This is a genomic window from Micromonospora sp. NPDC000442, from assembly GCF_042898635.1.
GTDB lineage: Bacteria > Actinomycetota > Actinomycetes > Mycobacteriales > Micromonosporaceae > Micromonospora.
In genome coordinates this window covers 1-57,149 of the sequence record NZ_JBIAYZ010000012.1, presented here as the reverse complement: position 1 = coordinate 57,149, position 57,149 = coordinate 1, and the positions used below count along the sequence as shown (strand labels likewise).

The 57,149-nt window shown below is 72.4% G+C and carries 48 protein-coding genes, 1 other RNA gene and 1 pseudogene; 26 read left to right on the top strand and 24 right to left on the bottom strand.

The features are described from left to right. Positions 1-12 precede the first annotated feature (12 nt). From ACFY2A_RS19975 to ACFY2A_RS19965, 3 genes are read left to right on the top strand one after another with little or no spacing between them, the layout of a single operon-like run. Complete coding sequence (locus ACFY2A_RS19975) at positions 13-1,425, top strand: ferric reductase-like transmembrane domain-containing protein (RefSeq protein WP_387173485.1); 1,413 nt, start codon at positions 13-15, stop codon at positions 1,423-1,425. Positions 1,426-1,440: 15 nt separating this feature from the next. Next, entirely contained in the window at positions 1,441-1,998 is a 558-nt protein-coding gene (locus ACFY2A_RS19970) for an FMN-binding protein (protein ID WP_387173483.1), read from the top strand. Positions 1,999-2,045: 47 nt separating this feature from the next. Further along, a complete protein-coding gene (locus ACFY2A_RS19965; protein ID WP_387173701.1) occupies positions 2,046-2,780 on the top strand; it encodes an FAD:protein FMN transferase in 735 nt (244 codons plus the stop codon). Between the two features lie 515 nt (positions 2,781-3,295). On the opposite strand, the gene ACFY2A_RS19960 is transcribed toward ACFY2A_RS19965, so the two are convergent. Next, positions 3,296-3,976: a bifunctional DNA primase/polymerase gene (locus ACFY2A_RS19960; protein ID WP_387173481.1), complete on the bottom strand. Its 681-nt coding sequence runs from the start codon at positions 3,974-3,976 to the stop codon at positions 3,296-3,298. A 239-nt stretch (positions 3,977-4,215) separates the two neighbouring features. Between ACFY2A_RS19960 and ACFY2A_RS19955 the strand changes: the two genes are divergently transcribed. The 5 genes from ACFY2A_RS19955 (at position 4,216) to ACFY2A_RS19935 (ending at position 9,184) form a co-directional block, all read left to right on the top strand. After that, complete coding sequence (locus tag ACFY2A_RS19955) at positions 4,216-5,445, top strand: helix-turn-helix domain-containing protein (protein WP_387173479.1); 1,230 nt, start codon at positions 4,216-4,218, stop codon at positions 5,443-5,445. A gap of 13 nt (positions 5,446-5,458) precedes the next feature. Next, positions 5,459-6,031, top strand: coding sequence for a flavoprotein (locus ACFY2A_RS19950; RefSeq protein ID WP_387173477.1), 573 nt, complete (start codon positions 5,459-5,461; stop codon positions 6,029-6,031). Positions 6,032-6,342: 311 nt separating this feature from the next. After that, on the top strand, positions 6,343-7,245 hold the full coding sequence (locus ACFY2A_RS19945) for a Nif3-like dinuclear metal center hexameric protein (RefSeq protein ID WP_387173475.1): 903 nt from the start codon (positions 6,343-6,345) through the stop codon (positions 7,243-7,245). Further along, complete coding sequence (locus ACFY2A_RS19940; RefSeq protein ID WP_363923275.1) at positions 7,235-7,972, top strand: C4-type zinc ribbon domain-containing protein; 738 nt, start codon at positions 7,235-7,237, stop codon at positions 7,970-7,972. The genes ACFY2A_RS19945 and ACFY2A_RS19940 overlap by 11 nt, the downstream gene beginning before the upstream one ends. A gap of 3 nt (positions 7,973-7,975) precedes the next feature. Continuing rightward, positions 7,976-9,184, top strand: a complete 1,209-nt coding sequence (locus ACFY2A_RS19935) for a bifunctional RNase H/acid phosphatase (protein WP_363923277.1) — start codon at positions 7,976-7,978, stop codon at positions 9,182-9,184. A 121-nt stretch (positions 9,185-9,305) separates the two neighbouring features. Here the strand turns inward: ACFY2A_RS19935 and ACFY2A_RS19930 are convergent, their stop codons facing one another. Both ACFY2A_RS19930 and ACFY2A_RS19925 read right to left on the bottom strand, forming a co-directional pair. Then, a complete protein-coding gene (locus tag ACFY2A_RS19930) occupies positions 9,306-10,067 on the bottom strand; it encodes a sulfite exporter TauE/SafE family protein (protein WP_387173473.1) in 762 nt (253 codons plus the stop codon). An 83-nt stretch (positions 10,068-10,150) separates the two neighbouring features. Next, positions 10,151-10,663, bottom strand: a complete 513-nt coding sequence (locus ACFY2A_RS19925) for a DinB family protein (protein WP_387173471.1) — start codon at positions 10,661-10,663, stop codon at positions 10,151-10,153. A gap of 310 nt (positions 10,664-10,973) precedes the next feature. On the opposite strand from ACFY2A_RS19925, the gene rnpB reads away from it, so the two are divergent. Then, positions 10,974-11,384, top strand: an RNA gene (rnpB, locus tag ACFY2A_RS19920) — RNase P RNA component class A. A gap of 74 nt (positions 11,385-11,458) precedes the next feature. Here the strand turns inward: rnpB and ACFY2A_RS19915 are convergent. Continuing rightward, a complete protein-coding gene (locus ACFY2A_RS19915; protein WP_387173469.1) occupies positions 11,459-11,830 on the bottom strand; it encodes a hypothetical protein in 372 nt (123 codons plus the stop codon). Positions 11,831-11,985: 155 nt separating this feature from the next. On the opposite strand from ACFY2A_RS19915, the gene ACFY2A_RS19910 reads away from it, so the two are divergent. Continuing rightward, positions 11,986-12,471: a DinB family protein gene (locus ACFY2A_RS19910; RefSeq protein WP_387173699.1), complete on the top strand. Its 486-nt coding sequence runs from the start codon at positions 11,986-11,988 to the stop codon at positions 12,469-12,471. 26 nt (positions 12,472-12,497) lie between these two features. Here the strand turns inward: ACFY2A_RS19910 and ACFY2A_RS19905 are convergent, their stop codons facing one another. From ACFY2A_RS19905 to ACFY2A_RS19885, 5 genes and pseudogenes are all read right to left on the bottom strand, one after another. Then, entirely contained in the window at positions 12,498-12,812 is a 315-nt protein-coding gene (locus ACFY2A_RS19905) for a roadblock/LC7 domain-containing protein (protein WP_387173467.1), read from the bottom strand. Between the two features lie 153 nt (positions 12,813-12,965). Then, positions 12,966-13,338, bottom strand: a pseudogene (locus ACFY2A_RS19900) (hypothetical protein). 295 nt (positions 13,339-13,633) lie between these two features. Continuing rightward, entirely contained in the window at positions 13,634-14,440 is an 807-nt protein-coding gene (locus ACFY2A_RS19895; protein WP_387173465.1) for a nucleotidyltransferase domain-containing protein, read from the bottom strand. Beyond that, positions 14,421-14,930 carry an NUDIX domain-containing protein gene (locus ACFY2A_RS19890; RefSeq protein ID WP_363923331.1) on the bottom strand — a complete coding sequence of 170 codons (510 nt, stop codon included), beginning with the start codon at positions 14,928-14,930 and terminating at the stop codon, positions 14,421-14,423. Before ACFY2A_RS19890 ends, ACFY2A_RS19895 begins: the two co-directional genes overlap by 20 nt. A 190-nt stretch (positions 14,931-15,120) precedes the next feature. Continuing rightward, positions 15,121-16,317 (bottom strand): hypothetical protein, encoded by a 1,197-nt coding sequence (locus tag ACFY2A_RS19885; RefSeq protein ID WP_387173463.1) that lies wholly within the window; start codon positions 16,315-16,317, stop codon positions 15,121-15,123. Between the two features lie 91 nt (positions 16,318-16,408). On the opposite strand from ACFY2A_RS19885, the gene ACFY2A_RS19880 reads away from it, so the two are divergent. From ACFY2A_RS19880 to ACFY2A_RS19870, 3 genes are all read left to right on the top strand, one after another. Then, positions 16,409-17,842, top strand: a complete 1,434-nt coding sequence (locus ACFY2A_RS19880) for an RNB domain-containing ribonuclease (protein ID WP_387173461.1) — start codon at positions 16,409-16,411, stop codon at positions 17,840-17,842. A 189-nt stretch (positions 17,843-18,031) separates the two neighbouring features. Beyond that, complete coding sequence (gene npdG, locus ACFY2A_RS19875; RefSeq protein ID WP_363923338.1) at positions 18,032-18,730, top strand: NADPH-dependent F420 reductase; 699 nt, start codon at positions 18,032-18,034, stop codon at positions 18,728-18,730. Between the two features lie 104 nt (positions 18,731-18,834). Then, positions 18,835-19,095, top strand: a complete 261-nt coding sequence (locus ACFY2A_RS19870; protein ID WP_363923340.1) for a hypothetical protein — start codon at positions 18,835-18,837, stop codon at positions 19,093-19,095. A gap of 107 nt (positions 19,096-19,202) precedes the next feature. On the opposite strand, the gene ACFY2A_RS19865 is transcribed toward ACFY2A_RS19870, so the two are convergent. Together ACFY2A_RS19865 and ACFY2A_RS19860 are read right to left on the bottom strand one after the other, a co-directional pair. Then, positions 19,203-19,706 (bottom strand): hypothetical protein, encoded by a 504-nt coding sequence (locus ACFY2A_RS19865; RefSeq protein ID WP_387173458.1) that lies wholly within the window; start codon positions 19,704-19,706, stop codon positions 19,203-19,205. 40 nt (positions 19,707-19,746) lie between these two features. After that, positions 19,747-20,508: a hypothetical protein gene (locus ACFY2A_RS19860; protein WP_387173456.1), complete on the bottom strand. Its 762-nt coding sequence runs from the start codon at positions 20,506-20,508 to the stop codon at positions 19,747-19,749. A 97-nt stretch (positions 20,509-20,605) separates the two neighbouring features. Between ACFY2A_RS19860 and ACFY2A_RS19855 the strand changes: the two genes are divergently transcribed. Then, entirely contained in the window at positions 20,606-22,141 is a 1,536-nt protein-coding gene (locus tag ACFY2A_RS19855) for a DUF222 domain-containing protein (RefSeq protein WP_387173454.1), read from the top strand. A 312-nt stretch (positions 22,142-22,453) separates the two neighbouring features. Here the strand turns inward: ACFY2A_RS19855 and panB are convergent, their stop codons facing one another. Both panB and ACFY2A_RS19845 read right to left on the bottom strand, forming a co-directional pair. Beyond that, positions 22,454-23,299 (bottom strand): 3-methyl-2-oxobutanoate hydroxymethyltransferase, encoded by an 846-nt coding sequence (panB, locus tag ACFY2A_RS19850; protein ID WP_387173697.1) that lies wholly within the window; start codon positions 23,297-23,299, stop codon positions 22,454-22,456. Positions 23,300-23,440: 141 nt separating this feature from the next. After that, positions 23,441-25,231: an NAD+ synthase gene (locus ACFY2A_RS19845; protein WP_387173452.1), complete on the bottom strand. Its 1,791-nt coding sequence runs from the start codon at positions 25,229-25,231 to the stop codon at positions 23,441-23,443. Positions 25,232-25,434: 203 nt separating this feature from the next. Between ACFY2A_RS19845 and glnA (ACFY2A_RS19840) the strand changes: the two genes are divergently transcribed. Both glnA (ACFY2A_RS19840) and ACFY2A_RS19835 read left to right on the top strand, forming a co-directional pair. After that, positions 25,435-26,784 (top strand): type I glutamate--ammonia ligase, encoded by a 1,350-nt coding sequence (gene glnA / locus ACFY2A_RS19840; protein ID WP_093401577.1) that lies wholly within the window; start codon positions 25,435-25,437, stop codon positions 26,782-26,784. A 160-nt stretch (positions 26,785-26,944) separates the two neighbouring features. Next, the gene (locus tag ACFY2A_RS19835; RefSeq protein ID WP_363923429.1) at positions 26,945-27,370 is read left to right on the top strand and encodes a DUF350 domain-containing protein; all 426 of its coding nucleotides are present in this window, start codon (positions 26,945-26,947) and stop codon (positions 27,368-27,370) included. Positions 27,371-27,761: 391 nt separating this feature from the next. On the opposite strand, the gene ACFY2A_RS19830 is transcribed toward ACFY2A_RS19835, so the two are convergent. Together ACFY2A_RS19830 and ACFY2A_RS19825 are read right to left on the bottom strand one after the other, a co-directional pair. Then, positions 27,762-28,400, bottom strand: a complete 639-nt coding sequence (locus tag ACFY2A_RS19830; RefSeq protein WP_387173450.1) for a hypothetical protein — start codon at positions 28,398-28,400, stop codon at positions 27,762-27,764. Between the two features lie 128 nt (positions 28,401-28,528). Then, positions 28,529-29,404: an LD-carboxypeptidase gene (locus tag ACFY2A_RS19825; RefSeq protein WP_387173695.1), complete on the bottom strand. Its 876-nt coding sequence runs from the start codon at positions 29,402-29,404 to the stop codon at positions 28,529-28,531. A gap of 194 nt (positions 29,405-29,598) precedes the next feature. Between ACFY2A_RS19825 and ACFY2A_RS19820 the strand changes: the two genes are divergently transcribed. The 5 genes from ACFY2A_RS19820 to mptB (ACFY2A_RS19800) all read left to right on the top strand — a co-directional run bounded on the left by ACFY2A_RS19820 (position 29,599) and on the right by mptB (ACFY2A_RS19800) (position 38,580). Then, on the top strand, positions 29,599-30,363 hold the full coding sequence (locus ACFY2A_RS19820; RefSeq protein WP_387173448.1) for a type 1 glutamine amidotransferase: 765 nt from the start codon (positions 29,599-29,601) through the stop codon (positions 30,361-30,363). Then, entirely contained in the window at positions 30,363-33,545 is a 3,183-nt protein-coding gene (locus tag ACFY2A_RS19815; RefSeq protein WP_387173445.1) for a bifunctional [glutamine synthetase] adenylyltransferase/[glutamine synthetase]-adenylyl-L-tyrosine phosphorylase, read from the top strand. Before ACFY2A_RS19820 ends, ACFY2A_RS19815 begins: the two co-directional genes overlap by 1 nt. A 59-nt stretch (positions 33,546-33,604) precedes the next feature. Continuing rightward, complete coding sequence (locus tag ACFY2A_RS19810; RefSeq protein ID WP_387173443.1) at positions 33,605-35,233, top strand: hypothetical protein; 1,629 nt, start codon at positions 33,605-33,607, stop codon at positions 35,231-35,233. 185 nt (positions 35,234-35,418) lie between these two features. Next, positions 35,419-36,831, top strand: a complete 1,413-nt coding sequence (gene mptB, locus ACFY2A_RS19805) for a polyprenol phosphomannose-dependent alpha 1,6 mannosyltransferase MptB (RefSeq protein WP_387173441.1) — start codon at positions 35,419-35,421, stop codon at positions 36,829-36,831. A 153-nt stretch (positions 36,832-36,984) separates the two neighbouring features. Then, positions 36,985-38,580, top strand: a complete 1,596-nt coding sequence (gene mptB, locus ACFY2A_RS19800) for a polyprenol phosphomannose-dependent alpha 1,6 mannosyltransferase MptB (protein WP_387173693.1) — start codon at positions 36,985-36,987, stop codon at positions 38,578-38,580. A 138-nt stretch (positions 38,581-38,718) separates the two neighbouring features. Here the strand turns inward: mptB (ACFY2A_RS19800) and ACFY2A_RS19795 are convergent, their stop codons facing one another. From ACFY2A_RS19795 to glnA (ACFY2A_RS19785), 3 genes are all read right to left on the bottom strand, one after another. After that, entirely contained in the window at positions 38,719-39,699 is a 981-nt protein-coding gene (locus ACFY2A_RS19795) for a hypothetical protein (RefSeq protein WP_387173439.1), read from the bottom strand. 76 nt (positions 39,700-39,775) lie between these two features. Next, positions 39,776-40,135, bottom strand: coding sequence for a PadR family transcriptional regulator (locus ACFY2A_RS19790; protein ID WP_387173437.1), 360 nt, complete (start codon positions 40,133-40,135; stop codon positions 39,776-39,778). Positions 40,136-40,234: 99 nt separating this feature from the next. After that, positions 40,235-41,659: a type I glutamate--ammonia ligase gene (glnA, locus tag ACFY2A_RS19785; RefSeq protein ID WP_210940403.1), complete on the bottom strand. Its 1,425-nt coding sequence runs from the start codon at positions 41,657-41,659 to the stop codon at positions 40,235-40,237. Positions 41,660-42,052: 393 nt separating this feature from the next. On the opposite strand from glnA (ACFY2A_RS19785), the gene ACFY2A_RS19780 reads away from it, so the two are divergent. Continuing rightward, positions 42,053-42,415 carry an RDD family protein gene (locus ACFY2A_RS19780; RefSeq protein ID WP_387173691.1) on the top strand — a complete coding sequence of 121 codons (363 nt, stop codon included), beginning with the start codon at positions 42,053-42,055 and terminating at the stop codon, positions 42,413-42,415. Positions 42,416-42,587: 172 nt separating this feature from the next. Here ACFY2A_RS19780 and ACFY2A_RS19775 read toward each other — a convergent pair whose 3' ends face one another. After that, positions 42,588-43,277 carry a DUF4191 domain-containing protein gene (locus ACFY2A_RS19775; RefSeq protein ID WP_093401255.1) on the bottom strand — a complete coding sequence of 230 codons (690 nt, stop codon included), beginning with the start codon at positions 43,275-43,277 and terminating at the stop codon, positions 42,588-42,590. Between the two features lie 195 nt (positions 43,278-43,472). On the opposite strand from ACFY2A_RS19775, the gene ACFY2A_RS19770 reads away from it, so the two are divergent. Then, complete coding sequence (locus ACFY2A_RS19770) at positions 43,473-43,643, top strand: hypothetical protein (protein WP_363923369.1); 171 nt, start codon at positions 43,473-43,475, stop codon at positions 43,641-43,643. 8 nt (positions 43,644-43,651) lie between these two features. Further along, the gene (locus tag ACFY2A_RS19765; protein ID WP_387173434.1) at positions 43,652-46,873 is read left to right on the top strand and encodes an AAA family ATPase; all 3,222 of its coding nucleotides are present in this window, start codon (positions 43,652-43,654) and stop codon (positions 46,871-46,873) included. A gap of 113 nt (positions 46,874-46,986) precedes the next feature. Here ACFY2A_RS19765 and lipA read toward each other — a convergent pair whose 3' ends face one another. After that, a complete protein-coding gene (gene lipA / locus ACFY2A_RS19760) occupies positions 46,987-47,979 on the bottom strand; it encodes a lipoyl synthase (protein ID WP_387173432.1) in 993 nt (330 codons plus the stop codon). A gap of 488 nt (positions 47,980-48,467) precedes the next feature. Between lipA and aspS the strand changes: the two genes are divergently transcribed. Beyond that, entirely contained in the window at positions 48,468-49,754 is a 1,287-nt protein-coding gene (gene aspS / locus ACFY2A_RS19755) for an aspartate--tRNA(Asn) ligase (RefSeq protein WP_387173430.1), read from the top strand. Positions 49,755-49,909: 155 nt separating this feature from the next. Here the strand turns inward: aspS and lipB are convergent, their stop codons facing one another. Both lipB and ACFY2A_RS19745 read right to left on the bottom strand, forming a co-directional pair. Next, entirely contained in the window at positions 49,910-50,554 is a 645-nt protein-coding gene (lipB, locus tag ACFY2A_RS19750; RefSeq protein WP_387173428.1) for a lipoyl(octanoyl) transferase LipB, read from the bottom strand. Between the two features lie 108 nt (positions 50,555-50,662). Further along, on the bottom strand, positions 50,663-52,483 hold the full coding sequence (locus ACFY2A_RS19745; protein ID WP_387173426.1) for a DUF2079 domain-containing protein: 1,821 nt from the start codon (positions 52,481-52,483) through the stop codon (positions 50,663-50,665). A gap of 181 nt (positions 52,484-52,664) precedes the next feature. Here ACFY2A_RS19745 and ACFY2A_RS19740 point away from each other — a divergent pair, with 181 nt between their 5' ends. Beyond that, positions 52,665-53,876 carry a PHB depolymerase family esterase gene (locus ACFY2A_RS19740; protein ID WP_387173424.1) on the top strand — a complete coding sequence of 404 codons (1,212 nt, stop codon included), beginning with the start codon at positions 52,665-52,667 and terminating at the stop codon, positions 53,874-53,876. Positions 53,877-54,011: 135 nt separating this feature from the next. On the opposite strand, the gene ACFY2A_RS19735 is transcribed toward ACFY2A_RS19740, so the two are convergent. Further along, complete coding sequence (locus ACFY2A_RS19735) at positions 54,012-54,911, bottom strand: TIGR01777 family oxidoreductase (RefSeq protein WP_387173422.1); 900 nt, start codon at positions 54,909-54,911, stop codon at positions 54,012-54,014. Between the two features lie 47 nt (positions 54,912-54,958). Further along, positions 54,959-55,966: an aldo/keto reductase gene (locus tag ACFY2A_RS19730; RefSeq protein ID WP_387173420.1), complete on the bottom strand. Its 1,008-nt coding sequence runs from the start codon at positions 55,964-55,966 to the stop codon at positions 54,959-54,961. Positions 55,967-57,149 lie beyond the last annotated feature (1,183 nt).

The following is a 57,149-nucleotide window of genomic DNA, read 5'->3' as shown; positions in this document are numbered from 1 at the left end:
CGGCGGCCGGGCGTGACGACCTACCCCCGCCCGTACGTCAGTCCCCGGCCGGATCTCCGCGCCGGGCCCGGGTCGCATCCACCCGCCCCACCGCCGGCCGTGCCGCGGCGCGGCGCCGGTGGCCGGCGACTGCTGATCGTGCTGTTCCTGGGCGGTCTCGTGGCCAGCGTGCTGCCGTGGTGGCTGGACACCCCGGCCGGCTCGTTGAGCGGTTCCACCGCGATGACCACCGCCGCCGGGCAGATCACCGGACTGGTCGCCGGCTACCTGCTGCTGGTCCAGGTGCTGATGATGAGCCGCCTGCCGGTGCTGGAACGGTGGGCCGGTGGCGAGCGGATCGCCCGCTGGCACCGCGACGTCGCCGCCACGCTGCTGGTCGCGGTGCTCGCCCACGCGGCCCTGATCCTGGTCGGCTACGCCGGGCTGGAGGGTCGCTCGCTGCTCGGTCAGGCCGGCGTGATGCTGCGCGAGTACCAGGACATGGTCTCCGCGTTCGCCGCTGCCGGTCTGCTGGTGCTTGTCGGGTTGGTAAGCGTGCGGGCGGTACGTCGGGTGCTGCCGTACGAGCTGTGGCACGCCACCCACCTGGCCGCGTACGCCGTGCTGCTGCTCGGCTTCGCCCACCAGTTCAGCAACGGCAGCCAGCTGTTCCGGCCCGGTCCGGCGCGTACCGGATGGATCGCCCTGTACGTGCTGGTGGCCGCCGCGTGGCTGTGGGGTCGGTTGGTCGTCCCGCTGCGGTTCAACCTGCGGCACCGGCTACGGGTCGCTGACGTGGTCACCGAAAGTCCCGACGCCGTCTCGCTCTACCTGACCGGGTCGGGCCTCGATCGGCTGGAGCTGTTGGGTGGGCAGTTCTTCCGCTGGCGCTTCCTGACCCGGGGCTGCTGGTGGCAGTCGCACCCGTTCTCGGTCTCCGCCGCGGCCAACGACCGCTGGCTGCGACTGACCGTCAAGGTGGTCGGTCGGCACACCCAGGACCTCCGCAATCTCGACCCGGGCGTACGGGTCTGGGCGGTCGGCCCGTCGGGCACCTGCACGGCAGCCCACCGCACCCGGGAACGTGCGCTGCTGATCGCCGCCGGCAGCGGCATCACCCCGCTGCGGGCGATGCTGGAGGAACTGCCGCCCGGTGCCGCCCTGATCTACCGGGCCCGTACCCCCGCCGACGTGCTGTTGCAGGAGGAGTTGGACTGGCTGGCCCGAAACCGCGGTCTGCGGGTCTGGTACGTCGTCGGCTCCCGCAACGACCCGGGCCCACGGCAGGTGATGACCCCGGACGGGCTGCGCCAACTGGTGCCGGACGTGGCCCGTCGCGACGTCTACCTGTGCGGCCCACCCGGCCTGGTCGAGCAGTACCGACGGGTGCTCCGCCAGGCCGGCGTCCGCCGCCGCCAGATCCACCTCGCCACCTTCGAACTCTGAGAGGGCCCACACCGCATGCGTCGCGCGCTTCTCGCGATCACCGGCCTGGCCGCCAGCACCACCGCGCTGGTGGTGTTCAAGGCCGCCCCGGGCACCGGTCAACCGGCCCAGGAGGCCCCCACCGCCGCCGAGGGACCGGCACCAGCAGCCGGCCCGGAGGAGGCGACGCCGCGGGCCAGCACCTCGCCGAAACCGACGCGCAGCGCGCCCAGGGCGAGCCGGTCCGCTTCGAGTGGTGCACCGAAGACCCCGGCCGCGTCCCGGACCGGCCCGGCCGCCGCGCAACCCACCGCCAACACGGTCGTCGGACCGGTGGTGAGCAACGAGTTCGGCGACGTGCAGGTCCGCATCACGGTGGTCGGCGACCAGATCGTCAATGCGGCGGCACTTCAGCTGCCGCGCAGGACGGCCCAGTCCGACCAGCGCAGCGACCAGGTCGACAGCCGCTACAGCGGTGCGGTGGGGATGGTGGTGGAACGGCAGGGCGCCGACCTGGACACCGTTTCGGGCGCGACCGCGACCAGCGACTCCTACCGGCGGTCGTTGCAGGCTGCGATCGACCAGACCCGATGAGCGTGGACACCTTGACCCGACCCGGGCTGCGGCGGGTCGAACACGTGATGGGTACCCCGGTCAGCCTCGACATCGCCGACGACCGGCCCACGACGGAGTTGGCCGCGCTGGCCGACGAGGTGTTCGCCTGGCTGCGGGAGGTGGACGCGAGGTTCAGCACCTACCGGCCGGACAGCGAGGTGTGCCGCTTCGACCGGGGCGAACTGCTGCTCTCCGAGGCGTCGGCCGACCTGCGCCGGGTGCTGGAACGCTGCGCCGACCTGTGGGGTGCCACGGACGGCTTCTTCGACGCGTACGCCACCGGCGGACTGGACCCGTCCGGGTACGTCAAGGGCTGGGCGGTCCAGGTGGCCTCGGACCGGTTGCGCGCGGCGGGTGCCGACAACCACTGCCTGAACGCCGGTGGTGACGTCCGGGTGCGGGGCCACTCCTCGACCGGACTGCCGTGGCGGATCGGTGTGCGGCACCCCTGGAACCCGCCGGCGGTCTGTCTGGTGCTCACCGGGACGGACCTGGCGGTCGCCACGTCGGGTGTCTACGAACGTGGCCCCCACGTTCGGGATCCGCGTCGTGGAGCCCCGGCCCGGGGCCTGAGGTCGGTGACGGTGGTCGGGCACGACCTCGGACTTGCCGACGCGTACGCCACCGCAGCCGTGGCCATGGGGGTGGCCGGGATCGGTTGGCTGGACCGGCTGCCCGCGCACCGGCACGTGGTGGTCACCGACGACGCGCGGTGCCTGCACTCCGTCAACCTGCCGCTGGCCGACAACCCCATCGACTGACCGCACCGACGCCGCCCTCGCCCTCCCGCCCCCTCGCCCTTCCGGCCGCGGCCAGCCGTGTTCGGTGGCAGCGAAGGTGGCCGACACGCCGGCCAGGAACTCCCTCCACTGCCACGGATCGCGGCTGCGCGTTGACCAGGCGCAGACGGCGGGGTCGGGGTGGCGCTCGAAGGTGGGCGGTGGGTGATAGCTGGGCGGGTCAGGGCCAGCGGGCCGGGCGGTGGGTGATGGCTGGGCGGGATCCGGTCGGTCGGGGACGGCCGGGCCGGGCACCCGGTGGACGGGTGGCCGCCCATCGGTGGCCGGGCCGGTGTCGCCGGGGCGGCTCTGCTCCGCCCGGGTGGTGTCTGGTGTCGCCGGTGGACATCGCATCCCCGCTCCCGGCGCAGGCGCGCCGTCGAAGGATCCAACGAGCGCCGGTGCGTTCGGGTCTCGCTGCCGGCGCCGGGGAGCGCGGCGACGTGCGTGCCGGAGTGGTCTGGCAGGGGCCGGTGGCCATCGCACCGCGCGCCCGGTCAGCGGCCTCGGCGGGGCAGCGGTAGATGGCCGGGGACCAGTGCCGAGGTCAGCCTCACTCCGGTCGCTCGCAGCGCCTCGACCAGCGTGTTCTGCACCAGGTAGGCGTCCGGTAGCTGCCATCGGGCCTGTTCCGGTGCGACCGCCCAGCGGACCTGTCCCTCGGGCAGTCGGGTCGGTGGCGCCGGAACCCACGAGCCGCGACCGTGCAGCACCACGTCGAAACAGTGCTCAAGTTCCGGTCGCAGTGGGTCGCCCGGGCGGACCAGGAACATCCACCGCCCGGTCGGGGTGACCAGCACCGGTCCGCGTACCCCCGGGCCGACCGGGTGGACGCGCACCGCGTCCAGGACCAGCCGGCCCAGGTGGGCGGGGACCTCCAGCACGTCGAAGGAGCGGCCGGTGGGCAGCAGTACGCCGTGTGGCCGGGACCGCCACCAGGTGGCCACCCGCGCCGGGTCGGTGCTGGCCGCGTGCTCCCAGTCCTCCAGGGCCGGATGGCAGCCGACCGTCGGACAGCCGGCCCGGCCGCAGACGAAGCGGCTCCGTGCCAGGCAGGCGCCCGGGGTGATCGCCCAGCCGTGCAGGGCGTAGCGCACGGCGATCCGGCGCAGCCGTACCCGTTCCAACGGCGACAGCCGCGCCACATGCGGACCGACATTCCCCCACATTGGTGCCATCTCCCCTCGCCGCGCCCGACCGGCGTCAGCTCGTACGTCGAGACCCGTCACTGCCGCAGCCCGTCCTCGTTTGTTTGGCAAAGTGGCCGATGCAACTTGCACGAAAAGTACGAGGTTCGGCCGGACGGCTGACGCACCTCCTGTGCGACCAGCGGAAACCTGAGATACGGACGGATCGCCGCGCCCACGAACGGCCCCCGGCCCCCGGCCAGGGCTCCAGCAAGGGGAGGACTGGGGAGATGGACGAGCTACCCATCGGGCGGCGGGTGGCCTACTGGCGCGGCCGGCGGAAGATGTCGCAGCAGGTTTTCGCCGACCGGTTGGGCAAATCGAAGAGCTGGGTCGACAAGATCGAGCGGGGCGTGCGGCGACTGGACAAGTTCTCCGTGCTCTACGAGATCGCCGACATCCTCCAGATGGACGTGCAGCTGCTGCTCGGCAAGGATCCGGAGCGGCGCACCGACGCGCTCAACTGCATCGACCAGTTCGAGGTCGAGGAGATCCGGGCCGCACTGGAACGTTACGACTCGATCAGCGCGTACTTCGACGCGGCACCGAGCCCACCCCCGCTGGCCGACATGAGCAAGGCGGTCACCCACGCCTGGCTGACCTACCAGTACGGCCGTTACGGGATGCTCACCCGGGCCCTGCCGAAGCTGCTCCGCGACGCCCAGGCGGCCGACGCCGCGTACGGCGGTGACCAGGCCCAGCGTGCCGCCCACCTGCTCGGGCAGGTCTACCAGCTCGCCTCCTCGGTGCTGCGCAAGCTGGGCGAGTGCGATCTCGCCTGGCTCGCCGCCGACCGTTCCATCGCCGTCGCGCAACGCGCCGACGACCAGTTGCTCGCCGGTGTCGCCACCACCCGGGTCTGCAACGCGCTGGTGGCGATGGGCCGGCCCCGGCCGGCGCTGGAGCTGAACGTGCGGATCGCCAACCAACTCGCCCCGGGCGGCGGCAACGACAGCCGCCCCGAGCGCCTCTCCGTCTACGGGATGTTGCTGCTCCAGGGTGCGATGGCCGCCTCCCGCATCGGTGACACCGCCACCGTGGAGGATTTGCTCGACGGAGCGCATGCTGCGGCGGTCGAGCTCGGCGGCGACCACAACCACTACTGGACCTCGTTCGGGTTGACCAATGTGGAGCTGCACCGGGCGGCAGCCGCCGTCGAGCTGGGCGACGGCGGGCGGGCCGTCGAGGTGCACCGCCAGAAGATCCAGCCCGCGCCGTTCGACGCGATGCTGCCCGAACGCCGGGCGCACCACCTGCTCGACCTGGCCCGGGGCTTCGCGTTGATCGGCGATGTGGCCAACGCCGGGGAGATGCTGCTGCGCGGTGACCGCCTGGCGCCGTCCGAGATCCGCTGCCGCCCGATCGCCCACGAGGTGATGTCGGACGTCCTTCGTCGCACACGTGGTGCGCCGCCTTCTCCGATCGCAGAGTTGGCTGAGCACATGGGAGTAGGAGTATGACCTCGGAGCCGGCATGACCGGTTCGCACCGCCACGACGGGCACCGCCAGGTGCTCTACATCATCGCCTGTGGTTCGCCATTGGCCCGAGACGTGGGCCGGCTCGTCGACCTGGCCCAGCAGGACGGCTGGGACGTCTGCGTGATCACCACGCCCGACGGTGCCAAGTTCGTCGATCGCACCGCACTGGCCCGCCAGACCGGTCACCCGGTACGCACCCACTACAAGAACCCGGGCGACCCCGACGTGTTGCCCACCGCCGACGCCATGATCGTCTGCCCGGCCACGGTCAACACCGTAAACAAGTGGGTGGCCGGCATCGCGGACACCCTCGCCCTGGGGCTGCTGGTGGAGGCCCAGGGCCGGGAGATACCGCTGGTGGCCGTGCCGTACACCAACGCGGCGATGGCCGCCCACCCCGCCTTCCGGGCGGGCCTCGCCCGGCTCTCCGAATGGGGGGTGGGCGTGCTCTTCGGCGATGACGTCTACCCCCTGCATCCGCCGGGGACGGGTGAGCGGCACCAGCATGCCTTCCCGTGGGCGCTGCCGCTTACCGTCGTGCGTGACCGCCTCTGCCGGACCGGTTGACCGACGTCCCACAGCTGACGCCGCCGGTCGGGCCCGGGCGACAGTTCGGGACCGACCGCCGGAGAATTCACGGTCCAGCCGCGGCAAGGTCCATGGCCGGGTCTCCGAGGTCCGCGTACCGGCATCGGACCGAGCCGCTGCACGGCGTCTGCGTGCGGCCAACGGGCTGAGCCGCTGCACGGCGTTCGCATGCGACGGGGCCGGCAGCGGGCCGAGCCGCTCCTTGGCCTCCCGGGCCGGGCACACCGGCCCGGCCCGGTGTGCCCGGGTGACGTCCGGTAGAAGTGCTGACGCCGGTAAGCTCACCGGCCGTGAGCACAACCGCAGCCGTACCGACCGTCGCCGACGTGGTGGCCGAGGTGGCGCGGCACTACCCGCCGGCCTGGGCCGAGGAGTGGGATCGGGTCGGCCTGGTGCTCGGCGAGCCGTCCGCCCCCGTACGCCGGATCCTCTGCGTCGTGGACGTGGTGCCCGAGACGGTCGCGGAGGCGCTCGACGCGGGCGTCGATATGATCATCGCCCATCACCCGCTGCTGCTGCGCGGGGTGTCGTCGGTGGCGCCGACCACCTACAAGGGCCGCATCGTCCACCAGCTGATCAAGGCCGATGTCGCGCTCTACGTCGCGCACACCAACGCCGACGTGGCCGTGCCGGGCGTGTCCGACGCCCTCGCCGCCCGGCTCGGCCTGCTCGACCTGCGCCCGCTGCAACCGGCCCGCCCCGGCACCCCCGCCGAGGGGGAGGGGCGCGGTGCCGGTCGGATCGGCCGGCTGCCGCAGCCGCTGACCCTCGCCGAACTGGCCCGCCGGGCCGCCGCCGTACTGCCGGCCACCGCCGCCGGGGTGCGCGCCGCGGGCGATCCGGACCGCATGGTGCGTACCCTGGCAGTCTGCGGTGGCGCCGGGGACAGCTTCCTGGCCGACGCCGCCGCCGCCGGGGTGGACGCCTACCTCACCTCGGACCTGCGCCACCATCCGGCCGGCGAGCACCTCGCCACCGGAGGGCCGGCGTTGCTCGACGCCACCCACTGGGCCACCGAACGGCCGTGGCTGGACGACCTCGCGGCGCTGCTACGGGCCGCGCCCGGCGTCGAGACCCTGGTGTCCGACCTGGACACCGACCCGTGGACCGTGCACGCCGCCTCACCGCACCCGGACGAACCCGCGCCGGACGAACCCGCAGCGGACGACAAGGAGCCCGACCGTGAAGGCTGACCCCCAGGTCCAGCGCCGCCTGCTCGATCTCCAGGCGATCGACACCGCCCTCGCCCAGCTCGCCCACCGGCGTCGGTCGTTGCCCGAGCGGGCCGAACTGGAGGCCCTCGCCCGGGAGTTGTCCGCCCTGGAGGACGAGCGGGTCCGCGCCCAGGTGGCGGTCGACGACCTGGACCGCGACATCGCCCGGTTGGAGAAGGACGTGGACCAGGTCCGGGCGCGCAAGACCAAGGACGAGGACCGGCTGGCCGCCGGCACCGGCCCGGCCCGGGAGCTGGAGGCGCTCCAGCACGAGCTGGCCTCCCTCAACCGCAGGCAGAGCGACCTGGAGGACGCCGAGCTGGAGCTGATGGAGCAGCGGGAGACCGCCCAGTCGGTGCTGGACGGGGTGGAGCAGCGGCTGGCCGAGGTGCGTGAACGGCGGGCCGCCACCGAGCAGCGGCGCGACGACAGCCTCGCCGAGATCGGTCGCGAGGAGGAGTTCAAGCGCTCCGCCCGGCAGCCCCTCGCCAACGACCTGCCCACCGACCTGGTGCAGCTCTACGACCGGATCCGCACCGACTCCGGACTCGGTGCGGCGCTGCTGACCGCCGGCCGCTGCGGCGGATGTCGGCTGGAGCTTTCCGGCGCCGACCTGGCCCGGATCCGTAAGTCCGACCCGGACGACGTGGTCCGCTGCGAGGAGTGTCGCCGGATCATGGTCCGCACCAACGAGTCCGGGCTGTAGCCGATGGCCACGCGGACGGTCCTCGTCGAGGCCGACGGTGGATCCCGGGGCAACCCCGGCCCGGCCGGATACGGTGCGGTGCTCCGCGACACGGCAACCGGCGAGGTGCTGGCCGAGCGGAGCGAGGCGATCGGCACCGCCACCAACAACGTCGCCGAGTACCGGGGACTGATCGCCGGCCTGGCCGCCGCCGCCGAACTGGGTGCCGACGAGGTCGAGGTGCGGATGGACTCCAAGCTGGTCGTCGAGCAGATGTGCGGCCGCTGGCAGATCAAGCACCCCGGTCTGCGCCCGCTGGCCGCCGAGGCCGCCCAACTGGTCAGCCGGTTCACCGCCGTACGGTTCAGCTGGATTCCCCGGGACCGCAACACCCACGCCGACGCCCTCGCCAACGCCGCGATGGACGCCGCGGCCGCGTCCGGCGTCGCCACGCCGACCGTCGAGCCGCCCCGCGTGGTCGAGCCGCCGCGCCGCCTCGGTGGCCCGGAGCCCGCCGGCGGCGGTGCCGCCGAGGTCGCCGCCCGGGCCGAGTCACCTGGTGCCGACCTGACCAGCGCCCCGGTGTCCTGGGAGCCCCGACCCAGCTTCACCGCCACCCGGCTCATCCTGGTCCGGCACGGCGAGACCGAGTACACCGAGCAGGGCCGCTACTCCGGTCGCGGTGACATCCCGCTCAGCAGCAAGGGGCAGGCTCAGGTGCGGGCCACGGCCGCGCGGGTGGCCGCGCTCGCCCCGGACGCCGTGGCCGTGGTCAGCTCACCGCTGTCCCGGTGCACGGCGACCGCCGAGGCGATCGCCGCCGCCGTCGGTGACCTGCCGGTACGCCGCGACGACGAACTCATCGAATGCGACTTCGGTGCCTGGGAAGGGCGCACCTTCGCCGAGGTACGCGAGGGCTGGGCCGGCGAACTCGACGCGTGGCTCGCCTCCACCCGGGTCGCCCCGCCGGACGGCGAATCGTTCGCCGCGGTCGCCGAACGGTGTGCCCGGGTGGCGCGGCGACTGCTCGACGCGTACCCCGGTCAGACCGTCGTGGTGGTCTCGCACGTCTCGCCGATCAAGCTGATGCTGCGCGACGCGCTCGCCGCCACCGACTCCTTCCTGCACCGCCTCTACCTCGACGCGGCCGGCATCTCGGTCCTCGACCGCTGGCCCGACGGCGGCGTCGCCGTCCGCTCCGTAAACGAAACCGCCCACCTCGCCCACCTCTGACCCGCCCCGCCCCACGCCCCGCCGCCCCGCGCCTCGCCTCGCCTCGTCGATCTTGCACCTTTGGTCGTCGATAGGTAACTGATGCCCGATTTGCGGGGACACCAGGCGCAAGATCGGCGGTTCAGGCGAGGGCGCGCCACAGCAGGTAGGTGCCGATGAGGGTGCCGAAGACGACGATGATGGTCTTCAGGACCGCCGAGGGGAGCCGGCGGACCAGGCGGGCGCCGGCGTACCCGCCGACCAGCGTGGCCGGAGCGACCACCGCGACCCCGGCCCAGTTCACCGGGCCGGCGATGGCGAAGACGACCACGGTGGTCAGGCCGATCACGGCGGAAAGCAGATTCTTGATCGCGCTCACCCGGGCGAGCGTCGCGTCCAGCACCAGGGCCAGACCGGCGACCAGCATCACCCCGACGGCGGCGCCGAAGTAGCCGCCGTAGACCGCGGCCAGCGTCACCACCACCTGAACCGTCACGGCCCGGCGGCGCGGTGGCAGGTCACGCGGATGGCCGACCAGCCGGCGCAGCGGATCCTGGAACGCCAGCAGCGCGGTCGCCCCCAGCACCAGGAAGGGTACGACCAGCTCGAACGCCCGCGCCGGGGTGACCAGCAGCAGCCCGGCACCGGCCAACGCGCCGACCACGGTGGTGGGCACCAACGCGGTCAGCAGCCGTGACCGGGGCAGATCCACCCGACTGCCCGCCACGGCGGCGAAATACCCGGGGGCGACCGACAGCGAGTTGGTGACGTTCGCCGGCACCGGCGGCAACCCGATCGCGAGCAACGCCGGAAACGTGATCAGCGACCCACCACCGGCCACCGCGTTGACCGTACCCGCGGCGAGACCGGCGGCGAGCAGTAGCGCGGCTTCGGCGAGTTCCATGATCCGCAGGCTAGCCGTCCGGGACGCGGGCCGCCGCCCGACCGGACGGCTGCGGGAGATCGCGGCCCGTACCCTCGCCGGAGCTACTCGCCCAGCGGACCACCGGCCAGCTCGGCCACGATGTCGAGGTGCCCGAGGTGGCGGGCGTACTCCTGGACCAGGTGGAACATCACCCGCTCCAGCGACGCCGGATCCGCGCCCTCCCACCGTGGCCCCGGCATCCCGCGTGCCGCCAGGTCGGTGCCCTCGACCACCGCCCGGGTGTGCGCGCCCTGAGCCCGCAGCGCGGCCGTCAGCTCAGCGAAGCTCTCCTCCGGCGCGACGTACCACCGGTCGTCTCGCTGGTCGCCCCACGGGTCCGCGACGTCGCGCCCCTGGAACCCCCACTCGATCCAGCGAAGTTCCACGTGGCGCAGGTGCTTGAGCAACTCCAGCGGGGTCCAGCCGGACGGCAGTCGGCTGCCCCGCCGCTCCTCCTCGGTCAGCCCGGCAGCCTTCGCCAGGACGCTTTCCCGGAAATAATCGAGGTAGCGCAGAAACACCTCGGCCCGCCTGTCGGCTGGCGCGGTCGGTTCGGGAAACGGCGGTATCGTCACGGCGCCATTATCCGTACGCCCACCCCCACGCCGCCGAACCATCGCGTGCCCCCAACCCTGCCCCCGGCCCCCGGTGCCACCGTATCCGCGACGTCCGCGACTGGTGTGCGCCATCCGTGGCAGCGAAGGTGCCCGACACGCCGGCCAGGAACCACCTCCGCTGCCACGGATCGTCGGCGGCGCGTCGACCAGGCCAGGCGGCGGGGTCGGGGCTGCCCGCGTGACCTGCGCGAGCCTCGTGCCCGCCGACCCGGACACAGGCGCGGCAATAGTCGCGGACCTGAGGTCGTTAGGATGGGTGCGCGACGGACGAGTCGACCGGGCGGTCGCGTCGGCGGGCTGCGGCCCGCCGCCGAGGAACGTCCGGACTCCACAGGGCAGGGTGGTTGCTAACGGCAACCCGGGGCGACCCGCGGGACAGTGCCACAGAAAACAGACCGCCGGCCCCATCGGGGACGGTAAGGGTGAAACGGTGGGGTAAGAGCCCACCAGCATCCCGGGTGACCGGGATGGCTCGGTAAACCCCACCCGGAGCAAGGCCAAGTAAGGGCCGTCATCGCAGGATGACGCCCGCGCAGACGCTTGAGGGCGGCCCGCCCGATGTCTGCGGGTAGGCCGCATGAGCCTGCCGGCAACGGCAGGCCGAGATGGATGGCCGCCGCCGGCACGCACCCCAGGTGCGCGCCGCGCACAGAATCCGGCGTACAGGTCGACTCGTCCGTCGCCCACCAGCTCAGAGGCCGTGATCAAGGCTACGAGCTGATCGAATCTCAAGGGATCCGGTGCCGGGTCAACTCAGGTGCCGGGCGGGAACCATTGTCGAGACGATGTGGGTACCAGCAGCAATCCGATAACGGCCACGAATGCCATCATTCGCAACGCCGTCAGTTCGGCGATGTCGGGAAGTTCCGTCAGGCCGTACGCGATGTTGAAGATGGCGTAGCCGACTGTCAGGATCCGGGCGCGCCCGACCTGGCGCCACAAGCCGTACGCAAAGGCCAGCGAGAGAAGGATCAGTCCCACGGCGAAGATTGTCGCCCTCGGCTCGGTGGCCCTGGCCGCAGTGCTCGTCTTGATCTGGGCTGCCTGGAGGGCGTTTCCCAGCGGAAAAATGATCGCGGCTGCGGCGACCGGGACGGGCATGGGCCGTCGGTCCTGATCGGTCATCGGCCACATGCTAGGTGTTGATCGTTCGGATCGACCAGGCTGATCGACGGGTCGAGCGGCGTGCGCTGGTGGCGCTTCGCGGGCAGCGGGGGTGGGTGGACTGTCGCTAGAGTCCGGGGATGGTGGAGAGCCGCTCCGACCACGTGGTCACCGCGATGATGGCGAGCACGGGAGAGGAACGCGTCGTGCTCGACGCGTTCCTCGATTTTCATCGTGCCGTGGTGCTGGGGAAGGTGCGGGGGATCTCCGACGCCGACGCCGCCCGTCGCCTGGTGCCGTCGGCGACCACCCTCGCCGGCCTGGTGAAGCACCTCACCGTGGTGGAGCGGAACTGGTTCCGGTGCCTGCTCGCGCCCGGCCCGGAGGACGTCTACCTCACCTCCGAGGAGGACGCGACGGCCAGCTTCGCGTTGGCCGAGGGTGACACGGTCGAGCGGTTGTCGGCGGCGTACGAGGCGGAGTGTGCCCGGTCGCGGGAGGTGGCGGCCCGGTTCGACCTCGACCATGTGGTGCCTCACCCGCAGCTCGGGGAGGTTTCGGTGCGCTGGATCCTGGTGCACCTGATCGAGGAGACGGCCCGGCACGCCGGTCACGCCGATATTCTCCGCGAACTGACCGACGGCTCGACGGGCGCCATCTGACCGAGGTACCCCCGGCGACTCGGGGATCAGGCGGGGGCGAGGAGTTTGGCGAGACGTTCGGCTACCGGTGGGGCGTGCAGGTGCAGTCGGGCGACGTTTATCGCGTCGGCGCCGACCACCGAGAGCAGTGCGCGCCGGCCGACGGCGTACACGGAGAAGTAGCCGGCCTCGTTGCGGACGGTGGACTGGCGGAATTCGCCCTGGCCGAGGCGGAGGCTGACCTGCCGGCCGAGGCCGAAGGTCGCCGCCGCCATCGCGGCCAGGTCGTCTGGGTCCAGAGTGTCGGGAACGTCGTGCGTGATGAGCAGGCCGTCGACTCCGCCGAGGACACTTCCCTGCACCCCCGGGGATCTGTAGGCGCAGCTCGTGCAGTTCGGTGCCGATCGCCGGGTACGGCAGCGACGGGTCACCGGCCAGCGACGGTGGGAGCCGCACCGGTGGCGGAAGGCCCGGCTGCTTCGCGGTACGGCGGGGGAGGAAGGTGTCGCCGGTGCTCACAGTTCCAGCTGCTCCTCGATGGTGCGCAGCTGGTGTCGGGCGAGCGCCAGGTTGGACCGGGACTTGCTGAGCATCAGGTAGAGAAACAGCCCCTTGCCGTTGGGGCCGGTCAGCGGTCGGATGATGTGGTACTGGCCGCCGAGGGTGATGAGCATGTCCTCGATGTCATCGTTTCAGCTTGAGCATCTCGATGGTGCGCATCTTGGCGCGTACCACATCGGTGTTGCCGGCGGCGGCGACGGTGAGGTCGATCTCCGGGGTGCCACCGGCGACGCCGAGGGTCATCCCGCTGGTGTAGTCGACGAGCGCGGCGCCGATGGCGCCGTCGATCGTCATGGCGTCCTTCAGGGCGGTGTCGAGGTTTGCCACGTGCCCCTCCAGGTTCTGCTGACGAGCTGTGGGTGCGCACCGGCGGACGTCCCGGGGCGAAGAAATCTCGGATGAGACTGGCACATGCAACCTCTTAACCGCATCTTGTTCAGCGCGAACGGGCTGAGCGGGCCACGTTGGGTGACCACCGGGGCGGCCGAGAACCGCCGCAGCGGCTGATGCCAGGAGCACGAGTTCGTCTGCTACCTCGGCGAATGCGTCGGCAATCCAGCGGAACAGCCGAGCGCAGCCACGTTGCCCGCCACGCAGCACGCGGGACGGGACGACGGCCGGCTCAGGCCGGTGTGCCGGCGAGGTCTGCGAGCACGCGTCGCTGGAAGGCGCGAGCGGACGCGCCGGTCGGTGGCACACCGCCTTCGCGGGCAGCGATCGACCGCTCGACCAACTCGGCGGTGTCGGCGTCGACAAGCGGTCCGGCCTCGTCCAACAGCCGCCGACCGGCGGCCTGCTTGGGCAGCCACGTCCCGGTGCACAGGCGGACCCAGGAACGGCAGGCACCGAGAACTGCGTCCTCCGCTCCGGGGGCGGGTACCTCGCCGGCCGGCGCCGGTCGCGCCAACCACCAGCGCAGCGCGTCCAGGACCAGCCGGCGCAGATCGTCGGGGGCCAGGTCGGCGAAGGCGTCGGCGGCGGGCGGACCGAGCAGGACCCGCCCGCTCTGGTGCAGGATGCTGCGGTCCAGGCCGTACCAGAACAGACCGTCCGCGCTCGGGCGTTGCGCCGCGCCGTACGACACCCGGAAGTCCATCCGTGCGCCGGTGTTCAGCTCGACCTCGAAACCCGGCTTAGGGGTGCCTGACCGGGCCACCTCCTGTCGGTACACGACCAGTTCCAGGCCGCGCGCCGGGCAGGGCAGTGCCTCGTGCCGCAGCCGTGCCACCAACTCTTCGGCGACCCCGTGGTCCAGCGGGCCGGCGCAGATCAGCGCCACGTCCACGTCGCTGCGTCCGGGTTGGTACGCGGCCAGACCCACCGAGCCCGCCGCGTACGCCCCGCCCAGCTCGACACCGAGCACCTCGTCGGCGACCGCGACCAGGTCGCTCAGGTACCGCCGCAGCGGTTCAGGCGTACTCCAGCTCACCGGGCTCGCCCCACTGCGTTCCGGCGGGCAGGAAGAACGCCGCGGACTCCCCGCCGAGGGCGTGCCGGATGACCAGCCGGGCGTGCTCGTCGAGGTGCGGGAACTGCCCCGGCGGGAACCACCGGACGTCCAGCGACTCGTCGTCGTTGACGCGTGCCTCGCCGCCCAGCAACCGGCAGTGGAAACCGAGGTTGAGGTACTCGCAACGGTCGCCGTTCGGGTACGTGTGCGGGTGCGACACCGCGCTGCTGAGCCGCAGCGGTTCGACCGCCAGGCCGGTCTCCTCCAGCACCTCGCGCACGACGGCGGTGGCCGGCTGCTCACCTGGCTCGACGAAGCCGCTCACCACCGACCAGCGACCGTCGTCGGCCCGCTGGGCGAGCAGCAGCTCACCCGCGTCGTTGCGGACGATCGCGCTTACGCTGGGTAGCCAGAGTAGGTCGTGGCCGACGTGCTTGCGCATCCGCAGGATGTAGTCCGGTACGCCCATCCGGAGACCTTAGCCAACCCGCCCATCCCCGCCCGCACCCGGGCCGGTGGCGACGATTTTCGCAGTTCATGCCCCTGGGCCAGCGAGCACGTCTACTGTGGAAGGGCCCGGTGACTTGCCGTGTTCCGGTGGCGGTCGGTCGTTTCCCGGTGCACAGTGATGCCATGAGCGACAGCGGACGTGGACGTTACTACTGGTGTACGCGACACCACCGGGTCGAGTCCGGTGCCGACGTGTGCCCCGCGCGGCACGTTCTCGGCCCGTACGACTCGGCCGCCGACGCGGAGAACGCCCTGCAACAGGTGCGGGAACGCAACGAGGCGTGGGAGGCCGAGGACGCCCGCTGGACCGGGGAGGACAGGTAGACGGCGCGGGACGCCTCCCGCGCCGAGGCACTGCGTGCGTCGCGAGGGCGGCAGCACGTCCCCAGGAAGGGAACCGAGATGGCCGAAGCGCAACAGGCCACCCGCCCGGCCGCGAAGCGTACGCCCGCGAGGAAGACCGCCGCGACGGAACGCACCGCGGGCCTCGCCCGTACCCCGTCCACCCGCCGCGCCTCCGGCACGACGCCGGCCGCCCGTAAGGCGACCGGCGGCGTCGGACGGCCGGCGAAGAACGCCGCCACCGCGCCCGAGACCAGGGCGGCCGAGTTGGCGCGGAAGGCCGCCGCGGCCAGGAGGGCGGCACCTGCGAAGAAGACGGTATCGGCGAAGACCGCACCGACCAAGGCACCCGCCGCGCGGACCACCTCGACGTCGACGCGGACCGCGACCGGTCCGCGCAAGACCACGACCGCGGCGAAGCGGGCCACCGCGAAGAAGACGACATCCGCACGGAGCACGGCGGCGAAGGCCCTCGCGAAGAAGGCGGCCCCGGCCCGCAAGACGGCGCCCGCGAAGAAGGCCACGTCCGCACGGAGCACGGCGGCGAAGGCCCCCGCGAAGAAAGCGGCGTCCGCGCGAAAGGCGGCCCCGGCCCGCAAGACCGCGCCCGCGAAGAAAACGACGGGTACGCGGAGCACGTCGGCCGCGCGTAAGGCACCGGCGAAGACCGCGACGTCGGCGGTGAAGAAGGCGGCGGCGCGCAAGAACACCTCGGCGACGGCGCGCAAGACGGCGGCGAAGAAGGCACCTGCGAAGAAGGCACCCGCGAAGACGGTGGCTGCCAAGAAGGCACCGGCTCGGAAGAGCGCGACGGTGGCGAGCCGGACGACTGCGGCGGCGAAGAAGGCACCAGCGAAGAAGGCACCAGCGAAGAAGGCACCGGCGGCGAGGAAGGCGCCTGCGAAGAAGGCCACGGCGTCGAGGACGGCGGCGAAGAAGGCGCCTGCGAGAACGGCCGCCGCCCGGAACACCGGGCGCGCCGCGTCCGGCGGGCGGACCGGCACCGCGCGCTAGACGGCCGGCTGACCCGGCGTACGCCGACGACCCGTCGCTCGGAGGAGGGCGCGGTGTGTCCGGCGCTGTCAGGATTGGCGCATGGTCATCCGACGTGTGCTGGCACCGCGCATCGACTTCGGGGCGCTGCGCCGAGAACTGGGTCTGCCCGAAAGCTACCCGGAGGCGGCGCAGCGGGAGGCCGACGAGGCAGCCGCCGCACCTCCCCGGCCGGCCGTCGACTGCACGGACGTCCCGCTGGTCACGGTCGACCCGCCCGGCTCGCGGGACCTGGACCAGGCGATGCACCTCAGCCGCCGCGCCGGCGGCGGCTATCGGGTGCGGTACGCGATAGCCGACGTCGCCGCCCACGTACGCCCGGGTGGTGTGCTGGCGGACGAGACCTGGCGCCGAGGGCAGACGGTCTACCTTCCCGACGGCAACGTGCCGCTGCACCCGCACTCCCTCGGCGAGGGCGCGGCGAGCCTGCTGCCGGACGTCGACCGGGCGGCCGTGCTGTGGACCATCGACCTGGACGCCGACGGTGGCACCACCGCGGTGGTGGTGCAGCGCGCCCTGGTGCGCAGCCGGGCCCAACTGGCCTACCCGCAGGTGCAGGCCGACGCCGACGCGGGCCGGCTGCCCGAGCCGATCGCCCTGCTACCCGAGGTCGGTGCGCTGCTCACCGCCCGAGGGCTGCGTCGGGGCGCGGTCAACCTGCCGATCCCCGAACAGGACGTGGAGGCCGACGGCGACGGTTGGCGGCTCGTGCTGCGGGCACCGGTGCCGATGGAGGAGCACAACGCACAGATTTCCCTGCTCACCGGGATGGCCGCCGCCGACCTGATGCTGGCCGGTGGGGTCGGCCTGCTGCGGACGATGCCCGCGCCGAAGCCCGAGGCGGTGCAGCGGCTGCGGGCCGCCGCCGCCCCGCTGGGCGTGCACTGGCCGGACGACGTCAGCGTCGGTGAACTGCTGCTCCGGTTGGATCCGGCCCAGCCTCGGGCCGCCGCGTTCATCGACCAGGCGGCGGAGCTGATGCGGTCGGCCGCGTACACCCCTTTCGACGGCGAGTCGCCCGAGCGGCCGGCGCACGGCGGGGTCGCGGCCGCGTACGCCCATGTCACGGCGCCGCTGCGACGACTCGCCGATCGGTACGCCACGGAGATCTGCCTGGCTCTGCACGACGGCCGTGAGGTGCCCGACTGGGTCCGCGCGGCGCTGCCCCGGCTGCCGGCGGTGATGGCCGCCACGGACCGCACCGCGTCCGCGGCGAGCCGAGGCGCGATCGATCTAGCCGAGGCGGTGCTGCTGGCCCATCGGGTCGGCGAGACCTTCGACGCCGCCGTGCTCGACGTCGACGCACCGTCGAACGGCAAGACCCGCGCGGGCCGCCCACCCGGCGGCATGGTGGCCCTGGACGACCCGCCGGTACGCGCCCGCTGTCTCGGCGAGCTGCCACTGGGCACCCGGGTCCGGGTCCAGCTGGTCGCCGCCGATCCGGCCACTCGCTCGGTCGCCTTCGAACTCGCCTGACACTCCGGCATCGCGCCGCGACCTGCGCCTGCGGTCGCGCCGTGACCTGCGCCTGCGGTCGCGCCGTGACCTGTGTTGGCGGTTCGGCGTCGCGCCGCGACCTGCGCTGTCTGTCGCGACCGGCGCAGCGGGCATTGTCACAGCGTCGGGCGCTGCTGCCGGGCCAGCTGATTTGCGAGGATGACGACCATGGCATACGACCCGAGCACCCTGCCCGACGTTTCCGGGCTCACCGTCGGCATCATCGGTGGCACCGGCGACCAGGGCCGAGGGCTCGCCTACCGGTTCGCCCGGGCCGGTCTGACGGTGCTGATCGGTTCCCGCTCCGCGCAGCGAGCGGCCGAGTCGGCCGCCGAGATCGCCGCGCTGCCCGGTGTGCCGGCCGGCGGCAGCGTCACCGGTGCCGACAACGACGAGGTGGCCCGGCGCAGTGACTTGGTGATCATTGCGGTGCCCTGGGACGGGCACGCCGCCACGGTCGGCGCGCTCGCCGAACCACTCGCCGGCAAGATCGTCGTGGACTGCGTCAACCCGCTCGGTTTCGACAAGCAGGGCCCGTACGCGTTGCCGGTGCCGGAGGGCAGCGCCGTCCAGCAGGCCGCCGCGCTGCTGCCCGACTCCCGCGTGTGCGCCGCTTTCAACCACGTCAGCGCTCCGCTGCTGGCCGACCCCGAGATCGACCGCATCGAGCTGGACGTGCTGATCTGCACCGAGGAGCGGGAGCTGGTCGGCATTGTCGGCGCGCTCGCCGCCCACATCCCCGGGATGCGTGGCATCTACGCTGGTCGGCTGCGCAACGCCCACCAGATCGAGGCGTTCACCGCCAACCTGATCGCCATCAACAAGCGCTACAAGGCGCACGCGGGCGTCCGCGTCACCGACCTCTGAGCGCGCGTACCCCGCTCGTCGCCGTCGACGCAACGCCGCCGGGCCTGCTGGCCATAGTGTGATGTGACGATCCAGATGGAGCCGACCGACCAAGAGTTGACCGGGTGGTGTTGCAGCAGGCCGACGGCACGATCACGCCGGCCCGGGTCGCGGGTGGCGCGTTCGGCCTCGTCGGCGCGGGCATCAGCGAAGACGGCGGGGCGGATCTGGTCGCCTACGACAGGGTCGGCGTCGAGATCGACAGGCGACCGCTGTTCACCCCGTTCGACAAGCTTGGTCGCTGCTACGCCGACCCGGCCGGCGCGGTCGTCTACGGCGACCCCGGCCCCACCTGCCAGCCCGCCGAGCCGTGGCACCGTCGTTGACTGCACAAACCAAGAGTGGATCCGTGGCAGAAAAGGTGTCAGCCGGCCGGCGTGTCCACTACCGCAACTGCCACGGATCCGGATCCCTCGTCAGGGGCGGCCGGCGGTCAGAAGGTGACGTTGACGCCGGCCGCCTTGCAGGCCTTGGTGAGGGAGGCGCCGGCCTTCTCGAAGGCCGGGTTGTCCGCGGCCGCCGCCGGATCCGTGGCGTTGGCGGCCTTGCCGGCCTCGGCGCCGAACTGCTCCAGCGCGGCAACCACCTTGCTGTCGGCGGCGCCGGTGGCGGCCACCCGGGTCACCTCGTTCTGCAACCCGGACAGGATCTTCTGGAACAGTGCCGGCGACGGCTCGCTGCCGGAACTCACCGCGGCCACCAGGTCTTCCTTCATCTTGTCGCTGGCCTGCTTCGCCGACTGGCAGAGCTCTTTGTCGCTGACCGCGTCCGCCGCGTCAGCGGTGGGCGGTGCCGGGCTGGCCGAGGTGGCGGCGGACGGCGGGGTGGCCGACGGCGACCCTCCGGCCGTCGGGGCCTCGTCCTCACCACCGCAGGCGGTCAACATCAGCAGAGCGGCGCAGGCCAGGACAGGCAAAGAAGCACGGATCCGATTCACGAGCGAGAACCGTAGCGGTTCCCGGGAAATTCCGCTCGCCCTATCCGGCGTCCAGTCGCGGCACCCACCGATCGCCGAGAAGCTGGCCGAGCACCATCAACAGGATGCCATTTAGCAGAGCGGTGCCGACGCCGAGGGCGAAACCGAGTGGACCATGGCTTTGCGGGCGTGGGCTGGCGGGCGGGGAGGCGGCACGCGCCCACGGACGCTCCCGGATTAACCACCACAGGATTCCGAGCCCGAACGGTACGAGGCAGACCAGCCAGAACCAGAACCACCGCGTACCCAGCACCGGAGCGGGCCCGGTCAGCAGGACACCGATGATGACCACGGCGGCGGCGAGGCCCGTTCCAGCGACGAGGTTCCCGAGTGGCTGGAGAACGCCGCTGCGGCTGTCCAGGCCCGCAGCCTGCAACTGTTCGGCGATGCCGATCGCGCCTGGCCCCGCGTAGGACTCCTCGCGGACGGTGCCGGCGATCGTGAGCTGATCGAAGTAGGTGGTGTCGGTCCACCAGACCCGACCGTCGGGCGTGCGCCACCCGAACAGCGGACCGAGAGTGCCGGACGATTCCAGGTCAGCGGTGCCAAACCACGGGGTTCGCTGGTCCGCGTCCCACCGGTCACCCCACTGGTAGGCCACCACGTGGCCGGCAGCCAGATCCGCTTCCGCCTGGTCGTAGCTCTGCTGCCGAGGCGCCGTCCACCAAGCCGTTCCGGCCGCAACCAGCCACAACGCGACGACGCCGAGCCGCAACACCGTCCACCAGCGCCAGCGCCGACCAGCCGGGATGTCATCGGTCATGATCGCATCGTCGCAGTGGGCGTCCAGTCGCGACGGAGCCGATGACCACCGTGGAGATCGACCGGAACTGTCGTACGTACGTTCTATCGTCGGTGGCGTGTTGGAGGAGTTGGCGCGGGCAGAGGTGGCGACGGGTTCCTGCGTCGACGCCGCTGTCTGGGCCATGCCGGAGAGCGAGCTGATCGATGCTCTCGCCGCTGCGCACCGGCTCGAGCAGCGGCTCGCCGCGGTGAAGCTGGCGCTGGTGCGTGAGCTGGACGGCCGTGGCGTGGCGGTGGCGCAGGGGGCGTCGTCCACCGCCGTCTGGCTCCGCGATCGGCTCCGGCTCGGCGTGCCGGCGGCCCGCCGGTTGGTCGACCTCGCTGAGGCCCTCGACGGCGAGTCCGGCGAGATGACCGCCGCACTCGCCGCCGGCCGGGTCGATCTGGAGCAGGTCCGGGTCATCGCCGATGTCGCGGCCACGGTTCGAGGTGCGGCCGGCACCGAGGCGGCCGGGTCGGCAGTCGCACTCCTCCTCGACTGGGCCGGGCAGTTCGAGCCGTCCACCCTGCGCCGACTCGGGAGCCGGATTCTCGATCACGTGGCACCCGAGATCGCCGAGGCGGCCACCGGCAGAGCGCTGGAAGCGGAGGCGGCCCGCGCCGCACGCGACCGGCAGGTAACCCTCTCCGACCAGCGGGATGGGCGCACGCGGCTGGCGGGCAGCCTCGACGCGGAGACCGCCGCGCTGCTGCGGGCTGCCATCGAGCCGCTCACCGCACCAGCCGGCCCGGACGATCCCCGTTCGTCCGGGCAACGACGCCACGACGCCCTTGGCGACATCTGTCGGCTCGTCCTCGGCACCGGCGAGTTGCCCGAGCATGGCGCCGACACCGCCCAGATCGTCGTCACCACCGGGTTCGACACCCTCACCGGAAGCCTCGGGCCCGGCACGCTGGACAGCGGTATCACCCTCACGCCCGCAACGGTGCGCCAGTTGGCCTGCGACGTGGCCGTCCTGCCCGCAGTGCTCGGCGGCGCAGGTCAGGTCCTCGACGTTGGTCGGCAACGTCGGCTCATCACCGGGCCGCTGCGGCGGGCCCTGGTGCTGCGAGATCGGGGCTGTGCCTTTCCGGGCTGCGACCGGCCACCCCGCTGGTGTGAGGGCCATCATCTGCGGCACTGGGCCGACGGTGGCGTCACCAGCCTCGCCAATGCGGTGCTGCTCTGCCGCCACCATCATCGTCACGTGCACCAGCACGGCTGGCAGGTCCACCTCGCCGCCGACGGTCATCCGGAGTTCATCCCGCCCGTCTGGCTCGACTCCGATCAGCGTCCCCGTCGCAACCACCTACACCACTCGCCTACGCCCGGGATGCCGTGGCCAGCAGAGCCGGCGTCCGGCCGGTCGAAGCCGTTGACTTCGATGCCCGCCGGGGCGGGCTCGCCCACGCTGGTCTCCACCGCCCCGGCACAGATGGCCTCCCTGTCCGCCGGGTCGCGACTGCTGGGGCAGGTGCCTGCCGGGCCACGAGCCCGCGCGGTCGTAACCCGTCCAACGGCCAGCCGGGAGGCGCGACTGCCGGACGGGGCGGAACGGCAGGCCGCGAGGCGCCCGTCCGGTCGACCCGTTCGCCGGACGCACCCGCCCTGACCGTCAAGTCGTAGCTGACGATCAGCCGTAACGGTGCGCCGCTGCGTAGGCGGGCTCATGCCTGTCGCTGTGGTGTGGTCCATGGCCGATCGCCCACGGACGATCCGGCAGCGCCGATGGGATGTGGGTCGGTGGAAAGCAGCGGTCGGGCCGGGCGTGGCACGGCGATGGCAGCCGGGGCTGCTACCGACGGGCGGTGGCCGGAGCTCCCGATCGTCGCCCTGGCCGGCCACCCATCGTCACCCGGGCGGCCCGACGGTCGCCCGGGTGAGTTGATGGTCGTGGCCGGGTCCGCCACAGACCCGCGGACGGTCAGAAGGTGTGTTCGGCGGCGGGGAACTGGCCGGAGCGGACCTCGTCGGCGAAGCGGCGGGTGGCCTCGTCGAGCGTGTCGGCCAGGGCGGCGTAGCGCTTCACGAAGCGTGGCGCCTTGCCGGTGCGCAGGCCCGCCATGTCCTGCCAGACGAGCACTTGGGCGTCGGTGTCCGGGCCGGCGCCGATGCCCACCGTGGGGATCGGCAGTTCGGCGGTGACCCGCTTGGCGACGTCACCGGGCACCATTTCGAGCACCACCGCGAAGGCACCCGCCGCGGCGATCGCCCGCGCGTCGGCCAGGATCTCGTCGGCGGTTTCGCCGCGGCCCTGCACCCGGTATCCGCCAATGGTGTGCTCACGTTGCGGGGTGAAGCCGATGTGCGCCATCACCGGGATGCCGGCACCGACGATCGCCTCGATCTGCGCGGCGAAGCGCTGGCCGCCCTCCAGCTTCACCGCGTGACAGCCCCCCTCCTTCATGAACCGGACGGCCGTACGCAGCGCCTGGGTCGGACCCTCCTCGTACGACCCGAAGGGCAGATCACCGACGACCAGGGTCTGCCGGGTGGCCCGGACGACCGCCCGGACCAGCGGCAGCAGTTCCTCGGCGGTCACCGGCAGGGTCGTCTCGTAGCCGAACACGTTGTTCGCCGCCGAGTCGCCCACCAGCAGCACCGGGATACCGGCGGCATCGAAGATCGAGGCCGTGTACTGGTCGTACGAGGTGAGCATCGACCATTTCTCGCCGCGCTCCTTGGCGGCGAGCAGGTCGCGGGTGCGGACGCGACGGGTGGCCGGGCCGCCGTAGAGGGCGGTCACCTCGGCCGGAGTGGATTCCACGATGTTCTCCTTCCTCGAGGCCGCGTACGCGGTCCCCGGGCTCTGCCGCGATCGTCCCACCGTGCGGACGGTCGGCGGCAGGGCGCAGTGGAGGATGTCACTCCGGCCGGCCGGCGCGGGCCGGCCGAGCGGCCCTGGAGCCGGTCAGCCGTTCTCGCGCCACCGGTTGGTGATCGGTAGCCGTCGGTCCCGTCCGAACGCCTTCATGGAGATCTTCGTACCCGGCGCCGACTGGCGGCGCTTGTACTCGGCGGTATCCACCAACCGCAGCACCTTGTCCACCACGGCCGGGTCGTGGCCGTCGGCGATCAGGCCGTCCCGGCCGAGGTCACCGTCGATGTAGCCGATCAGGATCGGATCGAGTACGTCGTAGTCGGGCAGCGAGTCGCTGTCGAGCTGGCCCGGGCTCAGCTCGGCGCTCGGTGGCTTGCCGATCGAGTTCTCCGGGATCGGTGGCGTCAGGCCCAGCCGCGCCGCCTCGGTGTTGCGCCACTTGGCCAGCCGCCAGACCAGGGTCTTCCACACGTCCTTGACCGGGTTGAAGCCACCGACCGAGTCGCCGTAGAGCGTCGAGTAGCCGACCGCCAGCTCGCTCTTGTTGCCGGTGGTCAGCACCAGGTGGCCCTCCTGGTTCGACAACGCCATCAGGATGACGCCGCGTACCCGGGCCTGGAGGTTCTCCACCGCCACCCCGGACAGCGACATGTTCGCCAGGAAGGTGTCCACCATCGGCTGGATCGGCTCCACCCGGTAGTCCAGGCCGGTCCGCTTGGCCAGGTCGGCCGCGTCGGAGCGGCTGTGCTCCGAGGAGTGCTGGCTGGGCAGGGAGACACCGACCACCCGGTCGCCGCCGAGGGCGTCCACCGCGATGGCCGCCACCACCGCCGAGTCGATGCCGCCGGAGAGCCCGAGCACCACCGACGGGAAGCGGTTCTTCTCGACGTAGTCACGCAGGCCGAGCACCAGCGCCTGCCACACCTCGGCCTCGTCGGCCACCGGCTCGATGAGGCCGCCGGTAGCCGACGGGCCCGTGGGCGCGGGCGGGATCCCGTCGACCGTACGACGCACCACCCGCAGCCCGTCGGCCATCCGCTCGCCGTCCCCGATCTCATCGTCGCTCCCGCTGGTGCCGTCGGTGGCCTCGCCGGCCGCGGGCAGGTCGACGTCGTGCACGAGCAGGTGGGTGACGAACTGCGGCGCCCGGGTCAGCACCGTCCCGTCCGCCGCGACGATCATCGAGTCGCCCTCGAAGACCAGCTCGTCCTGACCACCGATCATGTTGACGTACGCGATGGTGGCGCCGGCCTCGGCGGCCCGCCGGCGGACCACCGGAAGCCGCAGGTCGTCCTTGTTCAGCTCGTACGGCGAGCCGTTGATGTTGACCACCAGCCCCACCCCGGCCCGCCGGGCGGCGGCGAACGGCCCGCCGGCCTGCCACAGGTCCTCGCAGATGGTCAGCGCCACGTCCACCCCACCGAGCCGGACCACGGTGAGCATGTCGCCGGGCAGGAAGTAGCGGTCCTCGTCGAAGACGCCGTAGTTGGGCAGGTGGTGCTTGAAGTAGGTGGCGACCACCTCACCGCGGTGCAGCAGCGCGGCGGCGTTGCGCGCCCCCCGGCCCGGCTCGGCGTCCGCGCTGACCTGCGGCGGCCCGTCGGCGTCCAGGTAACCCACCACGACCGGCAGGTCGCCCAGGCCGTCGGCGGCCAGATCGGCGGCGAGCCGGCCGAGTGCCGCCTGGGAGGCGGCCACGAAGGACCGCCGGAAGACCAGATCCTCCACCGGGTACCCGGTCAGCATCATCTCGGGGAACAGGACGAGCTGGGCGCCGGACGCGGCGGCCCGGCGGGTCCAGGCGCGGACGAGACCGGCGTTGCCGGTGAGGTCACCGACACTGGGGTTGACCTGGCACAGGGCGAGACGCAGGGTGGGCATGTCCTCATCTTGCCCCAGTGGCACGGGCTCGACACGTCGGCGTGGGGCAGTGCGACCGGGCCGGACCGCCGGTCGGGACGGGACGGGACGCAACGGCTGCGGTTCGGTTAACGTCTGCGTAATCGGGTCGGTGGAGACTGGTCGGTCAGGTCGGGCAGAGTCCGACCGAAGGCGGACATAGCGTGTCGCGGAAGGTTGGGGAAGTGGACCGTCAGCAGGAGTTCGTCCTCCGTACGCTGGAAGAGCGGGACATCCGTTTCGTCCGGCTGTGGTTCACCGACGTGCTCGGCACGCTCAAGAGCGTGTCGGTCGCTCCCGCCGAACTGGAGGCCGCCTTCGAGGAGGGCATCGGCTTCGACGGCTCGGCCATCGAGGGATTCGCCCGGGTCTTCGAGTCGGACATGGTCGCCATGCCGGACCCGACCACCTTCCAGGTCTTCCCGTTCGAGGGCGGGGTCAGCGGCGAGAGCGCCCGGATGTTCTGCGACATCCTGCTGCCCGACGGCGGCCCTTCCTGGGCCGACCCGCGCCATGTGCTGCGTCGGGCGTTGTCCCGGGCCGCCGAGAAGGGCTTCACCTTCTACACCCACCCCGAGATCGAGTTCTTCCTGCTGGAGAACGGGCCGATGGACGGCACCGTGCCGGTGCCGGTGGACACCGGCGGTTACTTCGAGCACACCACGCACGCCGTGGCGCGGGACTTCCGCCGCCAGGCGGTGCTGTCGCTGGAGCGGATCGGCATCTCGGTGGAGTTCAGCCACCACGAGGTCGCCCCCGGCCAGCAGGAGATCGACCTGCGCTACGCCGACGCGCTGACCACCGCCGACAACATCATGACCTTCCGGCACGTGGTCAAGGAGGTGGCGCTCTCCACCGGCGTGCAGGCCACCTTCATGCCCAAGCCGTTCACCGACCAGCCGGGCAGCGGGATGCACACCCACCTGTCGCTGTTCGAGGGGGAACGGAACGCGTTCCACGACGCCAGCGACCCGATGAAGCTGTCCAAGGTGGCCCGGGCGTTCATCGCCGGGCTGCTGGCCCACGCCCGGGAGTACACCGCGGTCACCAACCAGTGGGTCAACTCGTACAAGCGGCTGTTCCCGCAGGCGCTGCCGGACCGGGTCACCGAGAGCCCCGCGTACGTCTGCTGGGGGCACCTGAACCGCTCCGCGCTGGTCCGGGTGCCGGCGTACGGCAAGCCGAACTCGGCCCGGGTGGAGATCCGCTCGCCCGACTCGGCTGCCAACCCGTACCTCGCCTTCGCGGTGCTGCTCGGCGCCGGGATGAAGGGCATCGAGGAGGGGTACGAGCTGCCGCCGGGTGCCGAGGACGACGTGTGGGCGCTGACCAGTGCCGAGCGGCGGGCGATGGGGTACGAACCATTGCCGGAGAACCTGTCCGAGGCGATCGACGTGATGGCGGGCTCGGAACTGGTCGCCGAGGTGCTCGGCGAGCACGTCTTCGACTTCTTCCTGCGTAACAAGCGGGCCGAGTGGGAGCAGTACCGCCGCGAGGTCACTCCCTACGAGCGCCAGCACTACCTGTCGCTGTAGCCGCTGCTCCCGGGCGGACCTGTCTGTCGCTGCGGCCGCTGCTGCGGGTGGGTCCGTGGGAACGGGCCCCCCGCCGGGCTGCCGGGCGTTGCCCGGTGCCGCTATCGTCTCGATCACCGTGCCGGCAACCGCCGGCCGGAGACTCGTCGGGAGGCAGTCGGTGCTGGAGGATCTGCTCAGCGGAGCCTGGCAGAGCGTGGTGTTCGGGATCGTCGGCGTCGGCCTGATGGCCGCCGGCTTCGTCCTGGTCGACCTGCTCACCCCGGGCAAACTGCGGGACCTGATCTGGGTACGCCGTAACGCCAACGCTGGCCTGCTGCTCGCCGCGAACCAGCTCGGCGTCGCCGGCATCGTCTTCACCGCGATCCTGACCAGCTACAGCGACTTCGCCAAGGGGCTGGCCTCGACGGTGATCTTCGGGCTGATCGGTCTCGGCATCATGGCGCTGGCCTTCTTCGTGCTGGACCTGATCACGCCGGGCAAGCTCGGCGAGGTCATCTGCGCCGACGAGCCGCACCCGGTGGCCCGGGTCAGCGCCGCCAGCCACTTCGGCGCCGCGCTGATCGTCTGCGCCTGCATCGCCTGACGCAGACCCGCGCCGACCGTTGTCGGTCGGCGCGTCCCGGGCTGCTGCCGGTCGGCTCGCCGGTCGCGGGTCCCGGCATTTCGTGCCTTCCCGGGCCCCGGAGACCGCGATTCGCCGCATGTCGTGAGTCGGGTCGCGTGACAGCCCACCCGACGCCCGCACCCCAGTCGTGTCCGACGAGTGAGTCGGGCCGGAGCAAGATGCGACGGACACTCGGTCGGAAGCACCGGATGCGCCTGACAGGCGGCCCCGCAGGAGTGGAACGGGGCCGCCTGTCACGGCGGCGTGGCACGTCAGCCGGGGCCGCATCCGGGTCGGTGTTCACCTCGCTCGTCGCGTCGGGCCGGGGCGTTCGCCGCGCACGCTGCGACGGGTGCTGCCGGCCGGGGCGTCACTTGCCGGCGGACTCGCCTGCGTCGCCACGGGCGCCTGCGTCGCCACGGGCGCCTGCGTCGCCACGGGCGCCTGCGTCGCCATGAGCGCCCGGGCCGCCCCAGCCGCCGAACACACCGGCGTCGACGGCGGCGGTGATGGCGTCGGCCTGCTCCTGGGTCAGCTTGCCGTCCTCGACCGCCCTCGCGAGCCGCTCGGCCAGCGCCTCCTTGCGCTCCTCGGCCGACGGCGGCGTCCGCCGCTCATCCGCGCCACCCTCGCGGCCCCCGGTGGCACCATCGCCACCCGTACGGCCCTCGGCGGCACGGTCGCCGCGCCACGGGAATCCCCGGTGGCCCTCGCGGTCCATCCGACCCTGCGGCTGGTGCTGCTCGCGGAGCTTCTTTAGCGCCTCGGTCACCTTCTCGGTCGGCACGCCCAGCTCCTCGGCCAGCTCCTCGGCCAGCGCCTCGGCGAACTGCGCCTGCCGTGCGGTCCGCTGTTCCTGCCGGTCGCCCTGCGGCTCGCTGCTCGCGCTGGCGCTCGGGGTGGCCTTGTCGTCGGCGAGCGCCACGGTGGGAGCGGCGATCCCCACGCCGAGCACGCCCGCCGCGGCCAGGCCGGCCAGCAGGTGCTTCTTCGAAATCGTGCGGGACATCGTTCCTCCAACTCGTCGGTGATGCGATGACGTCACCGACAGTGACGAGCCTGGCTGGGCGTGCACCATGGTGAAGCTGTCAGCGAGCTGGCAATCCGGACTGAAATCCGGACGTGTCCGACAAAGAGTCAGCGGACGGCGGCGACCACGCTGAGGGTGCCGGCGTCGGCGTCGAGGGTCGCCCGGGTACCGACCGGGACGGTGAGCTGCCCGGGGCCGTGACCGATCGGCAGGCCACCCAGCACCGGTACGCCCAGGTCACCGAGGCGCTCGACGAGCACGTCGGCCACCGTGGTGTCCCAGCCGTCGGCGCAGTCGGTGAACTGTCCCACCGCCACCCCGGCCAGCCCGGCCAGCGCGCCGGCCCGGCGAAGCTGGGTCAGCATCCGGTCGACCTTGTACGGCGGTTCCTGCACGTCCTCAAGCAGCAGCACCGCGCCGGTCAGGTCGGGCATGTCCGGGGTGCCGAGCGAGGCCACGACCAGGCAGAGGTTGCCGCCCAGCAGCCGGCCGGCGGCCCGCCCTCCGACGCGTACGCCGAAGGTCTCCTCGCCCTCGACGGCGCGTACGGTGACCGGTTCGGTGCTGGTCATCGCCGCGTGCAGGGACTCGGCCGAGGCCAGCGGGGTGCGCTCGTCGCGCCAGGCCGCCCCGGGACCGTGCACCCCCGCCAACCGGGCGCCCCGCCAGAGCGCCAGGTGCAGCGCGGTGATGTCGGAGAACCCGGCCACCACCTTCGGGTCACGGCGTACCGCCGCCAGGTCGATCGCATCCACCACCCGCTGTGCCCCGTACCCGCCCCGGGTGCAGATCACCCCGCGCACCTGCGGATCGGCGAACGCGGTGTTGAGGTCGGCCGCCCGCAGCGCGTCCGCCCCCGCCAGGTAGCCCTGCCGGGCGTAGGCGTTGGGCCCGAGCACCGGGCGCAATCCCCAGCCGGTGAGCAGCTCCACGCCCCGGGCCACCCGTTCCGGGCGGGTCGGTCCGGACGGCGACACCAGCATCACCGTGTCGCCGGGGCGCAGGGCGGGCGGGCGTACGACGTCGTCGGGCGCGATGCGGTCGGACACAGCGGCAGAGCCTACTGCGGTGGCCGGGATCGTTCACCGGATCTCGGCCCGGACCCGGCCGACGTTGCTGGACACCGCGCCGATCCCTCGCGCCGGCCTGGTCGGCCGGACCGGATAGCCTCGACGATGTGGCAACCGCGTTGGTGATCGAGAACGACCCGACCGACGACCCGCGCCGGCTGGGGGAGTGGCTGACCGAAGCCGGGCTGGAGCTGGCGGTGGTCCGCCCGCACGCGGGCGAAGCTCTCCCCGCCGACCTGGACGGGTACGCCGCCCTGGTGGTGCTCGGCGGTGATCAGCAGGCCTACCCGCTGGTCGACGGGGTGCCGGCGGCGCCCTGGTTCCCGGCGGTGGAGAAGCTGCTCCGCAAGGCGGTGCGGCACCGGCTGCCGACCCTGGGCGTCTGCCTCGGTGCGCAGCTGCTCGCCACCGCCCACGCCGGCACGGTCGTCCGCAGCCCGTCCGGGCCGGAGGTCGGGCCCGCCGTGGTCGGCCGGCGTGACGCGGCCGAGTCCGATCCGCTCTTCCGGTACGTTCCGCTGATCCCCGATGTGTTGCAGTGGCACGCCGACGAGATCACCGAGCTGCCCGCCGGTGCCACCCTGCTGGCCGCCTCCACCCGCTATCCGCACCAGGCGTTCCGCCTCGGCGACCGGGCCTGGGGGTTGCAGTTCCACATCGAGTGCGACACCGCGATGATCGCCGAATGGGCCGCCGACTCGGCGCTGCTGGCCGAGCTGGGCTACGACCCGCAGCTGGTGATCTCCGCCTGCGACGCGGTGATGGCCGACGTCGAGGAGGTCTGGCAGCCGTTCGCGGCGCGGTTCGCCGCACTCGCCCTCGGTGAGTTGGACGAGGGGTCCCGGCGCAGCCTGCCCCTGCTCGGGCACTGATGGGCCGGCCGACCAACGCCACGGGCCGGCTCGCCCGCTACGGCTTCGGCGTCACCGACGACGACGCGGGCGCCCGCGCCGCCGACCTGCTCGGGCCGGACGGGCTCGACCTGTGGCGCCCGCAGACGCAGGAACCCACCGGCGAGCAGGCCCAGGAGCTGCTCACCGCGCTGTCCCGGGCCGCCGACCCGGATCTGGCGCTGCGTCAGCTGCACCGACTGGTCGAGGCGGAGCACCGTGCGGCGGCCGGCCCGAACGGCGCCGCCGGCCCGGGAGCGGCGGTGCGGCAGCGGGGTGCGGGGCCCGGACGCGTCACGGCGACCCCCACCGGCCAGGGCGGGAACACCGGGAGCGGGGATGGCGCCGACAATGGCGGTGCTGCCGGGAGCCAGGACGCAACCGAGGGGGCCGTCGGCGGCATCGGAGCGGGCTCGGCGCTGCTCGCCGCGCTGCACGACGATCCGGGTCTGCGTCGCCGGCTGCTCGCCGTGCTGGGCGCCTCCTCGGCGCTCGGCGACCACCTGGTGGCCAACCCCGACCAGTGGCCGGTGCTGCGTACCGAACCGGACGGCCTCGCCCCGACCGCGGACGGACGGCTCGACCTGTCCGGCGAGGGTAATCCTGTCGCGGTGCTGCGGCGGGCGTACCGGCTGGCGTTGCTGCGGGTCGCGGCGGCCGACCTGACCGGCGGGCGCGGCCTGGAACAGAGCATGGCCGCGCTTTCGGCACTGGCCGACGCCACGCTGTCGGCCGCGTACCAGATCGCCGTGGCGGAGTTGCCCGAGGGCACCCGGGAACCGCGACTGGGCGTCGTCGCGATGGGCAAGTGCGGCGGCGGCGAACTGAACTACGTCTCCGACGTCGACGTGATCTTCGTGGCGGCCGAGGACGACGACCTGACCACCGCCACCACAGTGGCCACCCGACTGATCCACATCTGCGGGCTGGTCGCCTGGCCGGTCGACGCGGCCCTGCGCCCCGAGGGCAACCGGGGGCCGCTGGTGCGGACCCTCGCGAGCCACCTGGCCTACTACCGGCGCTGGGCCCGGACCTGGGAGTTCCAGGCGCTGCTCAAGGCCCGTCCGGCCGCCGGCGACCTGGCGCTCGGCCAGGAGTGGATCGACGCGCTGGCGCCGCTGCTCTGGCAGGCGGCCGAACGCCCCGAGGCGGTCGAGGATGTCCGGGCGATGCGGCGCAAGATCATCGACCACATCCCGCCGAAGGAGCTGGAACGCGAGATCAAACGCGGTCCCGGCGGGCTGCGCGACATCGAGTTCGCGGTGCAGCTGCTGCAACTGGTGCACGGCCGGGGCGACGAGACGTTACGGGCGCCCGGCACCATCCCCGCCCTGCGCGCGCTGGTCGCCGGCGGCTACGTCGGCCGGGCCGACGGCGAGGCGCTGCTGCGCGGCTACCGGTTCCTGCGCAGCGTCGAGCACCGGCTGCAACTTCAGGGCCTGCGGCGCACCCACACCGTACCGACCGAACCGGGTGCGTTGCGCTGGCTCGCCACCGCGCTCGGCTACACCGCCGCACCCGGGCGCAGCGCCGTCGAGGAGTTCCGCGCCGAGTGGGTCACCCACGCCTCAGAGGTACGCCGGCTGCACGCCAAGCTGCTCTACCGGCCGCTGCTGGAGTCGGTGGCCCGGGTACCGGCCGACGGGCTGCGGCTGACCCCGCAGGCGGCCCGCAACCGCCTGGAGATCCTCGGCTTCGCCGACCCGGCCGGGGCGCTGCGTCACCTCCAGGCCCTCACCGGCGGGGTGAGCCGTACCGCCGCCATCCAGCGCACCCTGCTGCCGGTGCTGCTCAGCGAGTTCGCCGACGCGCCCGAGCCGGACCGGGGGCTGCTCAACTACCGCCAGGTCTCCGACTCCCTCGGCAGCACCCCCTGGTACCTGCGGCTGCTGCGCGACTCCGGGCCGGTGGCCCGCCGGCTGGCCCGGGTGCTCTCCTCCTCCCGGTACGTCGCGGATCTGTTGACCCGCGAGCCGGAGGCGCTGCGCCTGCTGGCCGAGGAGAGCGAACTGAGCCCCCGCCCGCGCGAGGTGCTCTTCGACGGCCTCACCGCCGCCGCGGCCCGGCACAGCGACCCGGTCGAGGCGACCCGGGCGGTACGCGCGCTGCGCCGCCGCGAACTGCTCCGCCTCGCCTGCACCGACGTGCTCAGCCGGGCCGGTTCGTTGGCCCCGGCCCGCCCCGACGGCGGCCGAACGACGCCCGCCCTGGCCGACGTCACGGCGGTGGGCACCGCGCTCTCCGACGTCACCGACGCGACCCTCGCCGCCGCGCTGCGGACCGCCCAGGCCGCCCAGCCGGCCATGCCGGGACTGACGTTCGCGGTGATCGGGATGGGCCGGCTCGGCGGGTACGAGTCGAACTACCTCTCCGACGCCGACGTGCTCTTCGTCTACGAGCCGCCGGAAGGGGTCAGCGAGAGCGCGGCCAGCGCCGCCGCGCACGCCATCGCCGAGGAACTGCGGCGGCTGCTCGGCATGCCCGCACCCGACCCGCCGCTCGGTGTCGACGCCGACCTGCGTCCCGAGGGCCGGCAGGGGCCGCTGGTCCGCAGCCTCGCCGCCTACCAGCAGTACTACGCCCGCTGGTCGCGGGTGTGGGAGGCGCAGGCGCTGCTGCGCGCCCGCTGCGTCTGCGGCGACGCCGAACTGGGCACCCGGTTCGAGCAGATGGTCGACCCGATCCGGTACCCGGCCGACGGGCTGACCCGGGAACAGATCATCGAGATCCGCCGGATCAAGGTGCGGGTGGAGACCGAGCGGCTGCCCCGCGGCGCCGACCCGGCCACCCACACCAAGCTGGGCCGCGGCGGCTTGGCCGACGTGGAGTGGGCGGTGCAGCTGCTCCAACTGCGGCACGCGGGCGCGTACCCGCAACTGCGCGGCACGCGTACCCTCGACGCGCTCGCCGCCGCCCGGGACGCGGGCCTGGTCGACCCGGCGGACGCCGAGGCGATGACGGCCGGCTGGACGCTCGCCGCGCAGGTCCGCAACGCGCTGATGCTGGTCCGGGGCCGGGCCGGCGACCAGTTGCCCCGGCACGGCGTGGAACTGGCCGGCGTGGTCCGGCTGCTCGGCCGCGACGACCCGGGCGAGTTCCTCGACGAATACCTGCGCACCGGCCGCCGCTCCCGGGCCGCCACCGAACGCGTCCTGGAGATGTAGCGCAGCCGTCCTGGTAACCCGCCACCAGGGCCGGTCACTGATCGTGGTAGGACTGCTCGGTGCCGACATCGACCCATGCTGCCGTCCCGGACGGGGAGGCCGCCGAGGCTGCCACGGGTGCTGACGCACCGCGGCCGGGCTACCCCGTCCTCGGCGCGCTGGTGGTGTCGCTGCTGCTGGCTGTCGCGTTCCTGCTGGCCCCGCCCATGGGGACCGACCTCTCCGCGCAGGTGGCGCGCGCCGGTTTCGCCGAGCGCAACGGTCTCGCTCCGCTGGACTTCTCCTGGTACGGCGGGGTCAACCAGTTCGGCTACAGCCTCTACACCCAGACGCTCGGCGCGCTGGTGGGGGTGCGTCCGGTCGGTGCGGTCGCGGCGGTCGTCTCCGCCGTGGCCCTGGCCTGGCTGCTGGTCCTCACCGGCGCCCGCCGTCCGCTGCTCGGAAGCCTGCTGGGTGCGGTCGTCCTGGTGGGGAACCTGGCCAGTGGCCGGATCACCTTCGCGGTGGGCCTGATGTGGGCGCTGCTCGCGCTCTGTGCGGTGGCCGTCCCTCGGGGGGCGGGTTGGTGGCGGCTGCCGGCGGCCGGTGCGGCAGCCGTGCTCGCGACGGCCGCCAGCCCGGTGGCCGGCCTCTTCATCGGCGTCGCCGGCGGTGCCCTGCTGGTCCTCGACGTCTGGCGGGACCGGCGACCCGGAACCGCCGCCCTGGTCCTCTGTCTGGCGCCGCTGGTGACGGTGGCACCGATGGCGGTGCTCTTCGGCAACGGTGGCTGGCAGCCGTTCAGCGCCGAATCACTGCGGATCAACCTCGCCCTGGCCGTGGTGGTGCTCGCGCTCGTACCGGTCCGGGCACTGCGGGTCGGTGCCGCGCTCACCGCGCTGCTCCTGGTCGCGGCCTATCACCTGCCCAGCCCGATCGGCTCGAACGCGCTGCGCCTGCCGATGCTCTTCGCCCTGCCGGTCGTCGCGGCGTACGTCGGACTGGGCCGGCGGTGGCTGGCCGCGCTGCTCGTCGCGCTGTTCTGGTGGCAGTCCCCGGTGATGACCAACGACATCGCCCGCCGTGGGTCGGCACCCGCGTACGCCACCTTCTACGAACCGTTGCTGGACGAACTGGACCGGCGGGCACCGGTCGGCCGGATCGAAGTGGTGCCGCTGCGGGACCATTGGGAGAGCGCCTTCATGGCCGCGGCCGTACCACTGGCCCGAGGCTGGGAGCGGCAGGTCGACGTGGGACGTAACCCGCTCTTCTACGATGGCAGTCTCGATGCCGGCCGGTACGGCGAATGGCTGCGCCGCAACGCCGTCAGCTACGTCGCCGTCGCGCCGGACGCGGCCCTCGACCGGTACGGCCAGGACGAGGCGACGCTCGTGCTGGCCGGCCAGCCATACCTGCGGGAGGTCGGTCGCCCCGGGCAGTGGCGCCTGTACCAGGTGCTCGACCCGGCACCACTTGTCTCCGGTCCGGCTCGGCTGGTCACCTCCGACGACGCGGGGGTGCGCTTCACCGTCGACGCGCCCGCCGACGTGCTCGTCCGGGTCCGTTGGTCCCGTTGGCTGTCGCTGTCCGCGGGCGACGGGTGCCTGAGCCCCGACGCGGACGGGTGGGCCACGGTACGGGCCCGCACTGCGGGCACGTTCGAGGTCACGAGCAGCCTGCGGCCGTCCGGCCACTGCCCGCTCGGCTGACGCTCGCCGCTCGCCGCTCGCCGCTCGTGGGTCGGGCGGTCGGTGGGGCGGTTGGGCGCTGAGCGCTCGCCGGTGCGTGGTTGTCGGGGGGCGGGCGGTGTGGCGAAGGCCGGGCAGGGCGGCGCGTGCCCGCCGCGTGATGCCCACCTCCGGACCGCGCGCACGGTACTGGCAGCATGTCGGACGTGCCCCATCACCTCGTGCGCTGGACCGGACTGGCCGGATCGATCATGCTCTCCGTGGCGGCGTTTCTCGGTGGCGCCCTGCCCGATGGTGACCTGCGACCCAACCCGGTCAAGATCTGGCTGGGGCCGAACGGGCCGCTGATCATCGGGCTGTGGTTGTTCGGCACCGCAGCCATGGCGATGGCCTGGTGGACGCTGCGGGACCGGGTGCCGTCGGCCCGGTGGGCCCTGGTCACCGCCGGGCTGTGGGCGCTGCCGTTCCTGGTCACCCCGCCGCTGGGCAGCCGGGACGCCTACGCGTACGCGTGCCAGGGGGCGAGCTACGCCAACGGCATCAGCCCGTACGAGTACGGCGTCTCCACGCTGCCCTGCCCGTGGCTGGACACCATGTCGTACATCTGGCGGGACACCCCGGCGCCGTACGGCCCGCTGTTCGTGGTGCTCTCCGGCGCGGTGGTCGCCGCGACGGGTTCCCTGATCGGCAGCATCGCGCTGTTCCGGGTGCTCGCGGTGGCCGGCGTGGTGCTCACGGCGGCCTGCCTGCCGGTGCTGGCCCGTCGGTGCGGTGTGCCGGTCGGTCGGGCCCTCTGGCTCGCCCTGGCCAGCCCGCTGGTCGGGGTGCACCTGATCTCCGGCGTACACAACGATGCGCTGATGGTCGGGCTGCTGGTGGCCGGGCTGGCCGTGGTGGTCAGTCGCCCCGGTCGGCCCTGGCCGTTGCTGGCCGGCGGCGTCGTCCTCGGCCTGGCCGCCGGCATCAAGGTGACCGCGCTGGTGGTGGTGCCGTTCGCGGCGCTCGCCGCGATCACCGGCGGCTTCTCGCTGCGCGCGCTGCTGCGCCACGGTACGCCGGTGGTCGGCGGCGCCGTGGCCACGCTGTTCGGTGTGACCCTGGCCGCCGGGCTGGACCTCGGTTGGATCACCGGGCTGTCGCACGGCAACGAGGTGGTCGCCTGGACCTCGCCGCCGACCGCCGTCGGGCAGACCGTCAATTACCTGGCGCTGCCGTTCGGCCAGCACATCGACGCGCTGCCGGTGACCCGGGGCATCGCGGTACTGGTGCTGGCGGCGGTGCTGGTGTGGCTGTGGTTCCGGGCCCGCCACCGGGAGCCGCTCTGGCACGCCGCGCTGGCGTTGACCGCGACGGTGGCGCTCGCCCCGCTGTTCCACCCCTGGTACTGGTTCTGGCCGCTGGCGCTGCTCGCCGCCACCGCGCAGCGCACCTGGTGGTTCAGCGCGGTGACCGGGTACGCCGCGTTCCTGGTGCTGGCCGACGGCACCGGCCTGCCCCGCTACACCAAGACGGTCGGTGCGCCGCTGATGACGCTGTTCGTGATCGTGGTGGCGGTCCGCTTGGTACGGTCGGCGAAGGAGGCCCGGGCGGCGGCCCGTCAACCGGTACCCGTCGAGTAGGCCAGTCGGCGGGGCGTTCCTGGACCCCGCACCTGAGGAGAGGTACCGCCGGTGACCGATCCCGGCGCCCATTCCCACCTCGGTCCCCGCTCCGCGACCGGCGCCCGTAGCGATCCGGGGCTCGGTGACGACCGACCTGCGGGCCCCCGCGACCTGCTGGCCCGGTACACCGGACTGGTGGGGGCGCTGCTGCTGGCGGTCGCCGGTTACCTCGGTGGTGCCCTGCCTGACGCCGCCACCGCCCCCGACCGTGGCCCGCTGACCGTCACGTTGTGGTTGCTCGGCACGATCGCCATGGTGGGTGCCTGGTGGGCGTTGCGCGCCGGTGCGCCGTCGACCCGATGGGCGTACGTCACCGCCGGGTGGTGGGCACTGCCGCTGCTGGTCACCGCTCCGCTGGGCAGCCGGGACGTCTATTCGTACGCCTGCCAGGGCTGGATCTACGCCGACGGGGGTGATCCGTACGCCACCGGGGTGGCTGCGGCCGGCTGCCCCTGGGTCGAGACGGTCGCGCCGATCTGGCGGGACACCCCGGCCCCGTACGGGCCGTTCTTCGTGCTGCTCGCCGCGCTGGCCGTGCTGCTCGGCGGTGGGTTGGTCGGCACGGTGGTACTGCTGCGGATCCTGGCGCTCGCAGGCGTGCTGGCGGCGGCGGCCTGCCTGCCCGGCCTCGCCCGGGCAGCCGGCGTGCCGCCCCGGCGGGCGACCTGGCTGCTGCTGGCCTGCCCGCTGGTCGGGGTGCACCTGGTGGCCGGGGCGCACAACGACGCGGTGATGCTCGGCCTGCTCCTGCCCGCCCTGCTGCTCCTGGTCCGCCGCGCACCGAAGCCCGATGGTCTGCACGCGGGCCCGCAGGCGGTGCCAGCCGACGTCGCGCCGTCGCCAGCCTCGCGGTGGTGGCCGTTGGGTGGCTCGCGGCGGCGGTCGGTCGGTTCGCGGTGGTGGCGGCCCTCGGTGGGGGTGCTGCTGGTGGCCGGGTTGCTGCTCGGGCTGGCGGTGTCGGTGAAGGTCACTGCCGTGGTGGTGCTGCCCTTCGCGGCGCTGACCGCCGTACGGGGTCGGTCCGTGGTGTGGGCGCTGCTGCGGGACGGCGGCCTGCTGGTGGTCGGGGCGGTCGGCGGGCTGCTGATTCCCTCGCTGCTGACCGGTCTCGGGCCTGGTTGGCTCGGTGGGCTGGGCCGCAGCGGCGACACCGTGCAGTGGACCTCGCCGCCGACCGCCGTCGGCATGCTCGTCGACTACATCGGCGAGCTGCTTGGCCGCCACCCCAACGCGGTCCCGGTAACCCGCATCGCCGGCCTGGCCCTACTCGCCACCCTGCTGTTCCTGCTCTGGTGCCGCACCCTGCTCACCCTCCACCCCCCACCCCCCACCGCGTTGATCAAGAAGTTTTCGCCCTGGCACGCCGGTACCGAGAGCGCAAACCTCTTGGTCAACACGGCCGGGGTGGGCAGTGGGGTGGTGTTGGGGGGAGTGGGGGTGGCGTTGGGGGCCACTGTGGTGCTCGCGCCGGTGTTTCATCCCTGGTACGCCACTTGGCCGCTGGCGGTGCTCGCGGTGGCGGCGACCCGGACCGGCTGGTTCGTGCTGCCGTGTGCGCTGGCCTCGTTCCTCGCCCTGCCGGACGGCACCAGCCTGGCCCGGCTGACCAAGGCCCCAGGCGCGATCGCGATGACGATCCTGGTCCTCGCCGCAGTCATCTGGACCCTGTCCGGCCGCCGATCACAGCGGTCGCCCCCACCCCACTGACCATCGGTACGCGCCGGTAGGCGGCCGAACCGTGGCAGCAAAGTTGCCCGACACGCCGCTGCGGCAGCACCGGAACTGCCACGCTTACCAGCCTTGCTGCGTCGAGCCGCCAGGGGCGGGATCCGACAGGGGCCCGGGTCAGCGGCGGGCGCCGCAGGTGGGACAGGGTTCGCCGGGGCTGCTGCCGCCGATGCGACGTCGCAGGGCCACGGCGGCCGGCAACACGATCGGCCCGAGCAGCCCGACGGTGAGGGCGGCACCGACCAGGGTCGGATAGGTGGGGCGTGGGGCACCGGCGAGGCCGTCCACCGCCCCGGCCAGGATGTGCACGCTGAGCAGGCCGATCGGGGTGAGCAGGACGACCACTGCCCAGCCACCCCGCCAGTCCCGTCGCATGGCCAGACCGACGGCAAGCAGCAGCCCGACCCCCAACAGCACCGCCCCAGCGGCCGGCAGCAGCAGTTCGGAGGTCCACCGGTACGAGCCCCAGTAGAGCTCGTTGCCGGCCCCGGCGACGAATGCGCCGCCACTCGCCGCTGCCGCGATCGGCAGGGCCCGAGCCGGCAGCGGCAGGTGACCGTCGACGGCGAGCGCCAGCACACCGAGGGCGACCTGTGGCGCCAGCACCAGCAGCGGCGGCCGGGGCAGGCCGGTGGTCAGGCCCACCACGGGCACCGCCACGGTGGCCAGCACCGCCATCGCGATGGCGACCCGAGTGGGTCGGCCGGGCGCGACGAGTACGAGGACCGCCACGACCAGCCACGCCAGCCATGCGACGATGCCGACCGACGTGAACGGGTCGAACACCGGCACGCCCGCCCCGGCAGGTGGTGGACTTTGTTCGACGAGTGCCCAGAAGCCGGCCAGGAAGGCGGCGGTGGTCAGCGCGAGCAGCGCCGCGAGGCGTACCCCGGGAATCAGGTCGGTGGCGCCGGCTGCCCGCAGCCGCTGGCGGAGACCGCCGCGCACGAGGTCGGCGGCGTCCGCGAGGGAGGGCCAGCGCCGTCGCGGGTCCGCCAGGTCGAGGTACGTCCCGACGATTTCGTCGCCGCGGTCGCGGCGGTAGTCCGTCGGGTACGCCCGCAGCAGGTGCCGGTATCGGCGCTCCAGGGTGCTCATGCCGGCCCTCCGCTTCGCTGCGTGCCGGCCTGAGGCACCAGCGCACTGCGTTGATGATTCGCTCGCTGACGCTTGCTCATGCCAGACCTCCGGCGGTACGCGGGGCGAGGGGGCGCACCGCGCGGGCGCGCAGTCGGGCGGTGGCGGCCTCGACGTTGCGGCGTAGCCGTTCGGTCTCGGCAGCCAGCGTCGCGTCACCGGTGGGAGAGAGGCGGTAGTAGCGGCGCAACCGCCCGTCGACGGTCTCCTCCCGGTCGAGTTCGACCAGGCCGGCGTCGGTGAGCCGGTCCAGCGCGCCGTAGAGGGTGCCGGGGCGCAGCGACAGCCGTCCGTCGGAGAGGGCCGTGACCTCGCCGATGATGGCGTAGCCGTGCATCGGCTCGCGGGCGAGCGCGGTCAGGATGAGGAAGGTGGGTTCGCGTAGCGGAGTGTCCACGCCCCGAATATATCGGACGCGAAGGTATTAGGTTGGGCCGACATGCCGCGGGCCGGCTCCGCGAGGTGCGGAACCGGCCCGGACGGCGCTGGCTGGAGATCAGCAGTCGAAGTACATCGCGAACTCGTGCGGGGTCGGGCGCAGACGCACCGGGTCGACCTCGTTGGCCCGCTTCCAGTCGATCCAGGTGGAGATCAGGTCGGGGGTGAAGACGCCGCCGTCGAGCAGGTAGTCGTGGTCGGCCTCCAGCGAGTCCAGCACCGCCGGCAGGGAGCCCGGCACCTGCTTGACGTCGCCCCACTCCTCCGGCGGGAGGTCGTAGAGGTCCTTGTCGATCGGCGCCGGCGGCTCGATCTTGCTCTTGATGCCGTCCAGGCCGGCCATCAGCATCGCCGAGAAGGCGAGGTAGACGTTGGCCGACGGGTCCGGCACCCGGAACTCGACCCGCTTGGCCTTCGGGTTGCTGCCGGTGACCGGGATGCGGGTGCAGGCGGAGCGGTTGCGCTGCGAGTAGACCAGGTTGACCGGCGCCTCGAAGCCCGGGACCAGGCGACGGTACGAGTTGACCGTCGGGTTGGTGAAGGCCAGCAGCGACGGCGCGTGGTGCAGCAGACCGCCGATGTACCAGCGGGCGGTGTCGGACAGGCCGGCGTAGCCGGTCTCGTCGTAGAACAGCGGCTCGCCACCCAGCCAGAGGCTCTGGTGGGTGTGCATGCCGGAGCCGTTGTCGCCGAAGAGCGGCTTCGGCATGAAGGTGGCGGTCTTGCCGGCGGCCCAGGCGGTGTTCTTCACGATGTACTTGAAGAGCTGGAGCTGGTCACCGGCGTGCAGCAGAGTGGAGAACTTGTAGTTGATCTCCGCCTGGCCGGCGGTGCCGACCTCGTGGTGCGAGCGCTCCACGGTGAAGCCGGTGTCGATCAGCCGGCGGACGATCTGGTCGCGCAGGTCGGCGTAGTGGTCGACCGGCGGCACCGGGAAGTAACCACCCTTGTACGCGGTCTTGTAGCCGCGGTTGCCGCCCTCCTCCTCACGGCCGGTGTTCCAGGCGCCCTCGATCGAGTCGATGTAGTAGAAGGCCTGGTGCGCGGAGGTCTCGTGGCGGATGGAGTCGAAGATGTAGAACTCCGCCTCCGGACCGAAGTAGGCGGTGTCGGCGATACCGCTGGCGGCCAGGAAGGCCTCGGCCTTCTTCGCCACGTTGCGCGGGTCCCGCGAGTACGCCTCGCGGGTGAACGGGTCGTGGATGAAGAAGTTCAGCGCGAGGGTCTTCTGCGCGCGGAACGGGTCGATGAAGGCGGTGGCGACGTCCGGGAGCAGGAGCATGTCCGACTCGTGGATCGCCTGGAAGCCGCGGATCGACGACCCGTCGAAAGCGAGACCGTTGGTGAAGAAGTCGTCGTCGACGGACTCCACCGGCAGGTTGAAGTGCTGCATGACGCCGGGCAGGTCACAGAAACGAACGTCGACGAACTTCACGTCCTCGTTCTTGAGGTAACGCAGGAGTTCCTCGGGATTGGCGAACACTCGTCCTCCTGGCACGTCCACGGATAGCTAGGCTCCTGGCGACGCTATGGCCGTGCGGTTGCCCAGCCATGTCTCCAGTGTTTCTGCCGTGTTACGTCCCTCGCGTTGGGTTACCCCGGGCGCCTGACCCGGACACCTCAACCCGAGGAACGGGTCCGGCTGTGCCAGTGTAGTGAAACTTGATGAGATTGGTCCTTTTTGGCGCCCCGCGTCGGCCGGCGCTGGTGCCCGTTCCGGTCGGCCTGGCGCCCGGGTCCGGCCCGGTACGGCACCGGCGTTCGGGCCGGTACGCGCACGCTTCCCGCCTGGCATCGGGCCCGCACCGGGTCGGCCGCGGCGCTGACTAGGCTCGTCCGGGTGACCACCCAGCCGCGCCCTTCGCCGCCACCCGCCATGGATCCCGACTTCGTCCCGGCCGACCTGGGCCGCCGGTTCGGGGCGCTGGTGATCGACTGGATTCTCTGCCTGCTCGCGTCGGGCCTGTTCGCCAGCCCCACCCGGGACGCCTGGGCACCCGTGCTGGTGCTGATCCTGCTGTACGGCGTCTTCCTGGGCCTGTTCGCCCAGACCCCCGGCATGTACGTCACCCGGATCCGGTGCGTCGACTGGACCGACGGCGGCCGGATCGGCCTGCTCCGGGCGCTGCTGCGTGGTGTGCTGCTGGCCCTGGTCGTCCCCGCTCTGCTGATGGACCAGCATCGACGGGGCCTGCACGACCGCCTCACCGGCTCGGTCGTCACCCCCGCACCGCGCTGACCCGCCCACCCGCCCGAGCCTTCACGGACCGGCCCTCGCGCCTGAGCCCTTCACCGGCGAACCGGCCCCTCCGCCCGAGCCCCAGGCTCGAGCCGCACGGACCGCCCCCCCCCGCACGGACCGCCCTCCAGGCTCGAGCCCGCACGGACCGACCCCCGCGGGCGTTGTGGGCTCAGCGGCCGCGCATCTGGCGGGACGCGCCGCGCGGCGGGCGGAGGTTCTTGGGGATGGCGCCCTTGGGCATCTGAGGGCGAGAGGTGAGCGCCTTGAGGCGCTTGTCCAGGGAGTTCACGTCCTTGCCGCTGAGGTTGCGGGGCAGCCGCATCAGCGTCATCCGCAGCTTACGGATCGGCAGCTCGCCTTCGTCCTGCCCGATGACGTAGTCGTAGAGCGGGGCGTTGCCGATCACCTTGGCCAGCCGACGCTTCTCCTGGCCGAGCAGGCCGCGAACCCGCTGCGGGTTGCCCTCCGCCAGCAGAATCACGCCGGGCCGGCCGATGACCAGGTGCACCATGTCCATCTGGGTGGTCGAGCTGACCGCCGGGGAGACCCGCCAGTCACCGCGCATGTTCTCCATGATCTGCGCGGCGGCGCCCGGTTGCCCCTCGGCCGCGTTCATCATCGCCCGGTTCGACCGGAGGTTGAGCACGATCAACAGGCAGAGCAGGGCGAACAGGATACCCAGCGGTAACCAGAGCCAGCCCCAGAGCGCGACCGCGACCACGGTCAGCGCGAGCGGGATCAGCACCGCACCGGTGGCCAAGGGGGCGAACCACTTGTCCTGCTTGGCGGTGAACCGGAACACCAACCCGATCTGCTTCAGCCGCTGGCCGAACGAGACCTTCTCCTGGGGCTTTGCCATGGCGTCGAGTCTAGTGGTCGCCCGCCGCACCGTTGATCCGCGGCCGGCTGAGTACCTTACGGCCCCGCTACGCCGCCCGCGACCCGGCGTAAGGAGGGCGAGTGGGCAGAGATCGGGCGCGGTGCCCATGCCCCGGCGGCACCTTCGCGAGCAGAGTCAAAGTCACCAGTTGACGACGATCGCAGGGAGCGCGACATGTTCGGTCACGACGCCAACCTCATGCTCACCCTCTACCGTACGCACGCCGCGGAGCTGCGGGCCGAGGCCGCCCGGGACCGGTTGGCCAGGTCGCTGCCGCGCCGCTCGGCACGCGGCTGGCTGAACCGCCGGCACCACCGGACGCGTACCGACGAGGCGCGCCACTGAGCGCCGACATGAGGGAAAACCAGCCGGCTGAGGTGAAGCCCGGTCCCGACACCGCCGCAGGTGTCGGGACCGGCACGGTCACCGGCGGCGACATCAGCACCGGCAGGGGCACCAGCAGCAGCGCGGGCACCGACCCAGGCATCACCAGCGGCCCAGTCACCAGCACGACCGGCACGACCGTCACGACCGGCACGGCCAGTACGACCAGTACGACCAGTACGACCGGCACGGCCAGTACGACCGGCACGGTCGCGGGCACCGGGACGGGCGCCAGCAGCGGCCCGGCGGCCGGAGGTCGGGAGGACGGCCGGCGGGGCGGTGGGGGTGGGCGTGGCATGCTCGGTGCCGTGACCGTCCGCCCCACCAGTACCGTCCTCGTCGGCCGCCAGCGTGAGATGGCACGACTGCGTGCGGCGGCCGGCCGCGCCCGCGCCGGGGAGCCGGTCACCGTCCTGGTCGGTGGCGAGGCCGGGGTCGGCAAGACCCGCCTGCTGGAGGAGTTCGGCAGCTCCGTCGGCGACGACGTCCGCCTGCTGGTCGGGCAGTGCCTCGAACTCGGCGAGGCCGGCCTGCCGTTCGCTCCGTTCGCCGCGATCCTGCGGGCGGTGCTGCGCCGCGACGGTACCGGCGTCCTCGACGGGTACGATGCCGAGTTCGCTCGCCTGCTGCCGGAGCTGGCCCGACCGGCCGGTGCCGCCGCGCCCGCCGCCGGACCGCCCTCGGACGCCCCGCGGGGCTACCTGTTCGAACTGGTTGGCCAGTTGTTCGGCCGGCTCGCCGCCGCACAGCCGCTGATCCTGGTCATCGAGGATCTGCACTGGGCGGACCGGTCCACCCGCGACCTCATCGGTTTTCTGGTGCGGGCGGCCCGCACCGGCCGGCTGCTGCTGGTCTGCACCTACCGCACCGACGAACTGCACCGGGGCCACCCGCTGCGGCCCTTCCTGGCCGAGCTGGACCGGGCCCGGGGCGTCGAGCGGGTCGAGCTGTCCCGGCTGGAGCGGGACGGCACCGGGGCGGTCCTCGCCGGGCTGCTCGGTGCCGAGCCGGCCGCCCGGGCGGTCGACGACATCCACGACCGTACGCAGGGCAACCCCCTGTTCATCGAGGAGTTGGCCGCCGCCGGCAGCCCGATCGGCTGTGCCGCGCTGCCGGAGACGCTGCGCGACCTGCTGCTGGCCCGGGTGGACCGGCTACCCGATCCGGCCCAGCGGGTACTGCGGATCGCTGCCGCCGGCGGTAACCGCCTGGCGCACCAACTGCTCGCCGAGGTCGCCGGCCTGCCCGAGCCGGAGCTGGACGACGCCCTGCGGGCCGCCGTCGCCGCCCAGCTGCTGGTCGCCGATCCGGACGGCGACTACGAATTCCGTCACGCGCTGGTCCGTGAGGCGGTCCACGACGAGTTGCTGCCCGGTGAACACGCCCGACTGCACGCCCGGTTCGCCGCCGCCATCGAGGCGCAGCCGCACCTGGTCGCCGCCGGCCGGGCTCCGGCCGAGATCGCCCACCACTGGTACGCCGCCCACGACCATCCCCGAGCGCTGGTGGCCGCCCGGGTGGCCGCCTGCGCCGCCGCCAACCGGTACGCGTACGCGGAGCAGACCCGGCTGCTGGAACGGGTGCTGGAACTGTGGGAGCTGGTGCCCGACGCGGCCGACCGGCTCGGCATGGACCACCTGGCGGTGCTGGAGGAGACGCTGAGCGCGGCGACCACCGCCGGTGACTACCAGCGGGCGTTGACCCTGACCCGGGCCGCGTTGGCCGAGGTGGACACCGGTGAGCAGCCGCTGCGCGCGGCGCGGCTGCTGGATCGGCGTGGCCGGATGCTGGCCATGCTCGGCAAGAGCGACGGCGCGACCGAGCTGCGGGAGGCGTACCGACTGGTGTCGGGGGTGGCGGACGGCCCGGACCGACTGCGACTGCTCGCTGATCTCGCCGATCACCTGGCCCGCATCGACCATGTCGACGCGGCCCGGATCGCCGCCGAGGTGGTGACCGCGGCGCGGTGCGCCGACGCCGACGGCGCCCTGTTGCTGGTGCAGCTGGCGGTGCTGAAACGCCGGGAGGGCGCGGCGGATCTCGGGCTGGCCGAGCTGCGCCGCTGTGAGGCGCTGGCCCGCACCGCCGGGGAGGCACCGGCGCTGGTCAGCGCGCTGGTGCACATCTCCGACGTGCTGTTCGAGCTGGGCCGGTACGACGAGTCGGCGCAGGCCGCCGCCGACGGGGTGAGTGAGGCGCGTCGGGTCGGCATCAGCCGCTCCACCGGGGCGTACCTGCTCTCCAACCGGGCGGAGGCGCTGCTGGCGTTGGGTCGCTGGGCGGAGGCCGGCCAGGTGTGCGCCGAGGCGGCCCGGCTCGACCCGCCGGGTGTCTCCGGGTTGCACTGGCTGCAACTGCGGGCCGCCCTGCGACTGGCGCAGGGGCATCCCCGCGCCGACGAGACGGTCGCCCGGGCGCTGGGCTTTCTCACCAAGCCGTACCTGCATCCGCACAACCGGCTTCCGCTGCACCTGCTGCGGATGGAGGCGGCGCTCGCGGTCGACGACCGGGCCGAGGCGTTGCGGGCGGCGCAGACGAGCCTGACCGATCCGGCGATCGTCGACTATCCCCGCTACAGCTGGCCGGTGCTGGCTGCGGCGGGGCGGGTCGCCCGACACGTCGGCGATGACGCCGTGGCCGCCGAGATCGCCGCGCGGGCCAGCGGCGTCGCGGCCCGGTTCCCCGCCGAGCGGGCGTACGCCGCCGAGGTGGCCGCCACCGTGGCATCCGGTGCCGAGGCGCTCGCCGCCTGGCGGACGACGGTCGCGGCCTGGCGGACCGCCGGTCAGCCCGGGGAACTGGCGCGGGTGCTGCTGGGCTACGCCGAGGCGGCGGCGGGTGCGGGGGAGCGGGACGAGGTCGGTGCGGCGGTGAGCGAGGCAGCCGCGCTCGCCGACGGGCTCGGTGCGGTCCGGCTCGCCGAGCGGGCGGCCACCCTGGCCCGCCGGGTGGGGCTGCGTGGTGCCGGCCGGGGTCGACCCGGCGCGGATCTGCTGACCGAGCGGGAACGCGAGGTGTTGCGCCTGGTCGCCGCGGGCCACAGCAACAGCCGCATCGCCGAGCAGTTGTTCATCTCGCCCAAGACGGCAAGCGTGCACGTCTCCCGGATCATCGCGAAACTGGACGTGACGAACCGCGTAGAGGCCGCCGCCCTGGCCCACCGCCTCAACCTGCTGACTGACCCACCCTGACCGTCCTGCCCCAGACCCCGTCGATCTTGCACTTTTCGTCGGTGCGTATGCCGCATAAGCCGCAGCACGGCGACCGCAAGTGCAAGATCGACGAGCTGGGTGGGGTGGGAGTGTTAGGGGGTGGTTAGGGTTGCGGTTTGGCGGGCGGCGAGGGCCTGCTGGTAGAGGCGGCCGGCGCGGTAGGAGGAGCGGACCAGGGGGCCGCTCATCACGCCGGCGAAGCCGATCTCCTCGGCCTCCTCGCGCAGCTCGACGAACTCCTCCGGCTTGACCCAGCGTTCCACCGGGTGGTGCCGGGGGGAGGGGCGGAGGTACTGGGTGATGGTGATCAGCTCACAGCCGGCGGCCTGCAGGTCGCGCAGGGCCTGGGAGATCTCGGCCCGCTCCTCGCCCATACCGAGGATCAGGTTGCTCTTGGTGACCAGGCCGTCGGCGCGGGCCTGCCGGATGACGTCCAGGGACCGCTCGTAGCGGAAGGCCGGCCGGATCCGCTTGAAGATCCGAGGGACCGTCTCCACGTTGTGCGCGAGCACCTCCGGCCGGGCACCGAAGACCTCGGCGAGCTGCTCGGGTACCGCGTTGAAGTCGGGGATCAGCAGCTCGACACCGCAGCCGGGCTGCAGGGCGTGGATCTGCCGGACGGTCTCGGCGTAGAGCCAGGCGCCGCCGTCGGGCAGGTCGTCGCGGGCGACGCCGGTGATGGTGGCGTACCGCAGCCCCATCGACACGACCGACTCGGCGACCCGACGCGGTTCGTCGGCGTCGAACTCGGCCGGCTTGCCGGTGTCGATCTGGCAGAAGTCGCAGCGGCGGGTGCACTGGTCACCGCCGATGAGGAAGGTGGCCTCGCGGTCCTCCCAGCATTCGTAGATGTTGGGGCAGCCGGCCTCCTGGCACACCGTGTGCAGCCCTTCGCGGGCGACCAGCCCGCGCAGCTGGGTGTACTCCGGGCCCATCTTGGCCTTGACCTTGATCCACGGCGGTTTGCGCTCGATCGGCGTCTCGGCGTTGCGTGCCTCGATCCGCAGCAGTCGCCGCCCCTCGGGGGCGGGCGTCGCGGTACTCGCGGCCTTGCCGGTCGTCGGCGCGGAGTGCTCGATCGTCACAAAACGAGCCTACGCCGGACGGCAGCCGTCGATGAACGGCGGGCGACGGCCGTCACCCCGGAAATCTTGTGACGCCGGACACCGGGGCCGGAAAAAACGGGTCACACGGTGACGGCGGGTGGTGCTAGCGTGCCGACACGAAGCGACGACGGAGCCGAGTAGCGCACCGGTCCGCCAGTTCAAGAGAGCCGCCGGTTGCTGCGAGGCGGTCTGGCACCGGGGCCGCGAAGACCCTCCCGAGCTGCGGGAAGAACAGCGTGCGGTGACTGGACGTCCTTGCTGAGCAGGGCCGCTCCGGCATCCGCGCCCAGTAGAGCCCGCCCGGCTGGCCCCGGTGAAAAGGCGACGAACGAGGCTCCCGTACCCGACGGGAGCGAAGGTGTGGTGGCACCGCGAGGTTCCCGCTCGCCCACACCTCCCGGGGCTGAGGCGATGCCTCGCCATCCGAGGTGGCGAGGGCGTTGCGATCGACCGAGGAGCAGCCCACTGTGCAACGCATCCTGTCCGACCAGCTCACGCCGTACACCGGGCGTACCGTCCGGATCGCCGGCTGGGTCCACCGCCGCCGCCTGCTCAAGTCGGTGGCCTTCCTGATCGTCCGTGACGCCGCCGGCCTCGCCCAGGTGGTCGTCACCGACCCGGCGGTGCGCGCCGACGTGGCGGCGCTGCCCGAGGAGACCGTCGTCGAGGTGGTGGCCACCGTCGTCACCAACCCGGCGGCACCCGGCGGGTTGGAGCTGACCGACCCGACGGTACGGCCGCTCGGCCCGCCCGCCGTGCCGCCCCCGTTCGACCTCTACCGACCCGACCTGGCCGCCACCCTGCCGACCCAGTTGGACCACGCCCCGGTCGCCCTGCGCCACCCGACCCGATCGGCCGCGTTGCGGATCTCGGCGGCGGCGGTGGCCGGTTTCCGGGCCGCGCTGGACGCCCGCCGTTTCGTGGAGATCCACACGCCGAAGGTGGTCGCCTCGTCCACCGAGAGCGGGGCGAACGTCTTCGCCCTGGACTGGTTCGGCCGGCCCGCGTACCTGGCCCAGTCGCCGCAGTTCTACAAGCAGCTCATGGTCGGGGTCTTCGAGCGGGTCTACGAGGTCGGGCCGGTGTTCCGCGCCGAGCCGCACGACACCGTGCGGCACCTGGCGCAGTACACCTCACTCGACGTCGAGTTGGGCTTCGTCACCGACCACCGGGACGTGATGGCGGTACTGCGGGACACCCTCGCCGGGATGCTCGACGCGGTCGGCGACCGGGCCGCGGGCGCGCTGGCCACTCTCGGCGTCGAGCCCCCACCGGTGCCGGCGCAGATCCCGGCGGTGCATTTCACCGACGCGCTGCGGATTGCCGGCGCGCCCGCAGACGAACCGGACCTGGCCCCGGCGCACGAACGGGCGCTGGGGGAGTGGGCCCGGCGTGAGCACGGCTCGGAGTTCCTCTTCGTCACCGGGTACCCGATGGCGAAGCGGCCCTTCTACACCCATCCGGACCCGGCGCGGCCGGGCTACTCCAACGGCTTCGACCTGCTGTTCCGTGGGCTGGAACTGGTCACCGGTGGCCAGCGGCTGCATCGGCACGCCGACTACCTGGCCGCGCTGGCCGCCCGGGGTGAGCCGGTGGAGCCGTACGCCGGCTACGTCGACGCGTTCCGGCACGGCATGCCCCCGCACGGAGGCTTCGCCATCGGCCTGGAACGCCTGGTCGCCCGCCTGACCGGCGCCCCCAACATCCGCGAGGTAACTGCCTTCCCCCGCGACCTCCACCGCCTAACCCCCTGACCCCTGACCCACCTACCCCCGGAGCGCTGCTCGGACCCGGCGGCCCGGCGGGGTCGATCAAGGGGTTTGCGTCGGGGATCCGCACCGGAACCGACGCAAACCTCTTGATCACCGCGGGACTGGCCGGGGTGGGACTGGGGCGGAGGGGGTGGGGGTCAGGGGGTGGGGAGGAGGGTGGGGAGGTGGCGTTCGACTACGGGGAGGGCGTCGGTGACGGTGATCGGGCGGCCCAGCTCGGCGGTGAGGGAGGTGACGCCGGCGTCGCGGATGCCGCACGGCACGATCCGGTCGAAGAACGCCAGGTCGCAGTCGCAGTTGATGGAGAAGCCGTGCAGGGTGGCTCCTCGGGCGACCCGGATGCCGATCGCCGCCACCTTGCGCTCGGGGCCCCGGTCATCGGCCGGCACCCACACCCCGCTGCGTCCCTCGACGCGGCCTGCGGCCAGACCGAACTCGGCGCACACGTCGATCAGCAACTGCTCGACCCGCCGGACGTACGCGACCACGTCGACCGGGTCGGGCAGGCGCACGATCGGGTAGCCCACCAACTGGCCCGGGCCGTGCCAGGTGATCTTGCCGCCCCGGTCCACGTCGATCACCGGGGTGCCGTCGACCGGACGGTCCCACGGCTCGGTGCGCTTGCCCGCGGTGTAGACGCTCGGGTGCTCCAGCAGCAGCACGGTGTCGCCCTGCCCGCCGGTGACCACCGCCTCGTGCAGGCGACGCTGTTCGTCCCAGGCGGCGGCGTAGTCGAGGACACCGGCGCGTACGGCCGTCAGGCCGGAGGTCGTCACGGTCACGCATCCAGCCTAGACCCGTACCCGCTGGTCACCAGTGGTGAGCCGGCTCACCGCCGGACCCCGCCGCCACACCGCTGGACCGGCCGGGTCACCGTCGGCACTGCCGGCTCACCGCCGGACCCGCCACACCCAGACGTCCTCGACCCGCTCCGGCTCACCGAAGAGGAGGACCAGGGTGCGGCGGATGGCCTCCTCGTCCACCGGCCACTTGGCGCCGTGCACCTCGTCGGCGAGTACCACCGTCTCGATCCGCCAGTGCTCCAGGTCGGCGCGGACCTCCTCGCGGGTGCCCTCGGTGACGATCGGCGGCAGACCGCTGCGGGCGGCCTGGTCCAGCAGCGCGCCGAACGGGCGCGGCACCGGACCGATGCGTCCCCGGTCGTCGGGGCCGCCGGGGCCGAGGAAGAAACCGGACGGAATGGCGAACTCGCCCTGCCGGTTCGCCAGCGCGTACGCCTGCCAGCGCTGCCCATCGGGGTAGACGTCCAGGGTGAGCGGCGCCGGGGTCAGCACCCCGCCCGGGGAGACGTGGTCCCGCCAGGCGCCGGAGGTGATGAAGCGTGGGATCGGCTCGCGTTCGCTGGTCAGCAGCGGAGTGGGGAGCAGCGGCACCAGGGCCACCGCGAAGCCGACCGTCCAGGCCACCGCCGCCGGGCGGGAGGGCGGACGTCGACGCAACTGGTCCACCGCGTACGCCAGCAGCAGGCCGATCACCGGCGTCACCACAAGCGCGAACCGGGCGGGTAGCGCGGCATTCACCACCGGCAGATGCCCGAGTACGTCGAAGGGCATCGGCAGGTCGGTGCGCCGGCCGTCGACCTTGGCCACCGGCCCGAAGGAGAGCGCGGTGAACACCACCGCGACGATCCCGAGCGCCCACAGGGTGGCCCGTCGACGTGCGTCACCGGCCCGCCACAGCAGCGCGAAACAGCCGACGGCGAGCACCAGCAGCGGCAGCCCGAAGAAGGAGTTCTCCTCGGTCGGGTTCGGCGCCAGCGAGGTGCCGAGACCGGCCTCGCCCGCCAGTGAGCGGCGCGGGTAGGCGGCGTACGCGGCGATGTCCTCGGAATGGATGACCGCGTCGAAGCCGGTGCCGTGGAACCGCTGCGGCCCGGCGAAGTGCAGCCACAGTGGATAGGCCAGCAGCACCCCGGCGACCACCGCGGTCACCGCCAGCCCGCGCAGGAACGACGGCAGTACGGCGCGGGCCTCGGCCCGGTTGGTCGGGTGCAGCGCCCAGACGGCGACGAAGAGTCCGAGCGCCAGCGCGGTGAAGAAGAGTCCCTCGGCGGCGATCGAGAAGGCGACCGCGACGAGTACGCCGAGGATGGCGCCGTCACGTAGCCAATGGCCGGGCCGGCGCAGCGCGAACAGCCGCCACACCAGCAGTGGCACCAGCCAGCCGGCGGTCCAGTTCAGGTGGGCGTTGGCGTGCGAGACCATCCCGGGGGAGAAGCCGATGAACAGTCCGCCGACCGCGGCGGCGAGCGGGCTGCGGACCAGGTGCCGGGAGAGCAGCCAGTACCAGGCGACGGCGGTGGCGGCCAGGTTGAGGGTGAGGACCACCAGGAAGGTGGCCGGCGGGCCGATCAGGTACGTCAGCGGGGCGAAGACCGCCGCGTACACGGTGATCGAGGTGTTGACCGCCAGGTTCACCCCGTCCGGGACGTTGATCAGATAGGTGAAGAGGGGGTTCTCCCCGTGGGTCAGCGCGTGCCCGCCGAAGGCCAGCAGCCACTCGAACAGCGCCTGGTCGCTGGAGTTGACGGTGATCGCCCGCCCGTTCGGGTCGATCCACAGCCCGCTGGTCACCCAGACGGCGAGCGCCAACGCGACCAGCACCACGGTCAGGTCGGCGCGGCGGTCGCGAGCGATCCGCGACGGCGACGGTGAGGCGGGCGCGGACGCCACGGACGGGGAGGTGGGCACCTAGCGGACGTTACCAACCGCACCGGGACACGCCGGTCAGACCCGGCAGGTAGGCGGCTACCCGCCCCGCCACACCCGGACATCGACGAATGTGTGCACGTCCACCATGTCATCGGTGCGACACAACTGCGTAACGTCGCGGCAATCATTGGTGATCCAGCTCACAATCATGGAGGCTCTCGTGCGCCGAACCCGTACCCGGCTCGCCGGTGCGCTGGCCGGGCTGGCCCTCGCGGCCACCGCGCTGGTGGCCGTCGCCGCTCCCGCCCAGGCCGCGTCCCTGACCCAGGTCACCGGCTTCGGCTCGAACCCCGGCAACCTCGCCATGTACGCGTACCGACCGGACAATCTGCCCTCCGGTGCCCCGGCCGTGGTGCTACTGCACGGCTGTGCCCAGAACGCCAGCGGCTACTTCGCCAACTCCGGCTGGCAGAAGTACGCCGACCAGTGGCGGTTCGCGCTGATCGTGCCCGAGCAGCGTTCGGCCAACAACTCCAGTTCCTGCTTCAACTGGTTCGAGACCGGCGACACGTCCCGAGGGCAGGGCGAGGCGCTCTCCATAAAGCAGATGGTCGACCACGCCCGATCGGCGTACGGCACGGCCGCCAACCGGGTCTACGTCAGCGGGCTGTCCGCCGGCGGGGCGATGAGCGCCACCATGCTGGCGACCTACCCGGACGTCTTCGCCGGTGGCTCGATCATCGCCGGGCTGCCGCACCGCTGCGCCACCAGCATGATCAACGCCTTCTCCTGCATGAGCCCCGGCGTGGACAAGACTCCCGCGCAGTGGGGTGACCTGGTCCGCAACGCCCACCCCGGCTACTCCGGTGCCCGTCCGAAGGTGGCCATCTGGCACGGCACCAGTGACTACACGGTGGCGACGGCGAACGCCACCGAATCGCGCGACCAGTGGACCAACGTGCTCGGTGTGTCGCAGTCGCCCACCAGCACCCGGCAACTCCCGGCGGGCACCAGCGTCGAGGTGTACGGCAACGACGTGGTCCGCGTACACCGGGTCTCCGGGATGGGGCACGGCACCCCCGTCGACCCGGGCTCGGGCGCGGACCAGTGCGGTACCGCCGCCGCGTACTTCCTGGACACCATCTGCTCGACGTACCACGACGCGATCTTCTTCGGCCTCAACGGCGGCGCGACCCCGACCCCGACCGCGAGCCCGACCGCGTCACCCACCCCGACGGCGAGCCCGACCCCCACCGGCACCCCGACCTGCATCACCGCCAGCAACTACGCCCACGTCACCGCCGGCCGCGCCTACCACTCCGCCGGCTACGCCTACGCCAACGGCTCCAACCAGCGGATGGGCCTCTACAACACCTTCTACACCACCACCCTGCGCCAGACCGCCCCCAACCACTGGGTAATCGGCTGCTGACCCACCCCCACCCCACCCCACCCCACCCCACCCCACCCACCCCACCCCGTTGATCATGAGGTTAGCGGCAGTCCTGGAGATCATCTTCGCCGCTAACCTCATGATCAACGCGTGCACGGGGAGGGGTGGGCCGGGTCAGGCTTCGAGGGCGGCTTGGAGGGCGGTGCGGAGGTCGGGATGGCGGAAGGTGAACTGGGCGCGGTTCAGGACGCCGGGGAGGACGCGGGTGCTGGTGAGGGCCTCCTGAGCGAAGCCGCCCAGGGCGACCTTCAGGGCCAGCGCCGGGATCGGGATGACCGCGGGGCGGTTCAGTTGGCGGGCCAGCTCGCGGGTGAACTCGGCGTTGGTGACCGGGGCCGGGCCGACCACGTTGACCGGCCCGGCGAGGTCGGCCCGGGCCAGCAGGAACGTGGTGGCGTTGAGCCAGTCGGTCATCGAGATCCACGGGATCCACTGTCGGCCGCTGCCGAGCCGGCCCGCGATGCCCAGCTTGAACGGCAGCAGTTGCGGCTTGAGCAGCCCGCCGTCGCGGTGCAGCGGCAGCCCGGTGCGCAGCCGCACCACCCGTACCCCGGCATCCTCGGCCGGCCGGGTGGCCGCCTCCCACACCCGGGCCACGTCGGCGAGGAAGCCCTCGCCGGCCGGCGCGTCCTCCTCGACCACCCGGTCGCCGGTGTTGCCGTACCAGCCGATCGCCGAGGCGTTCAACAGCACCTCCGGCCGGTCGGCAACCGGCAGACCGGCGATCGTGGTGGCCAGGGTGCTGGTGGTGTCCACCCGGCTGGACCGGATCAGCTGCCGATACCTGTCGTTCCAGCGCCGGTCGCCGACACCCGCGCCGGCCAGGTTGATCACCACGTCGGCCTCGGCGACCACCGTCGGGTCCAACTGCGCCGCCGACGGCGACCATCGTCGCTCGTCGGCGGCGCGCGGCGGCCGTCGTACCAGCCGGGTCACCTGGTGCCCGTCGGCGACGAGCAGGTCGACCAGCCGGCTGCCGAGGAAGCCGGACGCGCCGGCCATGAGGATCCGCATGCCCTCCATCTTCGGGTACGCGCGGCGGCCCGGCCGCGTCGAGTCGGTCACGCCCGCGTGGCGGCCCCGTCCGGACGTAGCTCCGACAGGTGCCGCTCGACCTCCGCGTAGGCGTCGGCGGGCAGCGGCCCGAGGGCGAGCACCCGGGTGTTCTCCTCGACCTGGGCCACCGTGCGGAAGCCGGGAATCGGCACCGTACGCGGGCTGCGGGCCAGCAGCCAGCCGAGCGCGCCCTGGGCGAGGGTACGGCCGTCGGCGGTGAGCGCGTCGCGTACCTGTGCCACCCGCTGCGCCCACTGCGGCGCCGGTTGGCCGTCGGTGAACCAGGGTAACCACTCCGGTGCCCGCCCCCGCACGTCGTCGTCGCCCAGCGACCGGGTCGCGGCCGTCAGCAGCCCCATCGCCAGCGGCCCCCGGTTGATGCTGGCCAGGTCGTACTTGTCGCAGACCGCAAGCATCTCGGCGTTGTCCCGCAGCACGGACTGGTCGTGCTGGATCGCCGTGCAGTGCGGGGCGGCCGGGGCGAAGGCGGCAGCCGAGTCGGGGTGGTCGGTGCTCCACCCGTACGCCCGGATCTTGCCCTGGGTGACCAGGCCCTCCAGCGTGTCGACCAGGTCGAGCGCGAGCGCCGGAGCCAGATCGTTCAGGTGCAGCTGCAACAGGTCGACATGATCGGTGTCGAGCCGGCGCAGCGACGCCTCCAGACTCGCCACCGCGTACTCGGGACGGTGGTCCTCGCCGGTGGCCCGGCGGGTCGCCTCGTCGGAGGTGAAGCCGAACTTGGTGGCGATCACCACCTGGTCACGCCGCCCGGCGACCGCCCGACCGAGCACCCGCTCGCTGTGCCCGGCCCCGTAGTTGCTGGCCGTGTCGAAGAACGTCACCCCGTGCCCGATCGCCGCGTGCACGGCCCGCACCGACTCCTCGTCGTCGACCTCGCCCCAGCCCAACGGCTGCCGGTCGTCGCCCCACAGCGGCCCGCCGATCGCCCAGCAGCCCATGCCGATGGCGCTGACCTCGATCCCGCTGCGACCCAGTTTCCGTGTCATCGTCATGCCGCCAAGCGTCGCGTTTAGAGCACACTCGAAGTCAAGCGTCATCGAGCCGCCCGACCTTGTGGCGGGCGTGGCGATAGAGCCGACTGATCGGTGTCAGTACGGAGCCAGCCAGACAGGGTTGCAACCCGGGTCGTATCGTGGGTCACATCGTCGACCGTCCGGCGATATCCCTATGGATCCCCCGCCCGGCGTTCCACCGCTCTCACAGCTTCCGATGGCATGACTCCTACGTTGTGGAAAGCCGTTTACCCAGCACCAACAGTCGACCCAGAGGATGTTGTTCGCGCAGTACGGGGAGTTCCAGTAGCAGTGACATCCACCCTGATCGTCTTGCTCCGGTTCCAGCGAATAACGGGCGCGATTCCAGGTGGCGTTGGGTGCGGACACCCGATTGAGGGAACTCCTGGAGTCGAGCCGCTGCGACTGATTTCCATTAGTCGCTGAACGCGACCTGCTGAGCTGCTCAAAGACATCCGCCAGCGTCTCGTTCGAGAATGAGACCTCAACGACTATCAACCTTTTTCCGCAGCAGACATGGGTGTCGTCGGTCGTCGTGACGGACTCGATCGCATCTTTGCTGACCGAGAGCGATGCCGAACAGGCGCAACCACCCTCGGCAAGCCAGGGCGTGACCCTGACTCTAGCCTCGTCGTCTGCGATGGGTTCGATAGTAGCGAGAAGCTGGGCAGAAGTTCCCTGCCTGTGTAGCAATTCATCAACCGAGATATTCTCTGACGTTGACGCCACGGGTTACCACCCACCTGACTGACCAGCGGTACGCGAGCCTCTGTCTGGGGAAGACGATCCGCCGGTGCTGTCGGTCCAGTCAAGGTGAAATATGGGAGCTATACGCGAGTGACCATGATCTGACAACTGCAAGTGGTCGCATCCGACCTGCCAATATTCGGATTGCCCGCGACCTGCCGGATTGCGAGCTCATCCAGGAGAAGTCAGGACTCGGTTATCTGTATCGGAATGACCGGAATCAAGCAACCTCCAGCCCTGCGACTGCCCGGAAGATCTTCTTGTGGCATCCAGCGTGTCCCGCGTTGTCAGTGCCACGACGAACAACGACTAGCCGAATCACTAAGGGACGTCTCGTAACTCCGTCGGCCGTCCATGATGGATCATGTCGGGGTGCAGGTGATCTCGGTAGCCCGCCAGGAGTGGATTTTCCCGT

Excerpts from the sequence above, each read along its gene's own strand:
- ACFY2A_RS19970 (WP_387173483.1), top strand. The coding sequence starts at position 1,441 with ATGCGTCGCGCGCTTCTCGCGATCACCGGCCTGGCCGCCAGCACCACC.
- ACFY2A_RS19965 (WP_387173701.1), top strand. The coding sequence starts at position 2,046 with ATGGGTACCCCGGTCAGCCTCGACATCGCCGACGACCGGCCCACGACG.
- ACFY2A_RS19960 (WP_387173481.1), bottom strand. The coding sequence starts at position 3,976 with ATGGCACCAATGTGGGGGAATGTCGGTCCGCATGTGGCGCGGCTGTCG.
- ACFY2A_RS19955 (WP_387173479.1), top strand. The coding sequence starts at position 4,216 with ATGGACGAGCTACCCATCGGGCGGCGGGTGGCCTACTGGCGCGGCCGG.
- ACFY2A_RS19950 (WP_387173477.1), top strand. The coding sequence starts at position 5,459 with ATGACCGGTTCGCACCGCCACGACGGGCACCGCCAGGTGCTCTACATC.
- ACFY2A_RS19935 (WP_363923277.1), top strand. The coding sequence starts at position 7,976 with ATGGCCACGCGGACGGTCCTCGTCGAGGCCGACGGTGGATCCCGGGGC.
- ACFY2A_RS19930 (WP_387173473.1), bottom strand. The coding sequence starts at position 10,067 with ATGGAACTCGCCGAAGCCGCGCTACTGCTCGCCGCCGGTCTCGCCGCG.
- ACFY2A_RS19915 (WP_387173469.1), bottom strand. The coding sequence starts at position 11,830 with ATGACCGATCAGGACCGACGGCCCATGCCCGTCCCGGTCGCCGCAGCC.
- ACFY2A_RS19910 (WP_387173699.1), top strand. The coding sequence starts at position 11,986 with ATGATGGCGAGCACGGGAGAGGAACGCGTCGTGCTCGACGCGTTCCTC.
- ACFY2A_RS19890 (WP_363923331.1), bottom strand. The coding sequence starts at position 14,930 with ATGGGCGTACCGGACTACATCCTGCGGATGCGCAAGCACGTCGGCCAC.
- ACFY2A_RS19880 (WP_387173461.1), top strand. The coding sequence starts at position 16,409 with ATGGTCATCCGACGTGTGCTGGCACCGCGCATCGACTTCGGGGCGCTG.
- npdG (WP_363923338.1), top strand. The coding sequence starts at position 18,032 with ATGGCATACGACCCGAGCACCCTGCCCGACGTTTCCGGGCTCACCGTC.
- ACFY2A_RS19860 (WP_387173456.1), bottom strand. The coding sequence starts at position 20,508 with ATGACCGATGACATCCCGGCTGGTCGGCGCTGGCGCTGGTGGACGGTG.
- ACFY2A_RS19845 (WP_387173452.1), bottom strand. The coding sequence starts at position 25,231 with ATGCCCACCCTGCGTCTCGCCCTGTGCCAGGTCAACCCCAGTGTCGGT.
- ACFY2A_RS19830 (WP_387173450.1), bottom strand. The coding sequence starts at position 28,400 with ATGTCCCGCACGATTTCGAAGAAGCACCTGCTGGCCGGCCTGGCCGCG.
- ACFY2A_RS19825 (WP_387173695.1), bottom strand. The coding sequence starts at position 29,404 with ATGCTGGTGTCGCCGTCCGGACCGACCCGCCCGGAACGGGTGGCCCGG.
- ACFY2A_RS19815 (WP_387173445.1), top strand. The coding sequence starts at position 30,363 with ATGGGCCGGCCGACCAACGCCACGGGCCGGCTCGCCCGCTACGGCTTC.
- ACFY2A_RS19795 (WP_387173439.1), bottom strand. The coding sequence starts at position 39,699 with ATGAGCACCCTGGAGCGCCGATACCGGCACCTGCTGCGGGCGTACCCG.
- ACFY2A_RS19780 (WP_387173691.1), top strand. The coding sequence starts at position 42,053 with ATGGATCCCGACTTCGTCCCGGCCGACCTGGGCCGCCGGTTCGGGGCG.
- ACFY2A_RS19775 (WP_093401255.1), bottom strand. The coding sequence starts at position 43,277 with ATGGCAAAGCCCCAGGAGAAGGTCTCGTTCGGCCAGCGGCTGAAGCAG.
- ACFY2A_RS19770 (WP_363923369.1), top strand. The coding sequence starts at position 43,473 with ATGTTCGGTCACGACGCCAACCTCATGCTCACCCTCTACCGTACGCAC.
- ACFY2A_RS19765 (WP_387173434.1), top strand. The coding sequence starts at position 43,652 with ATGAGGGAAAACCAGCCGGCTGAGGTGAAGCCCGGTCCCGACACCGCC.
- ACFY2A_RS19735 (WP_387173422.1), bottom strand. The coding sequence starts at position 54,911 with ATGCGGATCCTCATGGCCGGCGCGTCCGGCTTCCTCGGCAGCCGGCTG.
- ACFY2A_RS19730 (WP_387173420.1), bottom strand. The coding sequence starts at position 55,966 with ATGACGATGACACGGAAACTGGGTCGCAGCGGGATCGAGGTCAGCGCC.